General features: G+C 64.3%; 52 protein-coding genes (1 of these 52 only partly in view). 35 read left to right on the top strand and 17 right to left on the bottom strand.

All coding sequences use genetic code 11. From position 1 onward, the window contains the following. Both thiC and LZ012_RS00800 read left to right on the top strand, forming a co-directional pair. Positions 1–653 carry the 3' end of a phosphomethylpyrimidine synthase ThiC gene (thiC, locus tag LZ012_RS00805; protein WP_275706553.1) on the top strand. Its footprint begins 1,264 nt before the window's first position, so only the last 653 of its 1,917 coding nucleotides appear in the window; its start codon lies off the left edge, out of view; the stop codon is at positions 651–653. Position 654: 1 nt separating this feature from the next. Then, positions 655–1,551 (top strand): hypothetical protein, encoded by an 897-nt coding sequence (locus LZ012_RS00800; RefSeq protein ID WP_275706551.1) that lies wholly within the window; start codon positions 655–657, stop codon positions 1,549–1,551. Between the two features lie 80 nt (positions 1,552–1,631). On the opposite strand, the gene LZ012_RS00795 is transcribed toward LZ012_RS00800, so the two are convergent. Next, positions 1,632–1,997 (bottom strand): hypothetical protein, encoded by a 366-nt coding sequence (locus LZ012_RS00795; protein WP_275706549.1) that lies wholly within the window; start codon positions 1,995–1,997, stop codon positions 1,632–1,634. A gap of 305 nt (positions 1,998–2,302) precedes the next feature. Here LZ012_RS00795 and LZ012_RS00790 point away from each other — a divergent pair, with 305 nt between their 5' ends. From LZ012_RS00790 to mgtE, 9 genes are all read left to right on the top strand, one after another. Then, positions 2,303–2,803 carry a Spy/CpxP family protein refolding chaperone gene (locus LZ012_RS00790; RefSeq protein ID WP_275706547.1) on the top strand — a complete coding sequence of 167 codons (501 nt, stop codon included), beginning with the start codon at positions 2,303–2,305 and terminating at the stop codon, positions 2,801–2,803. Positions 2,804–2,904: 101 nt separating this feature from the next. Then, the gene (locus LZ012_RS00785; protein WP_275706545.1) at positions 2,905–3,165 is read left to right on the top strand and encodes a YkgJ family cysteine cluster protein; all 261 of its coding nucleotides are present in this window, start codon (positions 2,905–2,907) and stop codon (positions 3,163–3,165) included. A gap of 33 nt (positions 3,166–3,198) precedes the next feature. Beyond that, positions 3,199–4,023, top strand: a complete 825-nt coding sequence (locus LZ012_RS00780) for an undecaprenyl-diphosphate phosphatase (RefSeq protein ID WP_275706542.1) — start codon at positions 3,199–3,201, stop codon at positions 4,021–4,023. Further along, positions 4,020–4,577: a YqiA/YcfP family alpha/beta fold hydrolase gene (locus LZ012_RS00775; protein WP_275706540.1), complete on the top strand. Its 558-nt coding sequence runs from the start codon at positions 4,020–4,022 to the stop codon at positions 4,575–4,577. Before LZ012_RS00780 ends, LZ012_RS00775 begins: the two co-directional genes overlap by 4 nt. 7 nt (positions 4,578–4,584) lie before the next feature. Next, the gene (locus LZ012_RS00770) at positions 4,585–6,486 is read left to right on the top strand and encodes a ribonuclease catalytic domain-containing protein (protein WP_275706538.1); all 1,902 of its coding nucleotides are present in this window, start codon (positions 4,585–4,587) and stop codon (positions 6,484–6,486) included. Next, complete coding sequence (locus LZ012_RS00765; protein WP_275706535.1) at positions 6,483–7,376, top strand: energy transducer TonB; 894 nt, start codon at positions 6,483–6,485, stop codon at positions 7,374–7,376. The genes LZ012_RS00770 and LZ012_RS00765 overlap by 4 nt, the downstream gene beginning before the upstream one ends. A 75-nt stretch (positions 7,377–7,451) precedes the next feature. Continuing rightward, positions 7,452–8,276 (top strand): shikimate dehydrogenase, encoded by an 825-nt coding sequence (aroE, locus tag LZ012_RS00760; RefSeq protein ID WP_275706533.1) that lies wholly within the window; start codon positions 7,452–7,454, stop codon positions 8,274–8,276. Continuing rightward, the gene (gene mtgA / locus LZ012_RS00755) at positions 8,273–8,968 is read left to right on the top strand and encodes a monofunctional biosynthetic peptidoglycan transglycosylase (RefSeq protein ID WP_275706530.1); all 696 of its coding nucleotides are present in this window, start codon (positions 8,273–8,275) and stop codon (positions 8,966–8,968) included. The genes aroE and mtgA overlap by 4 nt, the downstream gene beginning before the upstream one ends. A 94-nt stretch (positions 8,969–9,062) precedes the next feature. Then, positions 9,063–10,505: a magnesium transporter gene (gene mgtE / locus LZ012_RS00750; RefSeq protein ID WP_275709585.1), complete on the top strand. Its 1,443-nt coding sequence runs from the start codon at positions 9,063–9,065 to the stop codon at positions 10,503–10,505. Between the two features lie 26 nt (positions 10,506–10,531). Here mgtE and LZ012_RS00745 read toward each other — a convergent pair whose 3' ends face one another. The 7 genes from LZ012_RS00745 to thiD form a co-directional block, all read right to left on the bottom strand. Beyond that, on the bottom strand, positions 10,532–13,195 hold the full coding sequence (locus LZ012_RS00745) for a chemotaxis protein CheW (RefSeq protein WP_275706528.1): 2,664 nt from the start codon (positions 13,193–13,195) through the stop codon (positions 10,532–10,534). 164 nt (positions 13,196–13,359) lie between these two features. Beyond that, positions 13,360–15,567 (bottom strand): SLC26A/SulP transporter family protein, encoded by a 2,208-nt coding sequence (locus LZ012_RS00740; protein ID WP_275706526.1) that lies wholly within the window; start codon positions 15,565–15,567, stop codon positions 13,360–13,362. Positions 15,568–15,615: 48 nt separating this feature from the next. Continuing rightward, positions 15,616–15,954 (bottom strand): quaternary ammonium compound efflux SMR transporter SugE, encoded by a 339-nt coding sequence (gene sugE, locus LZ012_RS00735; protein ID WP_275706524.1) that lies wholly within the window; start codon positions 15,952–15,954, stop codon positions 15,616–15,618. After that, the gene (locus LZ012_RS00730; protein WP_275706522.1) at positions 15,951–17,021 is read right to left on the bottom strand and encodes a radical SAM protein; all 1,071 of its coding nucleotides are present in this window, start codon (positions 17,019–17,021) and stop codon (positions 15,951–15,953) included. The genes sugE and LZ012_RS00730 overlap by 4 nt, the downstream gene beginning before the upstream one ends. Before the next feature lie 10 nt (positions 17,022–17,031). Next, positions 17,032–18,318 carry a glutamate-1-semialdehyde 2,1-aminomutase gene (hemL, locus tag LZ012_RS00725; protein ID WP_275706520.1) on the bottom strand — a complete coding sequence of 429 codons (1,287 nt, stop codon included), beginning with the start codon at positions 18,316–18,318 and terminating at the stop codon, positions 17,032–17,034. Continuing rightward, positions 18,315–18,950 (bottom strand): thiamine phosphate synthase, encoded by a 636-nt coding sequence (gene thiE, locus LZ012_RS00720; protein WP_275706517.1) that lies wholly within the window; start codon positions 18,948–18,950, stop codon positions 18,315–18,317. Before thiE ends, hemL begins: the two co-directional genes overlap by 4 nt. Further along, complete coding sequence (gene thiD / locus LZ012_RS00715) at positions 18,937–19,800, bottom strand: bifunctional hydroxymethylpyrimidine kinase/phosphomethylpyrimidine kinase (protein WP_275706515.1); 864 nt, start codon at positions 19,798–19,800, stop codon at positions 18,937–18,939. The genes thiE and thiD overlap by 14 nt, the downstream gene beginning before the upstream one ends. A gap of 228 nt (positions 19,801–20,028) precedes the next feature. Between thiD and LZ012_RS00710 the strand changes: the two genes are divergently transcribed. The 5 genes from LZ012_RS00710 to LZ012_RS00690 are packed head-to-tail and all read left to right on the top strand — an operon-like array spanning position 20,029 to position 29,214. After that, positions 20,029–20,403: a response regulator gene (locus LZ012_RS00710; protein WP_275706513.1), complete on the top strand. Its 375-nt coding sequence runs from the start codon at positions 20,029–20,031 to the stop codon at positions 20,401–20,403. A gap of 22 nt (positions 20,404–20,425) precedes the next feature. After that, positions 20,426–20,791, top strand: a complete 366-nt coding sequence (locus tag LZ012_RS00705; protein ID WP_275706510.1) for a response regulator transcription factor — start codon at positions 20,426–20,428, stop codon at positions 20,789–20,791. A gap of 4 nt (positions 20,792–20,795) precedes the next feature. Further along, on the top strand, positions 20,796–21,308 hold the full coding sequence (locus tag LZ012_RS00700) for a chemotaxis protein CheW (protein WP_275706508.1): 513 nt from the start codon (positions 20,796–20,798) through the stop codon (positions 21,306–21,308). Between the two features lie 39 nt (positions 21,309–21,347). Then, complete coding sequence (locus LZ012_RS00695) at positions 21,348–23,462, top strand: methyl-accepting chemotaxis protein (protein WP_275706505.1); 2,115 nt, start codon at positions 21,348–21,350, stop codon at positions 23,460–23,462. 22 nt (positions 23,463–23,484) lie between these two features. Continuing rightward, positions 23,485–29,214 carry an Hpt domain-containing protein gene (locus LZ012_RS00690; RefSeq protein ID WP_275706503.1) on the top strand — a complete coding sequence of 1,910 codons (5,730 nt, stop codon included), beginning with the start codon at positions 23,485–23,487 and terminating at the stop codon, positions 29,212–29,214. A gap of 8 nt (positions 29,215–29,222) precedes the next feature. Here the strand turns inward: LZ012_RS00690 and LZ012_RS00685 are convergent, their stop codons facing one another. After that, positions 29,223–30,635, bottom strand: coding sequence for a cryptochrome/photolyase family protein (locus LZ012_RS00685; RefSeq protein ID WP_275706500.1), 1,413 nt, complete (start codon positions 30,633–30,635; stop codon positions 29,223–29,225). Between the two features lie 38 nt (positions 30,636–30,673). Here LZ012_RS00685 and LZ012_RS00680 point away from each other — a divergent pair, with 38 nt between their 5' ends. Genes LZ012_RS00680 through LZ012_RS00660 form a run of 5 tightly spaced genes read left to right on the top strand, consistent with a single transcriptional unit; the run spans position 30,674 to position 34,365 of the window. Then, a complete protein-coding gene (locus LZ012_RS00680) occupies positions 30,674–31,234 on the top strand; it encodes a YqgE/AlgH family protein (RefSeq protein WP_275706498.1) in 561 nt (186 codons plus the stop codon). Positions 31,235–31,238: 4 nt separating this feature from the next. Next, positions 31,239–31,679: a Holliday junction resolvase RuvX gene (gene ruvX, locus LZ012_RS00675; protein WP_275706495.1), complete on the top strand. Its 441-nt coding sequence runs from the start codon at positions 31,239–31,241 to the stop codon at positions 31,677–31,679. Next, positions 31,651–32,160 (top strand): bifunctional pyr operon transcriptional regulator/uracil phosphoribosyltransferase PyrR, encoded by a 510-nt coding sequence (gene pyrR, locus LZ012_RS00670; protein WP_275706493.1) that lies wholly within the window; start codon positions 31,651–31,653, stop codon positions 32,158–32,160. Before ruvX ends, pyrR begins: the two co-directional genes overlap by 29 nt. Continuing rightward, positions 32,153–33,112: an aspartate carbamoyltransferase catalytic subunit gene (locus LZ012_RS00665; protein WP_275706491.1), complete on the top strand. Its 960-nt coding sequence runs from the start codon at positions 32,153–32,155 to the stop codon at positions 33,110–33,112. The genes pyrR and LZ012_RS00665 overlap by 8 nt, the downstream gene beginning before the upstream one ends. A 2-nt stretch (positions 33,113–33,114) precedes the next feature. Beyond that, the gene (locus LZ012_RS00660) at positions 33,115–34,365 is read left to right on the top strand and encodes a dihydroorotase (protein WP_275706489.1); all 1,251 of its coding nucleotides are present in this window, start codon (positions 33,115–33,117) and stop codon (positions 34,363–34,365) included. Between the two features lie 66 nt (positions 34,366–34,431). On the opposite strand, the gene LZ012_RS00655 is transcribed toward LZ012_RS00660, so the two are convergent. From LZ012_RS00655 to LZ012_RS00635, 5 genes are all read right to left on the bottom strand, one after another. Further along, positions 34,432–35,520 carry a hypothetical protein gene (locus LZ012_RS00655; protein ID WP_275706487.1) on the bottom strand — a complete coding sequence of 363 codons (1,089 nt, stop codon included), beginning with the start codon at positions 35,518–35,520 and terminating at the stop codon, positions 34,432–34,434. Between the two features lie 91 nt (positions 35,521–35,611). Beyond that, on the bottom strand, positions 35,612–35,911 hold the full coding sequence (locus LZ012_RS00650) for a DUF167 domain-containing protein (RefSeq protein ID WP_275706485.1): 300 nt from the start codon (positions 35,909–35,911) through the stop codon (positions 35,612–35,614). Further along, positions 35,908–36,441, bottom strand: a complete 534-nt coding sequence (locus LZ012_RS00645; RefSeq protein ID WP_275706483.1) for a YggT family protein — start codon at positions 36,439–36,441, stop codon at positions 35,908–35,910. The genes LZ012_RS00650 and LZ012_RS00645 overlap by 4 nt, the downstream gene beginning before the upstream one ends. Further along, positions 36,441–37,253: a pyrroline-5-carboxylate reductase gene (gene proC / locus LZ012_RS00640; protein ID WP_275706481.1), complete on the bottom strand. Its 813-nt coding sequence runs from the start codon at positions 37,251–37,253 to the stop codon at positions 36,441–36,443. Before proC ends, LZ012_RS00645 begins: the two co-directional genes overlap by 1 nt. Beyond that, positions 37,250–37,939 carry a YggS family pyridoxal phosphate-dependent enzyme gene (locus tag LZ012_RS00635; RefSeq protein WP_275706479.1) on the bottom strand — a complete coding sequence of 230 codons (690 nt, stop codon included), beginning with the start codon at positions 37,937–37,939 and terminating at the stop codon, positions 37,250–37,252. The genes proC and LZ012_RS00635 overlap by 4 nt, the downstream gene beginning before the upstream one ends. A gap of 55 nt (positions 37,940–37,994) precedes the next feature. Between LZ012_RS00635 and LZ012_RS00630 the strand changes: the two genes are divergently transcribed. The 6 genes from LZ012_RS00630 (at position 37,995) to LZ012_RS00605 (ending at position 43,809) form a co-directional block, all read left to right on the top strand. Beyond that, positions 37,995–39,038, top strand: coding sequence for a type IV pilus twitching motility protein PilT (locus LZ012_RS00630; protein ID WP_275706477.1), 1,044 nt, complete (start codon positions 37,995–37,997; stop codon positions 39,036–39,038). A 33-nt stretch (positions 39,039–39,071) separates the two neighbouring features. Further along, positions 39,072–40,208: a PilT/PilU family type 4a pilus ATPase gene (locus LZ012_RS00625; RefSeq protein WP_275706475.1), complete on the top strand. Its 1,137-nt coding sequence runs from the start codon at positions 39,072–39,074 to the stop codon at positions 40,206–40,208. Positions 40,209–40,228: 20 nt separating this feature from the next. Further along, positions 40,229–40,915, top strand: coding sequence for a DUF4197 domain-containing protein (locus tag LZ012_RS00620; protein WP_275706473.1), 687 nt, complete (start codon positions 40,229–40,231; stop codon positions 40,913–40,915). Positions 40,916–40,959: 44 nt separating this feature from the next. After that, positions 40,960–41,280 carry a hypothetical protein gene (locus LZ012_RS00615; RefSeq protein ID WP_275706471.1) on the top strand — a complete coding sequence of 107 codons (321 nt, stop codon included), beginning with the start codon at positions 40,960–40,962 and terminating at the stop codon, positions 41,278–41,280. Positions 41,281–41,388: 108 nt separating this feature from the next. Then, entirely contained in the window at positions 41,389–43,380 is a 1,992-nt protein-coding gene (locus LZ012_RS00610; RefSeq protein ID WP_275706469.1) for a UvrD-helicase domain-containing protein, read from the top strand. Between the two features lie 135 nt (positions 43,381–43,515). Then, a complete protein-coding gene (locus LZ012_RS00605; RefSeq protein ID WP_275706466.1) occupies positions 43,516–43,809 on the top strand; it encodes a hypothetical protein in 294 nt (97 codons plus the stop codon). 126 nt (positions 43,810–43,935) lie between these two features. On the opposite strand, the gene LZ012_RS00600 is transcribed toward LZ012_RS00605, so the two are convergent. Next, complete coding sequence (locus tag LZ012_RS00600; RefSeq protein ID WP_275706464.1) at positions 43,936–44,379, bottom strand: c-type cytochrome; 444 nt, start codon at positions 44,377–44,379, stop codon at positions 43,936–43,938. 364 nt (positions 44,380–44,743) lie between these two features. On the opposite strand from LZ012_RS00600, the gene LZ012_RS00595 reads away from it, so the two are divergent. Next, positions 44,744–45,244 carry a CinA family protein gene (locus LZ012_RS00595; RefSeq protein ID WP_275706462.1) on the top strand — a complete coding sequence of 167 codons (501 nt, stop codon included), beginning with the start codon at positions 44,744–44,746 and terminating at the stop codon, positions 45,242–45,244. Between the two features lie 32 nt (positions 45,245–45,276). Here the strand turns inward: LZ012_RS00595 and LZ012_RS00590 are convergent, their stop codons facing one another. After that, the gene (locus LZ012_RS00590) at positions 45,277–48,555 is read right to left on the bottom strand and encodes a DEAD/DEAH box helicase (RefSeq protein WP_275706460.1); all 3,279 of its coding nucleotides are present in this window, start codon (positions 48,553–48,555) and stop codon (positions 45,277–45,279) included. Between the two features lie 5 nt (positions 48,556–48,560). After that, the gene (ubiB, locus tag LZ012_RS00585; RefSeq protein ID WP_275706458.1) at positions 48,561–50,081 is read right to left on the bottom strand and encodes a ubiquinone biosynthesis regulatory protein kinase UbiB; all 1,521 of its coding nucleotides are present in this window, start codon (positions 50,079–50,081) and stop codon (positions 48,561–48,563) included. A 189-nt stretch (positions 50,082–50,270) separates the two neighbouring features. On the opposite strand from ubiB, the gene LZ012_RS00580 reads away from it, so the two are divergent. From LZ012_RS00580 to thiS, 7 genes are read left to right on the top strand one after another with little or no spacing between them, the layout of a single operon-like run. Continuing rightward, positions 50,271–51,791 (top strand): GGDEF domain-containing protein, encoded by a 1,521-nt coding sequence (locus tag LZ012_RS00580; protein WP_275706456.1) that lies wholly within the window; start codon positions 50,271–50,273, stop codon positions 51,789–51,791. Positions 51,792–51,805: 14 nt separating this feature from the next. Then, positions 51,806–52,306 carry a DNA-deoxyinosine glycosylase gene (locus tag LZ012_RS00575; protein ID WP_275706454.1) on the top strand — a complete coding sequence of 167 codons (501 nt, stop codon included), beginning with the start codon at positions 51,806–51,808 and terminating at the stop codon, positions 52,304–52,306. Between the two features lie 51 nt (positions 52,307–52,357). Further along, positions 52,358–54,121: an arginine--tRNA ligase gene (gene argS / locus LZ012_RS00570; RefSeq protein WP_275706452.1), complete on the top strand. Its 1,764-nt coding sequence runs from the start codon at positions 52,358–52,360 to the stop codon at positions 54,119–54,121. A 9-nt stretch (positions 54,122–54,130) separates the two neighbouring features. Beyond that, positions 54,131–54,751: an SPOR domain-containing protein gene (locus LZ012_RS00565; RefSeq protein ID WP_275706450.1), complete on the top strand. Its 621-nt coding sequence runs from the start codon at positions 54,131–54,133 to the stop codon at positions 54,749–54,751. 9 nt (positions 54,752–54,760) lie between these two features. Next, positions 54,761–55,405, top strand: a complete 645-nt coding sequence (locus LZ012_RS00560) for a thiol:disulfide interchange protein DsbA/DsbL (protein WP_275706448.1) — start codon at positions 54,761–54,763, stop codon at positions 55,403–55,405. Between the two features lie 4 nt (positions 55,406–55,409). Next, on the top strand, positions 55,410–56,174 hold the full coding sequence (locus LZ012_RS00555; RefSeq protein WP_275706445.1) for an SDR family oxidoreductase: 765 nt from the start codon (positions 55,410–55,412) through the stop codon (positions 56,172–56,174). 4 nt (positions 56,175–56,178) lie between these two features. Beyond that, positions 56,179–56,382: a sulfur carrier protein ThiS gene (gene thiS, locus LZ012_RS00550; RefSeq protein ID WP_275706441.1), complete on the top strand. Its 204-nt coding sequence runs from the start codon at positions 56,179–56,181 to the stop codon at positions 56,380–56,382. The last annotated feature ends 97 nt before the right edge of the window (positions 56,383–56,479 follow it).

Genomic DNA, 56,479 nt, shown 5'->3' with positions numbered 1-56,479 from the left:
AGCTGACCGCAATCGCCTGGAAGCACGACGTGCAGACCATCATCGAAGGCCCGGGCCACGTGCCGATGCACCTGATCAAGGAGAACATGGACCTGCAGCTCGAATACTGCAAGGAAGCCCCGTTCTACACCCTCGGCCCGCTGACCACCGATATCGCGCCGGGCTACGATCACATCACCAGCGGCATCGGCGCCGCCATGATCGGCTGGTACGGCACCGCCATGCTTTGCTACGTGACGCCTAAGGAACACCTCGGCTTGCCCGACAAGGACGACGTCAAGGAGGGCATCATTACCTACAAGCTCGCCGCCCACGCCGCCGACCTGGCCAAGGGCCATCCCGGCGCGCAGATCCGCGACAACGCACTGTCCAAGGCGCGCTACGAGTTCCGCTGGGAAGACCAGTTCAACTTGGGCCTCGACCCGGACAAGGCGCGCGAATTCCACGACGAAACCCTGCCCAAGGAATCAGCCAAGGTCGCCCACTTCTGCTCGATGTGCGGTCCGCACTTCTGCTCGATGAAGATCACCCAGGACGTGCGTGACTTCGCGGCGGCGCAGGGGATCGGCGAAGCCGAGGCGCTGGACAAGGGCATGGAAGCCAAGGCGGTCGAATTCGTCAGGACCGGCGCCGAGCTGTACCAAAAGGTCTGACATGAAACGCTGCTTGGCCGGCCTGATACGTTGCGTTGTCGGGCTGGCCATGGCGTGCGTGCTTGTCGGGACGGCAGGCGCGGAGTTCAACAAGTTCAACCCGGTTTATATAAGCCGCCTGCCGCGTATCCAGATCGAAGTAGCGCCGGGCAACTGGGGGCAGATGGAGGTCAAGGACCTGCAGCGCCTGTTAGAAGCGGTAGCCCGGCAGCAGTTGTCGGATATTCCGCCGCTGAGCCGGGATACGTTGTCGATATACGTCATCCCGCGCAACGACTTCCCCGAGGTCATGCTTGAGCGCAACCGCGATGGCGCCTATGTGGTCCGCCTGACTGCGCGCGATGAGCGTCTGTACCAGTATGCCTACCAGTTTGCGCATGAGCTGTGCCACATTCAGTCGCATTACGACCAGAAAGAACTGCGCGACGGCAAGCTGCCCGTCCAGAATCAGTGGTTCGAAGAAAGCCTGTGCGAGGCGGTGTCGATCTTCACACTGCGACAACTGGCCGCAAGCTGGGACGAGCGTCCGCCCAGCCGCAAATGGAGCGGCTACGGGGCGAAGTTCGGCGCCTATGCCGACCAGCTGCTGGCCCAGGCGCATCGGCAATTGCCACCAGAACAAGGCTTCCTCGCCTGGTACAAGACCAATGCCGAATTGCTGCGGGTCAATCCTTATGATCGCGAAAAAAACGAGGTGATCGCCGGGCAACTGCTGACGATCTTCGGTGACGATCCCATCCGCTGGCAGTCCGTCGTCTATCTCAATCCGCATCTGGAAAGTGCGCTACAGCCCTTCCCGAAATACCTGCATGACTGGTACCAAGCCTGCCCGGAACAGAACCGGGTGCCGGTCAAAGGCGTGTTTCAACTCTTCGGGCTGGTGCCGAAACAGGAATGATTCCTCCTGCCAGCAAAAAGGCCAACACCGCTGCCGGCGCTGGCCTTTATTCAGAATGCTGATGGACAGGCGCTACGCCGCTATTCCTGCCGCTCGCGAATCTGCATATTGACCGCATCAACGTATTCGTTGAAGGCCGCCGATCCGGTGTCCGGGCTGCGGAAGCCGGCCAGATAACCATCAAAGCCGGCGACGGGTCCGTTCGGGCCGGCAACGCCGTATTCTTCGGTGGCATTTTTCGCGGAAATGGTCTGGTTGGTTTCGGCGACGTAGTAGTTGAACCATTGCGAACCTGTATCGCTGCCAGTCATCAGGCCAAGATACTCGTTGAAACTGTGGTCGCTGATCGGCGCGGCGGTGACTGAAGCGATTGCACAACAGACGGCGACGCCCAGCAAAGTCTTCGTCTTGAACATGGTTACCTCCATTTGAACAAGATTGATCAATGAGGCCGTGACGAAAGGACGGGGTAAAAAGGGCTACCTACGGCTACCTCCCGTCTGAAGGTCAGACGTGGCGCGATACAGATTGGTTCCGTTTTTTCAATGCCAGATGCACGGCAAGGCGCTGCTTGGGCGCCAATTTCGTAAGGCCCGGCTTGGGCGACCGGCGGCTGGATTGGCGTCATCCGGCCGCCGACTTTACTTCCATTTACCGCCCGCTAACCCCCCTTAACCGCATGCCGGCCGAGTATTCGTCCTGTCGCCCGGCTGCTTTCGGCCGGCCAACGTCAAACGAAAAGGACGAAGAGATGAAGATTACTTTCAGCAGCATCAGGCGTTTTTTGCTCGCGGCCGGCATGGCCACCGCTGTTCCGCTGAGCGCCGCAGCCTGGCAGGGGCATGTCGGCGGCCCTGGCGCCTGCGGCGGCGGGATGCCGGGTGGGCCGGGCAAGCAGGTGATGTGGGGCGACATGCTGCCGCCTTATCTGCACGGTTTGAATCTGAGCGAGGCGCAGCGCGACAAGGTGTTCGCCATCATGCACGCCCAGGCGCCGGCGATACGCGACAAGGCCAAGGCGGTGCACAAGGCCGAGGACGATCTACGCATACTGGCGGCGGCGCCGGACTACAGCGCAGCCAAGGCTCGGGCGTTGGCCGATAGCGCAGCGAAGGCGATGGCGGAAATGACGCTGGCCCGAACGCAGGTCGATCGTCAGGTATTCGAGCTGCTGACGCCGGAGCAGCGCAAGCAAGTGGCCGAACGCAAGCCGGGGGTCGTGCCGCCGCACGGTGCGGCGCCGGGCGCCTGATTGTTCCGGGTTACGGCAGCGCCGCGAAAAACGGGGTTGGCCGACAATCCCGTTTGCGACGGTGTTTTGGCATCGCCCGCCGCATCGGGGACAATGGCGGCATGTCTGTGCCTTCTTCATCCTTCGCCTGCCGCCCCGCGTGCGGCGCCTGCTGTATTGCGCCGTCGATCTCGTCGCTGAACAAGCCGGCCGGTGAGCCCTGCCGTCATCTCGACGAGGCGTTGCGCTGTCGGATTTTCGGCCGGCCGGAACGTCCGAAGTGCTGCGCCGGCCTGCAGGCGTCGGCGGAAATGTGCGGCGAAACGCGGGAGCACGCCATGCGCTGGTTGGCCCATCTCGAAGTTTTGACTCATCCGGGATAGTAGAATGCGGCCTCCCCAACTTGGCTGCGCTCCATGGACCCGATTCTTCTCCTCAAGGCCCTGATCCTCGGTATCGTCGAAGGGCTGACCGAATTCCTGCCGATTTCCTCGACCGGCCACCTGATCCTGGCAGGCGATCTGCTGAATTTCAACGACGATCGCGGCAAGTTGTTCGAAATTGTCATCCAGTCCGGCGCCATTCTGGCTGTGGTCTGGGAATACCGGGCGCGCATCGCCGGTGTCTTCCGCGGTCTGGGCCGCGACCGCCTGGCCAACCGACTGGTGCTCAATCTGGCCATCGCCTTCATGCCGCTGGCCGTGCTTGGCCTGTTGTTCAAAAAAGCCATCGAGGCGCATCTGTTCAAGCCGGTGCCTGTGGCCCTGGCCTTCATTGTCGGTGCTTTCGTGATCATCTGGGCCGAACGGCGTACCCATACGGTCCGTGTTGCGACCGTCGACGACATGACCCCGCTCGACGCGCTCAAGCTCGGCTTCGCTCAGGCGGCGGCGTTGATTCCGGGGACTTCGCGTTCCGGTGCGACGATCATCGGCGGCTTGCTGTTCGGCCTGTCGCGCAAGGCGGCGACCGAATTTTCCTTCTTCCTGGCGATCCCGACCCTGTTTGCCGCCACCGCCTACAACCTGTACAAGGAGCGCGCGTTGCTCAACGCCGACGATCTCGGCATGTGGGCGGTCGGCTTCGTGTCGGCTTTCGTCTCGGCCTTCTTGTGCGTGCGCTGGCTGCTGCGTTACATCTCCAGCCATGACTTCACCGCCTTCGCCTGGTACCGCATCGCCTTCGGCCTCGTCGTGCTGGCTACCGCCCACTTCGGCTGGGTGCAATGGACGGCGGCTTGATCATTTACCTGCACGGCTTCTGCTCGTCGCCGGCCTCGTGGAAGTCGCGGCTCCTGGCCGAGGAGATGGCACGACGCGGGCTGGCCGATCATTTCGTCTGCCCGCAACTATCGCCGGTGCCGGATGAAGCCGTGGCCAGCGTCAGCCGCCTGATCGAGCAAGCCGGCGGGCCGGTTACACTGGTCGGTTCGTCGCTGGGCGGTCATTACGCCAGCCATCTGGCCGAAAAGCACGGTCTGAACGCCGTGCTGATCAACCCGGCGGCGGTCTACCGCCTCGATCTGGCCGATTTCGCCGGCGAGCACGCCAACTTCCATTCTGGTGAGCGATTCGTTTTCACCGCCGCGCACGCTGTGCAGTTGAAGGCCCAGGTCGCCCGACCGACGCCGGAACGTTACTGGCTGCTGCTTGAGGAGGGCGACGAAGTCCTCGATTACCGGCAGGCCGCCGATTTCTACGCCGGGTGTCGGCAAACCGTGCTGCCGGGCGGCGATCATAGCTTCACGCAATTTCCCGAATTTATCCCGCAAATCATTGAATTCGCTGGGCTATAATCCGCCGATGAATGTATTGTTTGAAGAAGATGGCGGCTTCAAGGCCGGCAGCATCATGGCCGACAACGACACTTCGTTGCAGGTCGAAATGCCCACCGGCAAGCGGAGCAAGATCAAGGCGGCAACGGTATTGCTGCGTTTTGACAAACCTTCTGCCGCGACGCTGCTCGATCAGGCGACGCCGCTGGCCGAAGAAATCGAACCGGATTTCCTGTGGGAGTGCGTGAACGATGGCGAATTTTCGTTTCTGGATTTTGCCCGTGACTACTACGGACACGACCCCGCCCCGAGCGAAGCGACGGCGGTGCTGCTTGCCCTGCACGCCGCGCCCGTCTATTTCCACCGCAAAGGCAAGGGCCGCTTCCGCAAGGCGCCTGCCGACATTCTCGCAGCTGCTCTGGCCAATCTTGAAAAAAAGCGTCAGCAAGCGCTCGCCATCGAAGGCTGGATCGCGGAGCTGAAGGAATTCCGTCTGCCGCCAGCCATCGGCGCGCTGACCGATTCCCTGCTCTACGCCCCGGACCGCAACAAACCGGAAACCAAGGCCTTCGAAGCGGCCTGCGGCGAAACCGGGCTGACCGCCGCGCAGCTGCTGTTCCGTTGCGGCGCCATCAAGTCGCCTTATTTCCTGCACTACCGGCGCTTCCTTCACGAGCAGTTCCCGAAAGGCACGGCTTTCCCGAGCCTTGAGGCGCCCGGATTGCCGCGCGACCTGCCGCGTGCCGACGTCCGCGCCTTCTCGATCGACGACGCCCACACCACCGAAATCGACGATGCGCTGTCCGTCGTCAAGCTGCCCGGCATCGGGTCACGCATCGGCATCCACATCGCCGCGCCCGGGCTGGCCATCGAACACGGCTCGCCGCTCGACGGTGTCGCCCGCGCCCGGCTGTCGACGGTCTACATGCCCGGCAACAAGATCACCATGCTGCCCGACGCCGTGGTGCAGAACTACACGCTGGCCGGCGGCGTTGACTGCCCGGCCGTGTCGCTCTACCTGACGGTCAACGAGTCGCTGGAAATCCTCAGCCACGAGTCACGGCTGGAGATGGTGCATATCGCCGCCAACCTGCGCCATCACGAAATCGAACCCTGGTTCAACGCAGAAACCATCAACGGCCCGCTGCCCGACCAGCCGTTCAAGGACGAGCTGGTTCATCTCTGGCACTTCGCCAATGCCTGCGAAGGCCGCCGCGGCAAGCCGTCGGCCGTGCAGGGCATCAACGACTACAACTTCGCCATTGCCGGCGACCTGGCCGATCCGGACGCGTGCACGGTCGACATCAGCGAACGCAAGCGCGGCAGCCCGCTCGACAAGCTGGTCGCCGAACTGATGATCGTCGCCAATTCGACCTGGGGCGGCCTGCTCGCCGAGAAGAATGTGGCCTGTCTGTACCGCGCCCAGACTCAGGGCAAGGTGCGTATGACCACCTCGCCGCTGCCGCACGAGGGCCTCGGTGTGCCGCAATACGCCTGGATGACCTCGCCGCTGCGCCGTTACTGCGACCTGGTCAATCAATGGCAGCTGATCGCCTGCCTGAAGGGCGAGACGCCGGCCTTTGCGCAGAAATCGGCCGAATTGTTCGCCGCGATGCGCGATTTCGAGCTGACCTATTCCGCCTATGCCGATTTTCAGCGCCAGATGGAGAGTTACTGGTGCCTGCGCTGGCTGCAGCAGCACGACGTCAGTGAAATCGACGCCACCGTGCGCCGTGAGCAACTGGTCAAGCTCGACCATCTGCCGGTGATGCTGCGCGTCCCGTCGCTGCCGGCCGACCTGGTGCCGGGGCAGCGCGTGCATCTGGCCATCGAAAGCATCGACTTGCTGGCCCCTGAGCTGACGTGCCGCTTCCTCAGCCTGCTCGGCGACAGCAATGTGGCGGAAGCGCTGGAGGACGAAGAGGCGTGAAGCCGGCGGTCAGTCCACGGCGGGCGCGTGCGGCCGAGCAGGATCGCCGCTTGTGGATGGCGCTCGCCATTTCGCTGGCCGTCCATGCCCTGCTCCTCGCCTTGCATTTCCAGTTTCCCGAAGCCTCGAAAGCGATGCAGGAAAAGGCCATGGACATCATCCTGGTCAATGCCAAATCGCATCGCAAGCCACACGACGCGCAGGCGCTGGCCCAGGCCAACCTGGACGGTGGTGGCAATACCGACGATAACCGGCGGGCCAAGACGCCGCTGCCGCCGACGCAGCGGCAGACCGAAGGCAACGATATCCAGCAGATGCAGCGCCGCGTGCAGGAGCTCGAAACGGCCCAGCAGAAGCTGCTCACCCAGGCCAAGAGCCTGCGCAATGTCGCGGCCGCCAAGACGGTCAGCGAACAGCCGTCGCCGGTGCCCAGCCTCAGCGGCCTCGATCTGGCCGAATCGGCGCGCGCCATGGCCCGGCTGGAGGGCGAGATCGCCAAGACAGCCGACGAGTACAACAAGAAGCCGCGCAAGAAATTCGTCGGCGCCCGCGCCGAGGAATATGCGCTGGCCGCCTATCTCGATGCCTGGAAGCAGAAAATCGAGCGCATCGGCACCCTGAATTACCCGCCGGAGGCGCGCGGCAAGCTGTACGGTGCGGTGGTCATCTTCGTCGAACTGCGCGCCGAGGACGGCAGCCTGTACAGCGCGGAAATCTCCAAGTCGTCCGGCCACAAGGTGCTCGACCAGGCCGCCTTGCGCATCCTGCGCATGTCGGCGCCGTTCGGCGCCATCCCGGCGCAGGGGCTGGGCGGCGCCACCGTCCTGTCCTTTGCCCGGACCTGGTATTTTACGCAGGGCGATTCGCTGAATACGGCCGTCAGCAAATAGGCGCCCGCCGCGCGGCGCCAAGTGCCGTGTTAACCTTGGCGCACTCGTGTTCCCCCCTTGATGCAACTTGAGCCTATGTCCGACCTCTACGCCGTTTTCGGCAATCCGATTGCCCATTCCAAGTCCCCGGCCATCCACACAGCCTTTGCCGCGGCTACCGGCCAGGACCTGATTTACGAGGCGCGTCTGGCGCCGGTCGACGGTTTCGCTGCGGCGATCGCCGCCTTTGTCGCGGCCGGCGGCAAGGGGGCGAACGTGACGGTACCGTTCAAGGAAGACGCGTTCCGGCTGGCGACGCGCCTGTCGGAACGCGCGGCGCGGGCCGGCGCGGTCAATACCTTGGCCTTCGCCGGCAGCGACATCGTCGGCGACAACACCGACGGTGCTGGTCTGGTCCGCGACATCACCGTTAATCTTGGCTGTGCGCTGGCCGGCAAGCGCATCCTGCTGCTCGGCGCCGGCGGCGCTTCGCGCGGCGTGATCGCGCCGCTGCTGGCGGAAGGCCCGGCCGCACTGGCCATCGCCAACCGGACGGCGGAGAAGGCCGCAGCGCTGGCCGCCGCCTTTGCCGATGTCGCCCCGGTCGAGGGTGGCGACTTCGGCCGCTACGCCGGGCGCAGCTTCGACGTGGTGATCAACGCCACGTCGGCCAGCCTGGCGGGCGACAGCCTGCCCCTGCCGTCCGGGCTGTTCGCGGCGGGCAGCCTGGCCTACGACATGATGTACGGCAAGGGCGAAACGCCCTTCCTGTGCTTGGCGCGCGAACAGGGGGCGGCGCACCGAGCGGACGGCCTGGGCATGCTGGTCGAGCAGGCGGCCGAGGCTTTCCTGGTCTGGCGCGGGGTGCGGCCGGCCACCGGGGCGCTGCTCGCTGAGTTGCGTGCCGGGCTGGCCGGATGAAGACGCTCGGCCGCTGGCTAAAGTGGTCGCTGCTCGGCCTGGTCGGCCTCTTCCTGCTGTGGCAGCTGTGGCTGCTCGGCTGGGTCCTGTTGTGGGGCTGGGTCAATCCGGGTGAGACCAAGTTCATGGAAATCCGCCTGGCCGAATTGCGGCAGAAAAATCCGCAGGCGCAGCTGAAGCAGCAATGGGTGCCCTACGAGCGCATTTCGCCGCATCTGAAGCGGGCGATCATCGCGGCCGAAGATGCCAAGTTCGTCGATCATGAGGGCTTCGACTGGGAAGGCATGCAGAAAGCGATGGAGAGGAACCAGAAGCGGGGGCGCTTCGTCGCCGGCGGGTCGACCATCAGCCAGCAACTGGCCAAGAACCTGTTTCTGACGCCGACCAAGTCCTATTTCCGCAAAGCCGAGGAAGCGGTGATCACGCTGATGCTGGAAAACCTGTGGAGCAAGCGGCGCATCTTCGAGGTCTATCTGAACGTGATCGAGTGGGGCAACGGCGTGTTCGGCGCGGAGGCGGCGGCGCGCCACTACTACAACGTCAGCGCCGCCCAGTTGGGTCCAGAACAGGCCGCCCGGCTGGCCGGCATGGTGCCAAATCCGCGCTTTTACGACCGCAATCGTGGCGCGCCCGGCCTCGGGCGCAAGACGGCGATCATCCTCGGCCGCATGCCGAGTGCCGATGTGCCGTGAAATATTGCCCGGATAGGGGTTTTTCGCAGTGATTTTGTAGGAAGCCGGTCATTGGCCCGGTGCTAAAATGGCGCACCGTTTGCCGCAGCGCACCATGAGCGAAGAAGCCCAGCTGACCGACACCGAAGACCTGCAGGAGCGCCTCGCCGAGGTGCAGACCCTGCTCGCCCGGCACAAGCTGGTGGAGGAACTGGTGCACCGGCAGGAAGGGCCGCGCCACGACCTGGTCGAGGACATCGTGCACAAGCAGCATCTGCACGAACTGCAGGCCCGCCTCGAGCCGATGCACCCGGCCGACATCGCCTACATTCTGGAGGCGCTGCCCACCGACGAGCGCCTGATCGTCTGGGATCTGGTCAATCCGGAGCTCGAAGGCGAAGTCCTGCTCGAAGTTTCCGATGCGGTCCGCGAAAGCCTCATCGAGTCGATGGAGCGCACCGAGCTGGTCGCCGCCGCCGAAACGCTCGATGCCGACGAACTGGCCGACCTGGCGCCCGACCTGCCGCAAGGCGTTATCGATGATGTTTTCCGCGGCCTGTCGGTCGAGGAACGCGAGCAGCTGCGCGCCGCGATGTCCTATCCCGAGGATTCGGTCGGCTCGATCATGGACTTCGACATGGTCACCGTGCGCGAGGACATCACGCTGGAAGTGGTGCTGCGTTACCTGCGCCGCTTCGACGAACTGCCCGACCATACCGACCAGCTGTTCGTGGTCGACCGCGACGAGCACCTGAAGGGCGTCCTGCCGCTCAACATCCTGCTCGTCAATGAAATCGACGTCGAGGTCGGCACGCTGATGCAGACCGATTTCGTCGAACTGGAACCCGACGACCTGGCCGAGGAAGCGGCCAAGGCCTTCGAGCGCTACGACCTCGTGTCGGCCCCGGTGGTCGATCCGGAAGGAAAGCTGGTCGGCCGGGTGACGGTTAACGAGGTGGTCGACTATATCCGCGAGGAAGCCGAGCACGAGCAACTGGCCAACGCCGGTCTGCGCGAGGAGGAAGACATCTTCGCCTCGGTCTGGGACTCGGTGAAGAACCGCTGGTCGTGGCTGGCCATCAACCTGATCACCGCCTTTGTCGCGTCGCGGGTGATCGGCGCCTTCGAGGATTCGATCGAGAAGCTGGTGGCGCTCGCCGCGCTGATGCCCATCGTCGCCGGCATCGGCGGCAACTCCGGCAACCAGACGATCACCATGATCGTGCGCGCCATCGCCATGGGCCAGGTCCAGCCCGACGCCATGCGCCGCCTGCTGCGCAAGGAACTCGGCGTGGCGACCATCAACGGCCTGTTGTGGGGCGGCCTGCTCGGCATCGCCGCCTGGTGGCTCTACGGCAGCGTCAAACTCGGTGTCGTGATGACCGCGGCGATGACCTTGAACCTGCTGCTCGCCGCGTCGGCCGGGGTCGGCATTCCGCTCCTGCGCCAGAAATTCGGTGCCGACCCGGCGGTCGGCGGTTCGGTGATGATTACCGCGCTGACCGATTCCGGCGGCTTCTTCATCTTCCTCGGGCTGGCGACGCTGTTCCTGATGTGAACCGCGCCGCGCCCGCGGCCTTCCGTCTAGTCTCCATTCAGCATCGCCGGCAGCCAGGCCGCCTGGGGTAGCGACACCGCTCGCCCCAGTCGCTGCAGGATGCGCTCGACCGAGAGCACGATCAGTATCCGGCGCTCCGCCTCGTCGCCCTGTGGCTTGACCAGGCTTTCGATCAGCGAATTGCCTTCGCTCATCATGTCGGGCAGGGCCTCGATCCGATTGAGCGGGATTTCGCGCACCGCGCCGAGCTGATCGACCAGCAGGCCGAAGCGCAGCCGGTGTTCCGGCGAATCGAGGACGACGATCTGCCGGCGCGTCTGTCCCGTGCCGGCCCGCCGCTCCTCGCCGCCGCGCTGGCTGGCGAGCAGGGGGGCCAGCTCGATCACGGTGATCGCCTGATCGTCGTACATCAGGCAACCGCAGACGGTGTCGGGCAAGCCGGGCATCGGGGTCAGGCGTTCGGTATCGACGGCCTCGACCACCTGGCAGCTGCGTATGCCGTACCAGCTGCGCCTGATGTGGAAGCAGGCCAGATCGATGCTCCGGTTGCCGGTGGTCGACGGCTGCCGGGCGTAGGTGTCGACCGTCGCGTCGCGCAAGGACGGGCGTCGCTCGCCGTCGGTAATCCGCTCCGAGAGCGGCGAAAAGACGAGGGCGACGACATCGTTGCGATGTGCGTCGTGTTCCGTGTTGTATTCGCGATAACCGGCGCTCATCGTCGACCCGACGGCATAGTAGCGGCCGTTGTAGATGATGGTGTTGGTGCAGCTTTCGCCCTGCGGCTGGTTGAAGAACTCGAAGCCGATCATCAGCGCTTCGCCGGGCATCAGTTGCGGGTCGGTACTGGCGATGACCCGGCCGTTGCGCTCGGCGAAAACCGCAAAGGCGCCGGGAACCGGCGTTCCGTCGGCCTGGCGCGGCAGGGCGTCGGCCAGCATGGCGCGGAATTGCGGTTCCGCGTCGAAGACGATGGCGATGCCGCCGAGCGGTTCATGCTCGTCCGGGTCGCGGACGGCGGCGCTGAAAACATAGGTCGGCCGGCCCGCGTAGAGCTTGCTCGGCACGAAGCGGGAGACGGTATAGCTGCGCGTTTCGATGAGGCCGAGCGTGGCGCGCACCCAGGGCTCGTCGAGGGGCTTGCCAAGGCAGTCGTTGTACGCCGGATTGGAGACGGCCAGCACCTGCCCGCTCGGGTCGAACAGGATGAGGTTGCTGTAAACGGTGTACAGCCCGTTGATCCGGCGCAGGATCTCGGTCAGGCGTTGGCGCTGCGCCTTGTCCTGCGGGGCGGGGTGGCGCAATTCTTTGGCGAAGGCCTGGGTCAGCGCCCACCACCGGCAGTCGTTGGCGCGCTCATACAGATTGCGGTCCATCAGGTCGATGGCCAGCGCCGCCTGCGTCCCGCAATCGAACAGCACCGACGAGACGACGGTCTTGTAGAGATTGGTGATCGATTCGCTGAACACGTTGCGCGTCCGCACCCCGGTGCTGCCGATCTCGCGCAACAGCACCCTGGCGAAAGCGGCGCTCTGCGCGGCATTGGCTTCCCGGCCCAGCCAGACGTGGCCGTTCCACACCGCGCGGTTGAGTTCGCTCTGGATCTGAGCGGCATTGAGCGGGATGGCCTGCAGTTCCGGGCTGAACAGGGAAGCCGTTTCCAGTATGCAGTTCAGGAAATCCTCCGGGACATGGTCAAGCTCGTGGGCGACGGACGTTTCGAAGGCGTGCTCGAGTGGTGCCAGGGCCTGGCCGAGCCAGCCCGGCCCGGCATAGCCCTGGTAAGGCTGGGCCGGCCGGGTGCTGGCCAGATATTCGCGCCCGGCGAAGCGGGCGACGTGGCAGCCGCCGTCCGGCACCGCCTCGAGGCATACGCCGAGCGGAATCTGGTGCGGATCGCTGCTGGCGATGACGCGGTGTGCGCTGTCGAGCAGAGTGATGACGGTCCAGTCGTCGGTGCCGACGAGGCTGTCGAAAATGCGTCGGCATTCGTCCTGGAAACGGAAGCACAGGCACAGCACGCCGACCGGGCGCGTGCCGTCGGCGGACATCACGCGGTAGGCGTAGATCAGCGGGCTGCTGTCGCCGGGCAGCAGGTCGCTCGGCCGAAAGGCCTCGACATAGGCGGCATCCGTATTCAGCGCCTCGCCGAGCAGCGGATCGCTGGAAACACTGACCGCGTTGTCGGTGTCGAGCTGGGCCAGCACCTCGCCGGCCGGCGAGAGCAGGATGATGTCGTGATAGACAGAATATTTTGCGACGTATTCCGCGAAGCGCTTCTCCAGGGCAAGGCGCCGTTCCGGACCGACCGGTTGCCCGGGCTGGTCGGCGATACTTTCGGCGAAGGCGCGAATCTGTGCATCGGTAGCCAGGAAGCCGATATCGGCGGTCCGCTCGTAGAGGTTGCGGGTCAGTACATCGATGGCGACGCGGGCATTGGAGCCCAGGCTGAGCTGGGCTTTGCGGTGGTGTTCGTGAGCCAGTTGCTCAAGCAGCGTCTTGGCCAGGCTCCCGAAATCCGCGCGCATGCCGGTAATGTCCGTGCCGGCGCACAGGAGCTGGCCGAGCAGGGTCAGGTTGTCGTAGGCAGACTGGATCTCGGTCAGGCGCTTGCGGTCTTGTTGCAGGCCATGCATGAAGCCGGACAGATAGTCGAGGCCGGTGGCCGGGCGGGTTCCTTTGCGCTTTCTCATGCTTTCCTCTTCTGCCGTGCAAGTTGTGCGGCTCCGGAATGGAGCGACAAAGGCCATTCAGCAAAAAAAGTGCCTGCATTTTTTCGGGGAAAACGCCCTGTTGGTGGCTGAGAAGAGAAGGTGCTGCCCAGTGGCGGTGAGTGATGCACCGGGATGGTGCGTGCTCAGTACTCTTGCAGCATCGCATTTTCCGTGTCGGCATGGCGCAGGCGCAGGGCCAGCGAGCGGGACAGCGCCTTGAGCAGGGTCAGCGCCAGCTTCTTGTGTTCGTCGGTCAGTTGGTCGAACTGTTCCTGCGATAGGACGAAAAATTCGGCGTCGCTGGCGGCGATGGCATCGTTGCCGCGCGGCAGGCCATCGAGGAAGGCCAGTCCGCCAAAAAAGTCGCCACGGCCGAAAGTGGCGACATGCCGGGTGCGGCCGCCGCCGAGCGGGGCGAATATCTTTACGGTGCCGCTGCGGATTAGATAGATCGCATCGCCAGCTTCGCCGCACGAATACACCACCTCGCCGGCCGCGTAATGGCGCTTGACCAAACGCGTTTCCAGGTCGGCCAGCGTCTCGTCCTTGCGGTGCTTGAACAATTCCATGTCGGCGATTTCGAGCGGCGTTTCGGGTTCCGCGGCGGCCTGTTCGCTGGCGCCGAGCAGGCGGTCCTCGACCCACTCGATCGCGCTATCGAGTTCGCCGAACAGCCGCACGGCCTCCGGGATGTCCATGACTCCGGTCTGCTCGAGGAATTCGCGCAGATTGCGGTTGTTCGGCAGGTTTTCCCGGACATTGGACAGGATGAGCAGGGCCTGGCGCTCGGCCAGCACGTCGCGCACCTGGCAGAGCAGATGGGCTGCAGTGACATCGACCGACTGCACGCGTTTGAGGTCGAGAATGACGAAGCTGCGGCTGCGCAGTTCCGGTTCGAGTTCGGCGTAGAGCTGCTGCGTCGTGCCGAAGAAGAGGCTGCCCTGCAATTCGAAAATGACCGCCTGGTCGCCTTTCTGCCCGAGAATCCGGGTTTCGGCTTCAGGTCGGTGCCAGTTGGACGACATCTGGTTGACGTAGAACTTGTGGCGGACGACCGAGCCGCCGATCTGTTCGCGCAAGAAGAGGATGATGGCCAGCGCGACGCCGGCGGCCGAGGCGGCGATCAGGCCGATGCTGAGGGCGACCACGACGACGGTGACGACGACGCCGAAATCGAACACGGTGGCCGAGGACTGGATGAAGCGCAGCGGGCCGCGATCGATCATGCGGATGCCGACGACGATCAGGATGCCGGCGAGGGCGGCGACCGGAATCCAGGCGATGAAGCTACTTAGCATTAGGGCGAAAACCAGGGCGGAAAGCCCTTCGATCAGGCCGGAAGCGCGGGTGGTGGCGCCGCTCGACAGGTTGACCAATGTTGCGCCCATAGTGCCGGCTCCAGGGATGCCACCGATCGACGACGAGGCAATGTTGGCGACACCCTGGGCGATCAGCTCGCGGTTCGGGTTGTGCTGCGAGCGGGTCATCTGGTCGAGGACAACGCAGGTTTTCAGGGTGTCGATCGACAGCAGGACAGCCAGGGTCAGCGCATTGCCGAGCAGGGCGGCGACCTGGGCCAGGCGCAGGTCGCCGATCTCGTACCAGCGGGCGGTGATGGCCTGGAAATAGCCTTGGCCGCTGGCCCCGAGCGGGCCGATGATCAAGTCGTTGTCGGCCATGCGGAGCAGGCTTTCGTCCTGCAGGGCGAGGCCGAAATAGCACAGCAGGCCGGCGGCGATGCCGAGGATGGTGGCCGGCAGCCGGCTGGTCAGCCGAGGAGCTAACCACATGACCAGCATGGTCGTGGCGCCGACGGCGACGGCCCGCCAGTCCCACAATTCGGGCGAGGCGACGGCTTCGTGGAGCCGGGTGTCGGCTGGCGTGCCAAGCAGTTTCAGCACCTGGCTGCCGACGATGATCAGGCCGACGCCGGTCATGTAGCCGCTGACCACCGGGTAAGGGATGTATTTGATCAGCCGGCCGATGCCGACAAAGCCGAACAGGATCTGGAACAGGCCGGCCAGCACGCCGAGCAGCAGCAGGAGCAGGATGATGTTGCCGCCCGGCACCCCCTGATGCAGCAACTCGATGGCGAATGCCGAAAGCAGGGCGGCGGCTGGCGCGCAGGGGGCGCTGATCAGGCGATCGGTGCCGCCGAAGGTCGAGGCGATCAGGCCGATGGCAGCGGCGCCGATGATGCCGGCCAGGGCGCCGAGCGCCGCGTGGCCGGGGGCGATGGCCGAATAGATGGTGACGCCGAAAGCGATGGCGGCGGGCAGGGCGACCAGCATGGCGGCCAGCCCGCCCCAAAAATCCCCCGCCTGGTACAGCTTCTTGAAGGTTTCCCGCATCTTCCCCTCCTTGTTTGAGGGGATATTACTGCGCTTTGCCGACGGGCGTCAGGGCGTGTCCGGCGTGACCATTTTCAGGCCGACGATGCCGGCGACGATCAGGCCGATGCAGACGAAGCGCAGCGCCTCGCGCGACTCGTCGAACAGGTAGATGCCGAGGATCGCTGTGCCGACCGCGCCGATGCCGGTCCATACCGCGTAGGCGGTGCCCAGCGGCAGGGTCTTCAGCGACCAGCCGAGCAGGACCACGCTGGCCGCCATGCCGATGACCGTCCAGATGCTCGGCCACAGGCGGCTGAAGCCGTCGGTGTATTTCATGCCGACGGCCCAGCCGACCTCACAGAGGCCGGCAATGAACAGCACGAACCAGGCGAGTCCGTTACTCATTTGTCGTTAAACCGTCGGAAGAACTGCAACCGCGTCTGCACTGGGATGTTCTTCTTGCGGAACACTTTGGGCTGGTGATAAATACTACGGTAATAGTCGCAGCCTTCGCAGGCGGGACGGAACTTGCCAGCTTCCTGTTCAGTGATGATTTGTTGATAGAGCGGGTTGTGGCCAGAGAGGATGTTTTTTAGCGGTGCCTGATCGATGTGGCCGATCTGCAGCGTGGCATCAACATCACGGCAGGAGCACCCGTTGACTACGCCGGTTGCCATTACCTGGAAGCCGTCAAACAGCTTGACGCACGGACCCAGCTTGGGTGTCTTGCTGCCATCAAGTATTTTGATGTTTAGCCCAGCGACATCGTCCTGAGTAATGTAGCCGCCCCAGTTGTTGTATATGCCGTGCGAGGCGTGGATCGATACACCGGCTGCCCGAAATTCCCGCAATAGGTGCATCAGGTCGTCCACCGGTTCAGCTGGTACATCGAAGGTTGAACGAAAACCGAGGGAAACGGCGAACGGCCACTGCGGCTTGAGGGCGAGCAGGGCGCGCAAGTTGGCGAGCAAGCGCTGGAAGACCTTGCTTGACGATTTGGCGATATCGATGAAAGTTACTTCATCGTGACCGTAGATGCTGACAGTGATGCGCGATAACTTCTTCAGGCGAGTCAACTGCTCGATTTGTGCTGGATTGAGAACCGTCAGGTTGGTGAAGAAATGGTAGGCCTTAACCTTCGGGTGTGCATCGAGATAGGCAAATTTCTCGAAGACATGTTTGTCCATGAAGACGTCGCCGGTCGTCGGTGTCAGGTGGAACTCGTTGAAGCCGAGTTCCAGTGCCTGTTCGACCGTTTTGGCGAACATCTCGTTGGCCATGCTGACACGCGGCGTTTCCTTCTTCTCGTAAGCGCAGAAGCGGCACTTCAGGTTGCAGGCGCTGCTTGTCTCGATATTGAAGGCACCGAGATCAAGCGGGATGTACTCGTGGCCCAGCCGCCTGTTGAAGGCGGATTCCAGCTTCAAGTAGATGCGCTTGAGAGATTTTTCGAGCAGACGAAGACGCTTCATCGGTGAATTCCTAATGGCCAACGTTCGAGAACCAGGCGTCGGCAGCGGCGACGGTGCCGGCGATGTCGGCTTCGCTGTGGGCGGCCGACACGAAACCGGCTTCGAAGGCCGACGGCGCAAAGTAATGGCCGGCATCGATCATGGCGTGGAAGAAGCGGTTGAAGGCTTCCTTGTCGCAGGACAGCACGGCGTCGTAGGTGCCGGGGCAGGCTTCGGCGAAATAGAGGCCGAACATGCCGCCGATATTCTGGGCGGCGAAGGCGATGCCGTGTTTTTTCGCCGCGCCGACCAGGCCGTCGCACAGCGCCTTGGTCTTTGCGGTCAGACTTTCGTAGAAGCCCGGAGCCTGGATCAGCTTCAGCGTGGCGAGGCCGGCGGCGGTGGCGATCGGGTTGCCGGACAGTGTGCCGGCCTGATAGACCGGGCCGAGCGGGGCGATCTTTTCCATGATCTTGCGGCGGCCGCCGAAGGCACCCATCGGCATGCCGCCGCCGACCACCTTGCCGAAGGTGGACAGGTCCGGCGTGATACCGAACAGGCCTTGCGCGCTCTTCAGGCCGACGCGGAAGCCGGTCATCACTTCGTCGAAAATCAGCACGGCGCCGTATTGCGTGGTCAGCTCGCGCATGGCTTTCAGGAATTCGGCGGTCGGGGCGATCAGGTTCATGTTGCCGACCACCGGCTCGACGATGACGGCGGCGATCTTGTCGCCGTGCGTCTTGAACGCTTCGGCCAAGCCCTGCGGGTCGTTGTAGGTCAGCACCATGGTCGTTTCGGCGGTGCCGGCCGGCACGCCGCCGGACGACGGATTGCCGAAGGTGAGCAGGCCGGAGCCGGCCTTGACCAGCAGGTGGTCGGCGTGGCCGTGGTAGCAGCCCTCGAACTTCACCAGGATGTCGCGGCCGGTGTAGCCACGGGCCAGGCGGATGGCGCTCATCGTCGCCTCGGTGCCCGAGGACACCAGGCGCACCATGTCCATCGACGGCACGAGGTCACACAGGAGGTCGGCGATCTCGACTTCCTTTTCGGTCGGTGCACCGAAGGACAGGCCGTCGACGACGGCAGCCTGTACGGCGGCGATGACGTCCGGGTGAGCGTGGCCGAGGATCATCGGACCCCACGAGCCGACGTAGTCGGTGTACCACCGGCCGTCGGCGTCCTGCACCTTGGCGCCGACGCCTTTCTGGAAGAACAGCGGCGTGCCGCCAACCGAGCGGAAGGCGCGGACCGGCGAATTTACGCCGCCGGGAATGTGCTTCTGGGCGCGTTCGAACAGTTGCTGGTTGCGGGAAGTCATGCGGCGTGCTCCTCGAAAAGGCGTTGGTATTGGGTAGCGCGGGCAGCGATGTCCGGCGCGTTGAAAAGATCGGTAATGACGGCGAGCAGGTCTGCGCCGGCGGCAATCAGCGGCGGTGCGTTGTCGAGCGTGATGCCGCCGATGGCGCAACTGGTGGCGCCGAGTTCAGTGCGTACCCGGGTAAACAGGTCGGCACCGGCGCGCCGGGCGTTCGGTTTGGTCGGCGACGGATAGACGGCACCGAAGGCGACATAGTCGGCACCGGCGGCATGCGCCGCTTCGGCCAGCGCGAAATCGGCGTAGCAGGAAGCGCCGAGTATCTTGTCGGGGCCGAGGATAGAGCGGGCGGCGAGCAGATTGCCGTCGTCCTCGCCGAGATGCACGCCGTCGGCGTCAACAAGGGCGGCCAGTGCCAGATCGTCGTTGATCAGCAATACGGCGGCGTAACGCCGCGTCAGTTCGCGCAGCGCCTTGGCGCGGGCAACCTGCTCCGGTTTGGCGCTGATCTTGTCGCGGTATTGCACGATGCGGCAGCCGCCGGCCAGAGCGGCCTCGACGTCGGCGAGCAGGCGCGCGCGGTCGGCGCAATCCGGCGTGATGGCGTACAGACCACGCAGTCTATTTTTGCTCATCGTCCTTCTTGTCCGCGTCGTCTTCGTCGTCGCCACGAGCCCAGAAAAAGCGATCCGGGATGAACTGCCCCATGCCGGCGCGAAAACCATTCTTCAGGGTTTGCCAGGTGTAGTCCTGGGCATCTCGCACGGCGTCCTCGACACTGGCGCCGCCAGCGATGCAGCCGGTGATGGCCGAAGCCAGCGTGCAGCCCGAGCCATGGTAACTGCCGGGCAGGCGTTCCCAGTGGTCGTGGCGGATCACACCGTCGGCGCCGTAAAGCGTGTTGACCACCTGCGGCGTATTTTCGTGCGTGCCGGTGATCAACACATATTGGGCGCCCATCTCGATCAGGCGCTGGGCGCAGACGTCGGCTGACGGCTCGCTTTCGTCCTCGTCGCTTTCCGCCAGTCGCCGGGCTTCCGGCGTGTTCGGCGTGATCAGCGTCGTTTGCGGCAGCAGCATTTCGCGGATGGCAGAAATGATTTCCTCGCCCGACAGCTCGTCGCCGCGTCCGGAAGCGAGCACCGGGTCGAGGATGAGCGGAATGTCCGGGTAGTCGGCAACGATCTCGGCGACTGCCAGCACGTTTTCGACGCTGCCCAGGACGCCAACCTTGAAGGCGGCCACCGGCATGTCCTCGAGGATGGCGCGCGCCTGCTGCTCGACCAGTTCGGCGGCCAGCGGCTGCACGCTCTGCACGCCGACGGTGTCCTGCACGGTCACGGCGGTCAGCGCCGTCAGCGGGTGGCAGCCGAGGCTGGCCAGGGTCAGCAGGTCGGCCTGGATGCCGGCACCCGATGACGGGTCGCTGGCCGCAAAGACGAGAACCAGCGGCGGGCAGGGGGGATGAACGGGAGTGGTGGTCATCGATGTTCGCGCCTTGGCGGGCGCGAAGGGAATTGGGTAAGATGGCCCCGATTTTATCCGAATCCGGTGCTTGCCGAAGCCGTCCGCGGATTGCTGTGACAGTGTTGTCGCGTTTGATTAGCGTCAATACTTCCGTAGTATGATGCAACGATACTTACAGCGCCTTATCGAAAGGCCGAGGGGACTGGTAAATTGACTGATTTGTCGAGACTGCGTGGCGTCAAGGTCATGGTAATTGACGACAGCAACACGATACGGCGCAGCGCCGAGATATTTCTCGTCCAGGCCGGCTGCCAGGTCGTGCTGGCCGAAGACGGGTTCGATGCCCTGGCCAAGATCGCCGACCACCAGCCCAGCGTAATCTTCTGCGACATCATGATGCCGCGCCTCGATGGCTACCAGACCTGTTCGCTGATCAAGAAAAATGCCCGCTTCAAGGCCACCCCGGTGATCATGCTGTCGTCCAAGGACGGCCTGTTCGACCGCGCCCGCGGCCGCATGGTCGGCTCCGACCAGTACCTCACCAAACCATTCACCAAAGACAGTCTGTTGCAGACGGTGGCCACCTTCGCGCTGCCGCCCGAAGCAGCAGCTAATTCGTAGATACGTAGCTCAGGAAGAAGAAATGCCCGTCAAGAATATTCTCGTTGTCGATGACTCGCCTACCGAGCGCTTTTTTACGGTCGATCTGCTGACCAAGGCCGGTTATCAGGTCACTACCGCAGAAAACGGCGAAGAAGGGATCGCCAAGGCCAAGGCCACCAAGCCGGACCTGATCCTGATGGATGTCGTGATGCCCGGCCTGAACGGCTACCAGGCGACCCGCACCCTGACCCGCGACGACGACACCAAGGGCATTCCCATCATCGTCTGCACCTCCAAGGGGCAGGAGACCGACAAGATCTGGGGCTTGCGGCAGGGGGCGATCGATTACCTCGTCAAGCCGCTGAATCCGGAAGAGCTGTTGCAACGCATCGCTGCGTTGCCATAGCCCGATGGCCCGGAAGACCAGTCTTCGCGATTTCCAGGAATACCTGGCGACGCGCTTGAGTCAGGCGGCCAAGGGCAAGGGCGCCGCATCCTGGCTTGGGATCGAGGCAGGCGGCGAGGCCTGGCTGGTCGATCTGTCCGATGGCGGCGAGATCGTCCAGGCGTCGCAACTGACCCCCGTTCCATTGACCCGCCCGTGGTTCGTCGGCATTTCGAACATCCGCGGCAACCTGCACGCGGTCAGCGATTTCTCGGTGTTCCGTGGCGGCCAGCCTATCGTCCAGAATGCCAACGCCCGTTTGCTGCTGGTTGGCGCGCGCTACGGCATCAACGCGGCGCTGCTGGTGTCGCGTATGCTGGGTCTTAAAAATCCTGAAGACTTTACGCCCGAGCCGTCCGATGCAGCGATGCCGGCCTGGGGGCAACAGCGTTTTGCCGATACGCATGGAAAAATCTGGCGCAAATTGTCGGTCCGTGAATTGCTGGCCGATCATGATTTCATGAGTATCGGGGTCTGACAGAGGGTCTTAGCCCCACCCCCCTAGTGGAGGAGTTCCATGGCTTTTGGCTTCAAGTTTCCCAAGATGGGCGCCGCCGGCAATGCCGGTGCGCCGATGACCGTTTCGGCCGAGATGATGCCGGCGAAAATGCCGCTGCCGGCTTTCCTCGCCGGGCAGCCCGTCGTCCAGCAGATGAAGACGTTGGGCGGCATCTTCGTGCTGCTGCTGTTGCTGATCGCCATCCTCGTCTTCCGCGACAACCGCGAATCGGCCCACAACACGGCCTACGTCGCAGCCTCCGGCGAAATGCGCATGCTCTCGCAACGACTGGCCAAGGCATCGTCGCTCGCCCTGCAGGGTAACGCCGTGGCCTTCGCCCAGTTGAAGGATTCCCGCGAAACCTTCGGCAAGCTGCTCGACACCCTGGCCAACGGCGGCGAAGTCGGTGGCGTCGGCGTGCCGGCCTCGCCCGACGGCGTACGCCCGCAGCTCGACGAGTTGACCAAGCTGTGGGAACCGACCGACAAGAACGCCGAAACGGTGATCGGCCAGGAAAAGAACCTGATCGCGCTGGGCAAGAACGTCGCCACCATCGACAACAACAACGCTGCCATGCTCGAACTGACCGAGCAGATCGCCACCCTGAAGCTGCAGTCCGGCGCCAGCTCACGCGATATCGCCAACGCCAACCAGCTGGTGATGTTGACGCAGCGGATCGCCAAGAACGCTTCGGCCCTGCTCGTCGGCGACGAAATCAACCCGGAAGTCGCCTTCCTGCTCGGCAAGGATACCAATGCCTTCCGCGACATCCTGGCCGGCCTGGGCAAGGGCGGCGGCGATTCCGACATGCGCGGCAAGCTGGAAGAACTGGACGCCGCCTTCAAGGAATACCAGGGCGCCATTGCCAGCATTCTCGGCAACATGCAGCCGCTGGTCCTCTCCAAGCAGGCCGGTTCGCGCATTTTCCGCGGCAGCGAAGACCTGCTGAAGGCTACCGACAACCTGGTGCAGGGCTATCAGGAAGGCGCTGCGGGGCGCGGCCTGTATATCGTCTTCCTGGTTCTCCTGACTGTGGCCGCCGTGGCAACGCTGGCCCTGCTCGCCAAGATCTACCTCGACGATACCGAGCGCCGTGCGGCCGCCGCCGAACAGCAGCGCCAGGCTTCGGACCAGACCAACCGCGACAACCAGGACGCCATTCTGCGCCTGATGAACGAACTCGGCGATCTAGCCGACGGCGACCTGACCGTGACCGCCACGGTGAGCGAAAACATTACCGGCGCCATCGCCGACTCGATCAACTACACGATTGAAGAACTGCGCGTGCTGGTCGGCCGGATCAACGATGCGGCGAACCGCGTGACTGCCGCCACCGAAATCGCCCGCCTGAACTCGGCGCAACTGCTCGACGCTGCCGAACGGCAGTCGGTCGAGATTAAGGAAGCCGGCGAGTCGGCGCTGGAAATGGCCCGTTCGATGACGGAGGTGTCGAGCAATGCCACGCAGTCCGCCCAGGTTGCCCGCCAGTCGCTGATGGCCGCCGAAAAGGGTACGCAGGCCGTGGAAGACTCGATCAAGGGCATGAACGAAATCCGCAACCAGATCCAGGAAACCTCGAAGCGGATCAAGCGTCTCGGCGAAAGCTCGCAGGAGATCGGTGAAATCGTGGAACTGATTTCGGACATTACCGAACAGACCAACGTTCTGGCCTTGAACGCGGCCATCCAGGCGGCTTCTGCCGGCGACGCGGGCCGCGGCTTCACGGTGGTTGCCGAGGAAGTGCAGCGACTGGCCGAACGTTCGGCCGAAGCGACCAAGCAGATTGCGGCGATTGTGAAGACCATTCAGACTGACACCCAGGATGCGGTGTCAGCCATGGAACAATCGACGCGCGGGGTGGTCGAGGGGGCGAAGCTGTCCGACGCCGCCGGTCAGGCGCTGTCCGAAATCGGCCAAGTGTCGCGCGATCTGGCTGACCTGATTCAGGACATTTCCAGCTCGACGCAGAGCCAAGCCGACTCCGCCAGCCAGGTGGCGCGTCTGATGCAGGACATCCTGAACGTCACCGAACAAACCACGGCCGGTACGCAGCGTACGGCCGAGGCCGTCGATGAACTGACCGCACTGGCTTCCGAACTCAAGGGTTCCGTCGCCGGCTTCAAGGTTGATTGACGCACATCGATCACGAGAGACTATGAACGCGGCAACTGAATTCGATTTGGGTCCCCTCACCTGGGTCAAGGGTGAAATTGATCTGGCGCTGGAACGTGCGGAAGAGGCCTTCGGCCAGTACGTTGCCGAAACCGATGTCACCCGGCTCAAGTTCTGCCGCACGCACGTGCACCAGGTGCACGGCGCCCTGTCCATCATTGGCCTGGATGGCTTGACGCAGGTCACCGAGTCGCTGGAAAGCCTGCTTGATGCCCTCGAGAATGGCAGCCGGACGGTGGACGAGCCGGTGGTGGCCGCGGTTCGTCAGGCGATGGCCGGTATCCGTACCTATCTCGACGAGTTGATGGCCGGCGAGCCGAACCAGCCGCTGCGCTTGTTGCCGGTCTATCTGGGCCTGGCGCAGGCGCGCGGCATTCCGACGGCGCGGGCCAGCGATCTGTTCTTCCCCGATCTCTCGCTGCGTCCGCCCAAGCGGCTGGCCGCGACGCCCAAACTGACGCCGGATGATTTGCGCCAGGTGTTGAAGACCGAGCGCAGCCGCTATCAGAAGGGCCTGCTCAGCTGGCTGACTAAGCCGGACCAGGCCGAAGCCGGGCGCCAGTTGATGATGGACGCCCTGACCAATATCGAGGCCACTCAGGAAACCCAGGCGGCGCGTTCCTTCTGGTGGACGGCGCTGGCCTTCATCGAAGCCCTGAAGGATCCGGCCGTCAATACCGACGGTTCGGTGCGTCAGGTCAGTGCCCGTATCGATCAGCAAATCCGCCGTCTGCTCGAAGGCTCGAACAGTCTGGCCGAGCGCCTGATGCGCGAGGCCCTCTATCACGTGGCCCAGGCGACGGGGGATGCTGGCGGCGTGGTATCCGCGGTGCAATCCACCTTCGGCCTGCCGTCCCAGTTGCCGGCGCCGGATGCGGCCGCCGGCCTCCAGCCGCAGGATGCAGTATTGCGCCGCCTGCGCGAAATCCTGACTGCCGTCGAAGAGCAGTGGAACCGGGTCTGTTCTTCCGGCAGCACGGCCGGCCTGCCGGCCTTCGGCGAGCAGGCCCGCGCCGTCGCGGCGCTGACCGAAGAGATCGGCCAGACCGATCTCAAGCGCCTCGGGCAGGGCCTGGGCGCGGTGGCCAACTGGCTCACCGAGGATGTTTCCCGATTCGGCGATACGGTGGCCATGGAAGTGGCGACTGCCATCCTGCTGCTGCAGAACGCGCAGGAGAGCTTCAAGCGTCTGGGGACCGATTTTGCCCAGCAGGTGGACCTGATGGTGGCCCGCCTGTATGCCTGTATTGCCGGCAAGCCGGCGGCCGATGCGGCGATGCCCGTGCTCGACGAAATGACGCGGCGGGCCCAGGAAAAACTGCTGATCAGCCAGGTCGCCCGCGAAATCCAGAACAATCTGGCCCAGGTCGAGCAGGCGCTCGACGCCTTCTTCCGTGACCCGTCCGGCGAACACGATCTGGCGCTCCTCGACGGTCCGCTCAAGCAGACGGCCGGTGCCCTGGCCATGCTCGGTCACCTCAGCGCCGCAGCCAGCGTGACGGCCTGTGTCGCGCAGATACATGCCCTGGCCGCGCCCGGTTCGGCGCACGCGGCGGAGGATTTCGAGAATGTCGCCGGTCAGCTGTCGACGCTGGGTTTCTTCGTCGATGCCCTGCCCAGCGGCGAAACCGATTTCGATGCCTTCGTGGCGCGCCTGCAGGGCGAGACCGCAGCGCCGGAAGAGGATGACGAAGAACTGGCGGCGCCCGAGCCGACGGTCAGCGTTGAATCCGAACTGGCCCGCCAGGCGCGCGATACCCAGGCCCTGGTCGAAGCGCTGAAGGAGGCGCCGCAGGACGAGCGCCTGCAGGAAGAACTCAAGCAAAACCTCAAGGCCATCCAGCAGGATGCCGATTTGGTCGCCAATCACGAACTCGGCGAAAGCGCCAAGGCTGCCCTGGAAGCGCTGAAGACCGGCGATCTGGGCAGTGGGCAGGTCGATGCCGCGCTGGCGGCGCTCAAGCCGCAGGAGCCGGAACTGCTGCAACCGTCGGCCGAAACCCAGCAGCTGGCCGAGTCGAGCCATGAGGAGATCGACGCCGAACTGCTGTCCATCTTCCTCGAGGAAGCCGAGGAAGTGCTGGCCACCATGGGCGAGCAGAAGGCGGCGCTGGTTGCCGACCCGCACAACGTCGAGGCGTTGACGACGATACGCCGCAATACCCACACCCTGAAGGGCAGCGGCCGAATGGTCGGCTTGAATGATCTGGGCGAAGCGGCCTGGGAGCTCGAACAGACGCTCAATCTGTGGTTGCGTCAGGATCAATGGGCGACCCCGGATCTGATGCAGATGATCGAGGAAGAGCACGCCCTGTTCTCAGCCTGGGTGCTTCATCTGGCCAGCGGCCAAGGGCGGGCGCCCGATGCCTCGGCCGTGGTGGCCCTGGCCGGCCGCCTGCGCGGGGCCGAACCGCTGGCCGCACCGGCCGCCGTTGCCGCGGAGCCGGCACTCGCCGTTGCAGCCATTGCCGAGTCTGCCATCGAGCCTGTTGTCGAGGCGTTTGAGGCTGTCGAGCCGGCAACCGAGAAGGCCATTTCGGTAGCCGAGCCGCTGTTCGATCTATCCGATCTGTCCATAGAAGCGCCGGCAGTGGCCGAAGTGGCTGGCGACGACTTGTTGCTGGAGCCCGCGCTGCCGGACGAGCCGGCGGCAACGCCGTCGCCGATCGATGGATTTGAAATTTCCTTCCCCGACTTTGCGCCGGCACAGGACGAGGCCGTTGTGGGCGAAGCCGTGCCGGAGGCAAGCACCGAGCAGGCCCCGGTGTGCGAAGAACTGGAACTCACCGAATTGCCGGGATTGGCCGAGGAGCCGCGCCAAGAGGTCGTTGAAGAAGCGGTCGTTGAGGAGGTGCCAGCAGAAGTCCTTGCAGAACCGGCTACAGAAGTCGCCGAGGAAGTCGTCGCGGCGGACTTGCCGCCGACCGTGACGGCCTCGCCGACGCTATACGACATTTTCCGCGAAGAGGCGCGCGGCCACCTGCAGACGCTAGTCGATAGCTATGGCCTCCTGGAGGTCGATCCGGCCGGCCCCACCACTTTCGACATGACCCGCGCCGCGCACACGCTGGGCGGCATCGCGGCGACGGTCGGCCTGATGCCCATCCATCATCTGGCCATCGCGCTCGAGCATGCCCTGCTGCGTCGGGACGGCTCGGCCCACCCGGCCAGCATCGAGGGCCTGGAGACGGTGCGCCAGACCATCATCACACTCGAGGACATGTTCGACGGGCTTGCTCGTCAGGAGGAACCGGGCGAGCAGGCGCAATTGATCGACGCGCTGGGCGATGTTTTCCACCCCGCGCCGGTGCTCGAGGAAATCGCCGAGCCGGCGAGCGCCGAGATCATCCAGCTGCCGGGTACCGTCAGCGCCGTGGCGGAGACCGAGGCAACGCCCGAACCGGCTGCCCAGCCGACTCCGGCGCCCGCGCTGCCGCATCTGACGGACGAGCTTGACGAACAACTGCTGCCTATCTTCCTGGAAGAAGCGGTTGACCTGACGCGCGACCTGACGACGCAACTGCGCGCCTGGCGTGCCGATCCGGCGAGCCAGGCGGCGGCGCACGGTATCGCCCGCCTGTTGCACACCTTCAAAGGCAGCGCCCGCATGGCCGGGGCGATGAACCTCGGCGAAGCGACGCACATGTTGGAAGCCCGGGTCGAGGAGGCCATACGCGCCGGTTCGGCGTCGCCAGCCTTTATCGAGGAAATCGAGTCTGGCTGCGACATGCTGGCCCAGGCGGTCGAGCGTCTGCGCGAAGGGCCGCATGAAGCGGTGCCCGTCGGTACGCCAGTTCCGGCCGAAGCCGGCGAAGTGCCGGTCGCCGCAGCGGTCGCCGTACAGCCGACGGCGGTAGCCGAAGGCGAAGCAGAAAGCGATGCCGCGGGCCAGCGCGCCACCTTGCGGGTGCGTGCCGACCTGGTCGATCGGCTGGTCAACGAGGCCGGCGAATTGTCCATTGCCCGGACGCGGATCGAAGGCGAAATGCGCAGCCTGAAAGGCTCGCTGCTCGAACTGACGGAAAACGTCATTCGCCTGCGCCGCCAGTTGCGGGAAATCGAAATCCAGGCCGAAACGCAGATCCAGGCACGGGTCGCCCATACCCCGGACGGTGAGGTCGATTTCGACCCGCTCGAACTGGACCGCTTCACCCGCTTCCAGGAACTGACCCGCTTCATGGCCGAGTCGGTCAACGACGTGGCGACGGTCCAGCAGAACCTGCTCAAGAACCTCGACGACGCCAATGCGGCCATTCTCGCCCAGTCGCGCCTGAACCGCAGCCTGCAGCAGGAGCTGATGGGCGTGCGCATGCTGCCCTTCGCCAGCCAGACCGAACGGCTCTACCGCATCGTGCGCCAGACGGCGAAGGAACTGGGCAAGCGTGCCAACCTCGACATCGTTGGGGGCCAGGTCGATATCGATCGTTCGGTGCTCGACAAGATGCTGGCGCCGCTCGAACACATGCTGCGCAACGCCGTCGCCCACGGTATCGAGACGCGCGAGCAACGTCAGGCAGCCGGCAAGCCGGAGGTCGGTGAAATCACCATCAAGCTGGCCCAGGAAGGCAACGAAATCATTCTCGCCATGTCCGATGACGGCAAGGGGCTGGACAGCGCGCGTATCCGCGCCCGCGCCGAGGCCATGGGCCTGCTCCAGCCGGGACAGCCGATCGATGAGGCCGGCTTGTACGACTTCATCTTCCAGCCCGGTTTCTCGACGGCGGCCGAACTGACCCAACTGGCCGGCCGCGGCGTCGGTATGGACGTGGTCAAGACCGAAGTGTCCGAGCTCGGCGGCCGTATCGAAATTCTGTCCGAAGCCGGCAAGGGGACGACTTTCCGCCTCTATCTGCCGCTGACCCTGGCGGTGACCCAGACGTTACTTGTGCGGGCCGGCAGCCACCTGTATGCGGTGCCGTCGACCATGATCGAGCAGGTCATGGAAATGAAGGAAAAGGGGCTGACCGCCATTCGCGAGCAGAGTGAGGTCAACTGGCAGGGCAATCGCTATCCCTTCCATTTTCTGCCGCATCTGCTCGGCGATGCCGAGGCGGTGCCCGAAGCCCATCGTCAATACTGGGTGCTGCTGCTGCGTTCAGGTTCCCAACGCGTAGCGGTTCTGGTCGATGAGCTGAAAGGCAACCAGGAAGTCGTGGTCAAGAATATCGGCGCGCAGCTGGCGCGGGTGGTCGGTATCGCCGGCGCCACCGTGCTCGGCGATGGCCGCGTTGTGCTGATCCTGAATCCGGTCGCCCTGGCCAGCCGCTCGCCGGTGGTCAGCGTGCAGTCCACCGTTCCAGTGGCGGTGGAGCCGGCGGTTTCCGAAACGGAAAGCCTGCCCACCGTGATGGTGGTCGACGATTCGCTGACCGTGCGCAAGATTACCAGCCGCCTGCTGATGCGCGAAGGCTATCAGGTGATCCTGGCCAAGGATGGCGTCGATGCGCTGGAGCAACTGATCGACGTGATGCCGGACGTGGTCCTGTCCGACATCGAAATGCCGCGCATGGACGGCTTTGATCTGGTGCGCAACATCCGCGCCGACGAACGCCTGCGTGGCTTGCCGATGATCATGATCACGTCGCGGACGGCCGACAAGCACCGCAACTACGCGCTGGAAATCGGGGCCAACCACTATCTCGGCAAGCCTTACGACGAAGCCGAGCTGCTTGATCTGGTCGCCGGCTATACCCAGTCGCACCGGACTCACTGAGCGGCTGGTCAGGCCACTTTCTTGACTACCGAATAACGGGCCAGGGTTTCGTCCCTGGCCTTTTTGTGGTCCACGATCGGTGCCGGGTAGTCTCGGCCGATCACCAACCCGATCGCTTCGTGTTCGAGGCGCCCCATGGTCCACGGGGCGTGGATGTACTTGTTGGGGACCGCTGCCAGTTCCGGCACGTAGCGGCGGATGAACTTGCCTTCCGGGTCGAATTTTTCCGACTGGGTGACCGGATTGAAAATGCGGAAGTAGGGCTGGGCATCACAGCCGCTCGATGCCGCCCACTGCCAGCCGCCATTGTTGGCCGACAGGTCGAAATCGTTGAGTTGCTCAGCGAAATGGCGTTCGCCCAAGCGCCAGTCGATGCCGAGATCCTTGGTCAGGAAGGAGGCGACGACCATGCGTAGGCGGTTGTGCATCCAGCCGCAATGGTTCAATTGGCGCATGGCGGCATCGACCAGCGGGTAGCCGGTGCGCCCCGCCTGCCAGGCGGCAAATCCGGCCGGCCAGTCTACCCAGCGGATGGCGTCGTACTCCGCCTTGAAGGCATGGCCGACGACCTGTGGGAAATGGTCGAGAATCATGAAATAGAAGTCGCGCCAGATCAGTTCGTTGAGCCAGGTACCGGCTTCCTCGGCCAGCGCCGTGCGCACCAGTTCTCGGATTGATACAGTGCCGAAGCGGAGATGGACCGACAGGTACGACACGCCCTTGATCGCAGGGAAGTCGCGCAGCTGACCATAGCGTGCGATGCGCCCGGCACGGAAGTCATCCCACAAGGCCCGGGCGCCGGACATGCCGGGGCGGATGCCTATTTGGTTGAGATCGGCGGGGACGAAGCCGATCTGTTCCAGCGTCGGTACCCCAGCATTTTCTCCCCCGGCCAGTTGCCCGGCGCAGCGCCATTCGGCATGGTCGGTCGGGGTGAGCCGTTTCAGCCAGGCGTTCTTGTACGGCGTGAATACCGTGTAGGGCTTGCCGGACTGGGTCAGGACCTCGTCGCCATCAAAAATCGCCTGATCCTTGCTGGTGTGGAAACTGATACCGCGCTGTTCCAGGGCTTCAGTGACCGCCGCGTCGCGCGCCTTGGCGGCCGGTTCGTAATCGCGATTGGCGAAAACAGCGGCCACGCCCAGCCGGGCGGCGAGGGCCGTGATTTCGTCCACCGCCCGGCCGTGGCGAACGATCAGTCCACCGCCCCGGGCGCGTAGCGCCGCATCGAGCTCGGCCAGCGAGTCGCGGATGAAATGGACGCGCCGATCTCGGCGCGAAGGCAACGTATCGAGAATGTCGGTGTCGAAAACGAATGCGCAATAAACTTGCCGGGCATTGCTCAGGGCCGCGCTGAGGGCGGCGTGGTCGTGATCACGCAGGTCGCGGCGGAACCAGACCAAGGCTTTTTCGTGGTTCATGGTTGGTTTGTACCCCACCGGCGATTAAAATTCTACTTATGGACAACGTCAACCTGACCGACCACTTCCTGATAGCCATGCCGACGCTGGAAGATCCCTATTTTTCCAATGCGCTGGTCTATGTCTGCGAACATAACGAGAACGGCGCGCTCGGCATCATCGTCAATCGCCCGATCGACATGAACGTGGCCGGGCTGTTCGAAAAGATCGACATCAAGCTGGAAGCCGACAGCCTGGCCAACCTACCGGTCTATTTCGGCGGTCCGGTGCAACTCGATCGCGGGTTCGTGCTGCATCGGCCGATCGGCCACTGGCAATCGACACTAGCGGTCAATGGCGATGTCGGGCTCACCAGTTCGCGCGACGTGCTCAGTTCGGTCGGCAAGGACGGCATGCCGTCGGAAATCCTCATTTCGCTCGGTTACGCTGGCTGGGATGCCGGCCAGCTCGAGGATGAACTCGCGCAGAATTCCTGGCTCACGGTGCCGGCCAAGGCCAGCATCCTGTTCGATCTGCCGCCGGAGGAACGCCTGCCGGCCGCGATGCAGAAACTGGGCATCAGCTTTACCCAACTTTCCGACGTAGCCGGACACGCCTGAACTCGTGGGGACGGTCTTAGCCTTCGACTTCGGCGAAAAACGCATCGGCGTGGCGACCGGCGAAACCCTGCTCGGCAGCGCCCATCCGTTGACCGTCATCCATGCCGAATCGAACGACGATCGCTTTGCCGCCATCGGCAAGTTGATTGCCGAATGGCAGCCGGAGCGCTTGGTGGTTGGCCTGCCCACCCATGCCGACGGCACGCCGCACGAAATGACCCGGCTGGCCAACAAATTTGGCGAACGTCTGGTAAGGCGCTTCAATTTGCCGGTTTCCTACGCCGATGAGCGTTTGACTTCGCTCGATGCCGAAGCGCGCCTGCGCGAAACCGGCCGCAACAGCAAGACCGCCAAACCGCTACTCGATGCGGTGGCCGCCCAACTCATTCTCCAAACCTGGTTCGAAAGTGCGCAGCATGCCATCCCTACCCAACCCTCTGCCTGATGCCGAGACCCAGTGTCGCCAGCTGGCCGACCTGATCCGTCCGCAACTGTCCAAGAATCCAGCGCTGGTGGGCATTTACAGCGGCGGCGCCTGGATCGCCGAGCGCCTGAAGGAATTGCTCGGTCTGGCCGACGATGTCGGACTGATCGACGTTTCCTTCTACCGCGACGATTTTTCGGCCAAGGGCCTGCATCCGCAATGCCGGCCGACGGTGATTCCTTTCGATGTCGAAGGGCGCCACATCATCCTGGTTGATGACGTGCTGTACACCGGCCGCACGACGCGCGCTGCCATCAACGAGCTGTTCGACTACGGTCGCCCGGCGGCCGTCGAACTGGCCGTGCTCGCCGACCGTGGCGGTCGCGAGTTGCCGGTGGCCGCCACCTACGGCATCTGGGATGTCCCGCTCGGCGCGGGGCAGAGCCTGGTTCTCGAACGCAAGGATGACGGTCAACTCGCCTGGAGGCTGGAGCATGCATAACCCGCAGTTGAACAAGAACGGCGAACTCGCCCACCTGCTGTCCATCGAAGGCCTGCCCCAGGGCATCCTGACCCAGATCCTCGATACCGCCGCTTCCTTCATGGAGGTTTCGGCCCGTGACGTGAAGAAGGTGCCGCTGCTGCGCGGCAAGAGCGTCTTCAACCTGTTTTTCGAAAATTCGACGCGTACCCGCACCACCTTCGAAATCGCCGCCAAGCGCCTGTCGGCCGACGTCATCAACCTCGACATCAACAAGTCATCGACGGCCAAAGGCGAAACCCTGCTCGACACCATCGACAATCTGGTGGCCATGCATGCCAACCTGTTTGTCGTGCGCCACGCCTCGAGCGGCGCGCCCTTTCTGATCGCCGAGCACCTACAACGCATCGGCCGCGACGACGTGCATGTGGTCAATGCCGGCGACGGCCGCCACGCGCACCCGACGCAGGGCCTGCTCGACATGTACACCATCCGCCACTACAAGAAGGACTTCACGCAACTGCGCGTCGCCATCGTCGGCGACATCCTGCATTCGCGCGTCGCCCGTTCCGACATCCACGCGCTGACCACGCTGGGCGTGCCGGAAGTCCGCGCCATCGGTCCGGAAACCCTGTTGCCCAAGCATCTCGACAAGCTCGGCGTGCATGTCTTCCACGACATGAACGAAGGCCTCAAGGATTGTGACGTGGTCATCATGCTGCGCCTGCAGAACGAACGGATGAGCGGCGCGCTGTTGCCGTCGGCCGGCGAGTACTTCCGCCACTATGGCCTCACGCCGCAGAAGCTGGCGCTGGCCAAGCCGGACGCCATCGTGATGCACCCGGGGCCGATGAATCGGGGCGTCGAGATCCATTCCGCCGTGGCTGACGGCGAGCAGGCCGTGATCCTGCCCCAGGTCACTTTCGGCATCGCGGTTCGCATGGCCGTCATGAGCATCGTTGCAGGGAACTGAACATGAACATCGTTATTGAGAACGGCCGCGTCATCGATCCGAAGAACGGCGTCGACCGCCGCACTGCGCTGTACATCGCCGGTGGCAAGGTGGCCGGTATCGGCGAACCTCCCGTCGGTTTTGTCGCCGAACAGAGCATCGACGCAACTGGCTGCGTGGTGTGCCCCGGCTTGATCGACCTCGGCGCCCGCCTGAATTCCATCGAAGCCGAACTGGCCGCCGCCGTCGCTGGCGGCGTGACCAGCGTCGTCGTGCCGCCGGATGCCGATCCGCCGCTCGACGAGCCGGAACTGGCCGACCGCCTGGTGCATCGCGCCAAGGAAATCGGCAAGGCGCGCGTCCTGCCGCTCGGTGCCCTGACCCTGGGCCTCAACGGCGAACGCCTGGCCGAGCTGGCCGGCCTTAAGAAAGCCGGCTGCGTGGCCTTTTCGCAGGCCAACAAGACGGTGGTCGATACCGAAGCGCTGCTGCGCGCCATGGAATACGCTGCCACCTTCGGTTTTGCCGTCTGGTTGCAGCCGCAGGACCACTGGCTGGCGCGCAACGGCATCGCGCACGAAGGCGAAGTGGCCAGCCGTCTCGGCCTGGCCGGCATTCCCGTCGCCGCCGAAACCATCGCCATCGGCACCATCATCCAGCTGGTGCGCGACACCGGATGCCGCGTGCACCTGACCCGCATCTCGTCGGCGGCCGGCATGGCCCTGGTGCACCGGGCGCAGCACGACGGCCTGCCGATCAGCTGCGACGTCGGCGTGCACCATCTGCTGCTCACCGAAAACGACATCGGCTTCTTTAACCCGCATGCCCGCTTCAACCCGCCGCTGCGCGCGCAGAGCGACCGCCGGGCCTTGTCGGAAGCCGTCGTCGCCGGCTGGGCGGCGATCTGCTCGGACCACACGCCGGTCGGCGCCGACGACAAGCTGCTGCCCTTCGGCGAAGCCAAGCCGGGTGCCACCGGTCTCGAAGTCCTGCTGCCGCTGACCCTGAAATGGGCTGAAGCTGCCGGGGTCGATCTGCCGACGGCGCTGGCCCGCATCACGTCGGCCCCGGCTGAGGTGCTCGGCCTGGCATCGGGGCAACTGGCGGTCGGGGCGGTAGCCGATGTCTGTATCTTCGATCCGGAAGCCACCTGGCAACTGACCCCGGAAGCCCTGAAGAGCCGGGGCAAGAATTCGCCATGGACCGGCTACATGATGACCGGCAAGGTCAGGACGACGCTTGTGGCCGGCCGCACGGTCTATCAGCAGGGCTGAGTTCTCGCCCGAGAGCAAGAAACGGCGGGATTTCCCGCCGTTTTTCATTGGGCTTTGGCGGCACGTTCAGTTGTCATCGGGCATCGCCTGGCGGTCCGGTACGGGCGGTTCCGGCAGCGGGATGGCCTGCGGCGGGGCGTCGAGCGTCATCGCGTGCGTGACGGTCTGCGGCAGGCTGCCTTCGATCTGCTCGAAGATGTGGTAAATGCCGGCGCTGACCGCGCTGTCGGGGTCGTCCATTAGAATTTTCCACATGTCGTCCTGGGCGGCGTTCAGGGTTTCGCGCAGGGCGATTTCGATGTCCTGGCGCTTGGCCTCGTGCCAGAGGACGCCCAGGGCCACGGCGCCGACCGAGATGACCGAGCCGACGACACCGCCGATCAGTGTCGACGTGGCGCCTGCACCGCCGCTGATCGCCAGCTGGTTGAGCAGCTTTTCGCTGATGCGGCGGGCGACCGGCGATATCCGCGTTTTGCTCAGGCCGACGCCATCGTTGTTGCCGGCCTCGCGGATGCGTTTGAGCAGGGCGAGGTAAGCCGGCAGGGAATCGATCGGGTCGGTGGCTACGATGTCGTTGAGGGAGGCGCCCGGTGCCGGTGGCGGACTCAGGGCAATGGCCCGGATGCCGTTGAGGCGTTCGGCAAATTGCGCTTCCGGGATGCCATGGCGTGACGGGATGGGGCGCAGGCCCTGGCGCAGATGCTGGATGAACAGTTTGGTCGATTGCCCGACCAGCGAAACGGGATCGACTTCCCGAGCCACCGGAGCGAGAACCCGCTCGTAATACTGTTCCTGCAGGTAGGCGGCCAACCGGTCCTCCGCCTGGCTATCCCCTTCGCCCGCATTCAGCTTGTACCAGGCAACTTTGACGGTCAACCATTGCTGGGTCGTGTAGCTGGAAAACCACGGGATGAAGTCGGTTTCGGCGCGATCCGCCGCCAGTTGCCGCCAGTGTTCCATTTGCCGGCGGGCGAAGCTGGTTGCCTGGGCTCTGGCGGCGACCGCCTCGCCGAGGATTTCATGATCGACCTGTTGCCAGACCTGCTCCGGGATCTGCACCGGCGCCGGAGCCCGGAGCGGGGCCGGCGGCTGCGTCGCGCAGCCTGCCAGAGCAAGCATCAAGGCAAGGCACAGCAGGCGCAGAAAGGGGATCATGGGCGCGACCTTTCGGGGAGGTTTTCAGCCACCGGGCTAACCTCTTCCCTTTCCAGCATAGCGCATGAACTGCGCCAGCCCCAGCCGCCAATCAGACGTTGGTGGCGGCTAGGGCGGCGATGACCGTGGGCGCGGCGCCGACGACTTCCAGCACCTTGCGCCGCGAAGCCTGGCCGCTTTTCAGTACGACGGCCGATCTGGTCAGGCCCAGTGTTTCGGCCATGAACTTGACCAGAGCGTCGTTGGCCTTGCCGTCCACCGGCGGGGCGGCGAGGCGGATTTTCAGGGCATCGCCGTGCAGCCCGGCGAATTCGGTCTTTTTCGCGCCGGGCTGGATGTGCAGGGTCAAGGTGATGCGGCCGTCGCCGGCTACCCGATACCAGTCGCTCACAGGAACATCAGGGCGACCTGCAGCAGCAGGATGGCGACCAGCGGCGACAGGTCGATGCCGGAGATGGTCGGCAGGATGCGGCGGATCGGGTCGAGGATGGGGCGCGTCAGCTGGTAGGCCGGTGCCGCCAACGGCGAATAGGGGTTGATCCACGATAGCACGGCCTGCAGGATCAGCGCGCCGATCAGGATGTACACGGCGAGGCGCAGCACGGCGCGGACAGCGAACCACAGGACCATCAGGGCGACCGTGCCGCCATCGGCGTTGAGGGCCGGGCCGGCCAGGCCGATGAGCACGCCAGAGAGGGCCAGTTGTACGGCGAGGGCGGCGAGCAGGCTGGCCCAGTCATAGCCGCCGATGCCGGGAATGACGCTGCGCAGCGGCTTGACCGCCCAGTTGGTCAGCTTGACGACGAAATCGCCGATCTGCCCGGCGAACGACACGCGCATGGCCTGCATCATGAAACGGAGCAGGAACAGCGTGCAGAAGAAGCTGGCGACGGCATCGAGCAGGAAAGCGATGGCCTGCATCAGCCGGCTCCGAGGATTTTGCCGAGTTCCTGGCCGCGCGCTTCGGCCGCCTTGCAGCCGGCGACGATCCCTTCCTTGACGCCCTTCTCGGCCATCACCTTGAGCGCGGCTTCGGTGGTGCCGCCCTTGGATGTGACGCGCTCGCGCAGGGTGGAGGCCGGCTCGCTCGACAGGGCAGCCAGCGCGGCGGCACCGTGGACGGTCTCGATAGCCAGCTGGCGTCCCTGTTCCGGCGTGAAGCCGAGTTCGGCAGCGGCCTGCTGCAGGGCTTCGATGAACAGGAAGACATAGGCCGGGCCGCTGCCGGAAATGGCGGTGACGCCGTCGATCTTCGCTTCGTCGTCGATCCACACCGTGGTGCCGACGGCCTTCAGTACGCGGTCGGCGGCAGCGCGCTGTTCGGCGCTGACTTCAGGCCGGGCGCACAGGCCGGTGATGCCGGCGCCGATCAGGGCCGGGGTGTTGGGCATGCAGCGGACGATGGTGCGATGGCCGCCCAACCAGCGCGACAGCGCCGCCATGTCGAGGCCGGCGGCAATGCTGATGACCAGTGCATTGCCAAGCTTTCCCGCGAGCGGGGCGACGGCTTCCTTCATCTGCTGCGGCTTGACGGCGAGGACCAGGATGTCGGGCGAAGCCGGCGCGGTTTCGGCGCCGGCGTGGCAGGTCACGCCATAGCTGGCGGCCAGCTTGGCGCGTGCTTCGGCGCCGAGGTCGATGACGTCGATGTCGGTGGCCGCAAAGCCTTGCTTGACCATGCCGCCGATCAGGGCATTGGCCATGTTGCCGCCGCCGAGGAAAACGATTTTCATGCGTAGTTTCTTTCACCAAAAATGGCCGTGCCGATGCGGACGATGGTCGCCCCTTCGGCCACGGCAGCTTCGAGATCGTGGGACATGCCCATGGACAGGGTATCGAGCGGTAGGCCGGCGGCCCGGATCTGCTCGCTCAGTTGGCGCAATTGCCGGAAAGGCTGGCGCTGGGCGAGTGGGTCGTCGACCGGCTCGGGGATGGCCATCAGGCCGCGCAACTGCAGGCCGGGCAGGGCGGCGACGGCACGGCACAGGGCGAGCGCTTCGTCCGGCGTACAGCCGCTTTTACTCGCCTCGCCGGAAACATTGACCTGGACGCAGACCTGCAGCGGGCGCAGGTAGGTCGGCCGTTGCGCCGACAGGCGTTCGGCGATCTTCAGCCGTTCGATGGAATGCACCCAGTCGAAATGCTCGGCGACCGGCTTGGTCTTGTTGCTCTGCAGCGGGCCGATGAAATGCCATTCCAGATGGCGCCCGGAGATGGCGGCAATCTTGTCGACGCCTTCCTGCACGTAGTTTTCGCCGAAGGCGCGTTGCCCGGCCTCGGCGGCATCGACCACGCAGGACAGCGGCCAGGTCTTGCTGACGGCGAGCAGGCGCACGGATTCCGGTGAACGGCCGACAGCCGCTGCTGCGTGGGAAATCCGGGCCTGCACGGCTTGCAGGTTGTCGGCGATTGCGCTCATAATCCTTTTGGAATTAACAACAATTCAAGTATATCGCGCGCCGAGGACGATCCGCATGGACATCACCGAACTGCTGGCCTTCAGTGTCAAGAACAAGGCCTCCGATCTTCACCTGTCGTCCGGCCTGCCGCCGATGATCCGCGTCCATGGCGACGTCCGCCGCATCAACCTGCCGGCGATGGAGCACAAGGATGTGCACGGCATGGTGTACGACATCATGAACGACGGCCAGCGCAAGGTGTATGAAGAGACGCTGGAATGCGACTTCTCCTTCGAAATCCCCAATCTGGCGCGTTTCCGGGTCAATGCCTTCAACCAGCAGCGCGGCGCCGGCGCCGTCTTCCGGACCATTCCGTCCAAGGTGCTGACCCTGGAGGAGCTGAACGCCCCGAAGATATTCAAGGAAATTTCCGAGTATCCACGCGGCATCGTGCTGGTCACCGGGCCGACCGGTTCCGGCAAGTCGACGACGCTGGCCGGCATGGTCAACCACATCAACGAGAACGAGTACGGCCACATCCTGACCGTCGAGGACCCGATCGAATTCGTCCATGAAGCCAAGAAGTGCCTGATCAACCAGCGCGAAGTCGGGCCGCATACGCTGTCGTTCGCCAACGCCCTGCGTTCGGCCCTGCGCGAAGACCCGGACGTCATCCTGGTCGGCGAAATGCGCGACCTGGAGACCATCCGCCTGGCGCTGACCGCGGCCGAAACCGGCCACCTGGTGTTCGGCACCCTGCACACCTCGTCGGCCGCCAAGACTATCGACCGCGTGGTCGACGTCTTTCCGGCGGCGGAAAAGGAAATGGTCCGCTCGATGCTGTCGGAATCGCTGCGTGCGGTCATCTCGCAGACCCTGTTGAAGACCAAGGACGGTAGCGGCCGGGTCGCGGCGCACGAAATCATGATCGGCACGCCGGCCATCCGCAACCTGATTCGCGAGAACAAGATTGCCCAGATGTATTCGGCGATTCAGACCGGCCAGAATTTCGGCATGCAGACGCTCGATCAGAACCTGATCGACCTGGTGCGGCGCAACGTGGTGTCGAGTGCCGAAGCGCGTTTCCGCGCGGCCAACAAGGATGCCTTCCCGGCTTGATCCGGGGACTGACAGAACAGACGAGGGGAAAGTATGGAACGCGATCAGGCAATGAAATTCATGCACGATCTTCTGCGCCTGATGGCGCAGAAGAAAGGCTCCGACCTTTTCATCACCGCCGGCTTTCCTCCGGCGATCAAGATCGACGGCAAAATCACGCCGGTGTCGAACCAGGTGCTGACCTCGCAACATACGGCCGAACTGGCGCGTTCGATCATGAACGACCGCCAGGCCGCCGAATTCGAAGCGACCAAGGAATGCAACTTCGCCATTTCGCCGCAGGGCATCGGCCGTTTCCGGGTCAATACGCTGGTCCAGCAGGGGCGCGTCGGGGTCGTCTGCCGGACGATCAACATGACCATCCCGACCCTCGATGAACTGCAATTGCCGCCGGTGCTCAAGGATCTGGCGATGACCAAGCGCGGCCTGATCATCTTCGTCGGTGGCACCGGCACCGGCAAAACCACCTCGCTGGCGGCGCTGGTCGATTATCGCAACGAAAACTCGTACGGCCACATCATCACCATCGAGGACCCGATCGAATACGTGCACGACCACAAGAACTGCATCGTCACGCAGCGCGAGGTCGGCGTCGATACCGACGACTGGGGGCCGGCGCTGAAGAACACGCTGCGTCAGGCGCCGGACGTCATCCTGATGGGCGAAATCCGCGACCGCGACACCATGGACTACGCCATCGCCTTCGCCGAAACCGGCCACCTGGCGCTGGCTACGCTGCACGCCAACAGTTCCAACCAGGCCATCGACCGCATCATCAACTTCTTCCCGGAAGAGCGCCGCTCGCAACTGTTGATGGACCTGTCGCTGAACCTGCGCGCCATGGTCTCGCAGCGCCTGATTCCCAAGAAGGACGGTAAGGGGCGGATGGCGGCGATCGAGGTGATGCTCAATTCGCCGCTGATCTCCGACCTGATCTTCAAGGGAGAGGTGCACGAGATCAAGGAAATCATGAAGAAGTCGCGCGAACTCGGCATGCAGACCTTCGACCAGGCGCTGTTCGACCTCTACGAGGCCGGCAAGATCACCTACGAGGATGCTCTGCGCAATGCCGACTCGCTGAACGACCTGCGCCTGCAGATCAAGCTGCACGGCAAGGAGTCGAAGGACCGCGACTTGACCACCGGTATCGGTCATCTCGATATCGTTTGATCCGCTGCAAGGAGAACGCCATGCCTCGCCTGCTGAGAACTGTTTTCGTCTTTTTCATGAGCATGGCGGCAGCGCTAGCGCACGCCGGGGCACTCGATGCCATCTCGTCGGGCGACGCCTCGGCTGGGGTCAAGGAAGCCCTGAGCAAGGGCGCCGACTATGCAGTTTCGTCGCTCGGCAGGAATGGCGGCTTCCTCGGCAACGACAAGGTGAAGATTCCTTTGCCCGGCTATCTGCAGAAGGCCGATTCGGCGCTGCGCATGTTCGGCCTGGGCAAGCAGGCGGACCAGTTGGTCGAAACCATGAACCACGCCGCCGAGAACGCGGTGGCGGTGGCCAAGCCGGTGCTGACCGATTCGATCAAGAAAATGAGCGTGCAGGACGCCAAGGGCATCCTGACGGGCGGTGACGACAGCGTGACCCAGTACTTCAAGCGCACGTCGACCGACCAGCTGACGGCCAAGTTCATGCCTATCGTGAAGACTGAAACCCAGAAGCTGCAACTGGCCGACCAGTACAACAAGCTGGCCGGCAAGGCGGCGAGCGCCGGGCTGGTGGACAAGAAAGACGCCGACATCGACAGCTATGTCACCCAGAAGGCGATGGACGGCTTGTTCCTGATGATCGCCGAGGAAGAGAAGAAGCTGCGGGCCAATCCGGTGGGCGCCGGCAGCGATTTGCTGAAGAAGGTTTTCGGGGCGCTCTAAAGCTTTGGCCCCGGGATGACGTAATCGGGGGTAGGAGCCCCCGAATGACACTGCAACGCCTCGCCTCGACCACCCAGCGCCCGACCCCGGAGTCGATCGACCCCGCGCGTCGTGGCGAGCGTGAGCGCATACGCCGCGTCGAGTCGATGGAGGGCACCGAAGGCGATCGCGAGCGCAGCCTGCGCCAGGAACTGGCCGAAATCGACCCGGGTGCCATTGCCGAATTTGCCGGCCACGCGCAGATGCTGCATGAGGCTAGCGAGGTCGCGGCGCAACTGGTCGCGCACGGTGCGGCCATCGACGACCTGATCAAGCCGGGCAACTATTCCCGACAGCTCTTGCCGGGAGTCGACGACTCGGTCTGAGTCTGCATCTGACTGGCTGGGTCGATTTTCCGAGTCCGGCGCCTGGGTTAGAATCAAGGTCCGCCTTTCCTCGTACCCGGCCATCGCCGGGCGCGCATTTTCCGAACGATGTCCGGCCTCAATCCCCAGCAACGCGAAGCGATCCACTACCTTGACGGCCCCTTGCTGGTGCTCGCTGGGGCCGGTTCGGGCAAAACGCGGGTGATCACGCAGAAAATCGCCTATCTGGTCCAGGATTGCGGCTTCCAGCCGCGCAACATTGCCGCCATCACCTTCACCAACAAGGCGGCCAAGGAAATGCAGGAGCGCGTCGGCAAGCTGCTCGGCAGCACCGTCGCCAACGAGTTACAGATTTCCACCTTCCACTCGCTCGGCGTGCGCATACTGCGCGAGGAGGCCAAGGTTCTCGGTTACAAGCCGCGCTTTTCCATTTTCGATTCGGCCGATTGCGCGGGGATTCTGGGCGAGGCGGCGGGGACGGTGGACAAGGCGACCGTGCGCATCCTGCAGTCGCTGATCTCCAACTGGAAGAATGCGCTGGTCAGCCCGGAAGCGGCCCGCCACCTGGCCCGCGACGAGCACCAGAAGCTGGCGGCGCACGCCTACCTGAGCTACGAGGCGACGCTGAAGGCCTACCAGGCGGTCGATTTCGACGACCTGATCGGCCTGCCGGTCAAATTGTTCAGCGAGCATCCGGAGGTTGCTGACAAGTGGCAGAACCGCCTGCGCTACCTGCTGGTCGATGAGTACCAGGATACCAACGCCTGTCAGTACCAGCTGCTCAAGCTGCTGACCGGGGTGCGCGCCCAATTCACGGCGGTCGGCGACGACGACCAGGCGATCTACGGCTGGCGCGGCGCCGATATCGACAACCTGCGCAAGCTGCCGGCCGAATTCCCCAGCCTCAAGGTCATCAAGCTCGAACAGAACTACCGGTCGACGGTGCGCATCCTGAAGGCGGCCAACAACGTCATCGCCAACAACGAGAAGCTGTTCGACAAGAAACTGTGGTCGGAGCACGGCCACGGCGAGCAGATCAGCGTCACCACCTACCGCGACAACGACGCGGAGGCAGAGGGCGTGGTCATGAAGCTGCAGGCGCACCGCTTCGAGCACCGCAGCCAGTTCAAGGACTACGCCATCCTCTACCGCTCCAACCACCAGGCGCGGATTTTCGAGGAATACCTGCGCGACCACCGTATTCCCTATTTGCTGTCCGGCGGCAAGTCCTTCTTCGACAAGGCCGAGATCAAGGACATCATCGCCTACCTGCGCCTGCTGGCCAACGAGGACGACGATCCGGCCTTCATCCGCGCCGCCACCACGCCCAAGCGGGGGATCGGCGCGGCGACCCTGCAGGTACTCGGGACCTATGCCGGCGAGCGGCATATCTCCCTGTTTGCGGCGGCCTTCGAGGAGGGCTTCGCGCACCGCGTTGCTCCGCGTCAGCTCGAGCCGCTGCTCGAATTCGGCCACTTCATCAACCGCATGCAGGAACGCGCCGGGCGCGAATCGGCCAATCTGGTGCTGCCCGATCTGCTCAAGGCCATCGACTACGAAACCTTCCTCTACGACCACGAAGAGGAGCGCACCGCACAAACGCGGTGGACCAACGTCTGCGAATTCGCCAACTGGATCAACAAGAAGGGCGAACTCGACGGCAAGACGCTGATCGAACTGACCCAGAGCATTGCCCTGATCAACATGCTCGACAAGCAGAACGAGGAGGAGGTCGATGCCGTGCAGTTGTCGACCCTGCATGCCTCGAAGGGCCTGGAATATCCGCACGTCTTTCTGGTCGGCGTCGAGGAGGGCATCCTGCCGCATCGCGAATCGACCGAGCCGAGCAAGATCGAGGAAGAGCGCCGCCTGATGTACGTCGGCATCACTCGCGCCCAGCGCACTCTGCACATTTCGTACTGCGAACGGCGCAAGCAGGCGCGCGAATTCATCCCCTGCGAACCGTCGCGCTTCATCGACGAAATGGGGCGCGACGACGTGCGCTTCGCCGGCGGCAAGGATGCCAAGCCGGTGGACAAGGTGACCGGCAATGCTCGGCTCGATGCCATGAAGGCCATGCTAGCCGGAAACAAGCGCTAACCGCCCGGTAACAACGCGTTACAACGGGTTACTTTCCTGCTGACATCCGGGCCGCGACGGCCTGCGTTATTCGGTACAAGGCCACGCAATCTTGCAAAGCCGGATCAACAACCGAATACCCTCAGGAGAATCAACATGCTCAAGCAACTCGTCGCCATCGCCATCGCCGCTGCCTTCGGTATCGCCCACGCCGCGGACGTCAAGCCGGCCGCCGCCGAAGCCAAGGCCACCGCACCGACCGCTACCGTCGTCAAGAGCGAGGCCCCGAAAGCGGCCGAAGCCGTGAAGGCACCGGACACCAAGCTGGCCGCTGCCACTACGGAAACCAAGAATGACGCGCAGCCGGTGGCCAAGCACCACGTCAAGAAGGCGAAGAAGGTCAGCAAGAAAGCAGCCAAGCCGGCTGCTACCGAACCGGCCATGAAGTAAGTTTCTGCCGTAAGCCGGATGCGGCCCTCCAAAAGCCGCACCGGACAGGGCGTCCAGCCGGGCGCCCTTTTTTGCGTGCACGAAAAAGGGAGACCGCAGCCTCCCTCGTCGTGATGCGGAAAGACCTTACTTGGCCTTGCTCATCACGTATTCGACGACGTTCTTGATTTCGACGTCGGACAGCGTGGCGCCACCCTTCGGCGGCATGGCGTTCTTGCCATTGGTCACGCTCTTGATCAGCGCATCCTTGCCCTGGGCCAGACGCGGTGCCCAAGCAGCCTTGTCGTCGATCTTCGGGGCGCCGGCAGCACCGGTGTTGTGGCAGGCGCCACAGACAGCATTGAAGATGGTGGCGCCGTCGCGCGGGCCGCTGGCGGCCGGAGCTTCGGCCTTGGCCAGTTCGAACTTGGCGACCGGCTGGATGCGGACGTCGGATTCATCAGTGCCCTTGGATGCGTCGGCAGCCGAGGTGAAAGTCCTGTTGGTGAGCGGGTAGATGATAGCGATCAGAACTACGGCCACGCCGATCGTTTTCCACATCATGCCCTTGGAAGAATATTGTTCAGCCATGCCGAAGACCCCAGTGCGATAGATATAAAACCTCGATTATAACGGCCCGACGAAGCTGAGCAAAAAAAACCCCGCCAGCGGCGGGGTGTAAATTTCTCGAAAGGGGGGTTTCGAGAGGAGGGGTTCAATGCACAATTGCATTCTAGGGCTCCGCCTCCCCCTCGTCTGTCGTCCTTTCGTAGCCTTCTGTAACAGATTGTTGCCAGGGCATTTGCCGCTGCACGACGACCCCGATTTATTTTCCCGTCATTGCGGCTCGGGAGTCCATGTGCCGGTCTGTGGGCAGTGATCTATCCGTATGGCAAGTGCTTCCCATGCTCCGGTAATGCCGTTCGCCGGCAGCGGCATGCTACGATGAAGCACTATGTACGAACTGGAAAAACTTGCCGAGCGGGTGGGGCTTGCGCTGCTCGAACGCGGCGAATGGCTGGCGGCGGCCGAGTCGTGTACCGGCGGCTGGGTTGCCCAGTCGCTGACCGCGATTGCCGGCAGTTCGGCCTGGTTCGATCGCGGTTTCGTCACCTATTCCAATGCCGCCAAGATAGACATGCTGGCTGTTCCGGAAACCACGCTGGAGCGTCATGGTGCCGTGTCGGAGGCGACTGCCCGGGCCATGGCGCAAGGCGCGCTGGCGTACAGCCGGGCTCATTGGTCGCTGGCCATTACCGGCATCGCCGGACCGAGCGGCGGCACCCCCGACAAGCCGGTCGGCACAGTCTGCTTCGCCTGGGCATCACGGGACGGCGGCTGCGAAGCGCAGACCTGCAATTTCGCGGGCGACCGGGCGGCCGTGCGCGAGCAGTCGGTGGCGCATGCCCTGAACGGATTGCTGGCGCGGATAGGCGCCGCGACTACCCTGGCTTGAGCGGACGGCGGGGCTGCCGGGTTGGCTGACGCTCAGTCGGGCAGCGGTTCGAACAGCGCGGCCAGGTCGTCGGTGCCGAACTTGATATCGACCTGGTGGTCTTCCGACAGGATGCCGGCGGCCAGTTCGGCCTTGCGCTCCTGCAGGGCGAGGATCTTTTCCTCGATACTGCCGCTGACGATCAGCTTGTAGACGAAGACCGGCTTGTCCTGGCCCAGGCGGTGGGCGCGGTCGGTCGCCTGGTTCTCGACGGCCGGGTTCCACCATGGGTCGTAGTGGATGACGGTGTCGGCGGCAGTCAGGTTGAGGCCGACGCCGCCGGCCTTCAGGCTGATCAGGAAAATCGGCACTTCACCTTCCTGGAAGCGGCGGATAGGCGATTCGCGGTCGTTGGTGTCGCCGGTCAGCGTGACGTAGGCAATGTTGGCCTTGTCCAGCTCATGCTCGATCAGCGCCAGCATGCTGGTGAATTGCGAGAAGACCAGCACCCGGCGACCTTCTTCGACCAGTTCGGGCAGCATAGCCATCAACAGGTCGAGCTTGGCCCGCTCCGGCACCTTGCGGGCCGAGGTAGCCTTGACCAGGCGCGGGTCGCAGCACACCTGGCGCAGCTTCAGGAGGGCGTCGAGAATGACGATCTGGCTGCGTGCGAAGCCCATGCGGGCAATTTCGTCCCGCACCTTGGCGTCCATCGCGGCGCGCACCGTTTCGTAGAGGTCGCGCTGGGCGCCTTCGAGTTCGACGCTGCGCACGATGATGGTCTTCGGCGGCAGTTCCTGCGCCACGTCTTCCTTCTTGCGACGCAGGATGAAGGGGCGAATGCGGCGGGCGAGCAGGCTGCGGCGGGGTATGTCGCCCTGTTTTTCGATCGGCGTCCGCCAGTGGCGGTTGAACTGCTTGCCGGTGCCGAGGAAGCCGGGGAGCAGGAAGTCGAACTGGCTCCACAGTTCGCCGAGGTGGTTTTCCAGCGGCGTGCCGGTCAGACACAGGCGATGCCGCGCGTCGATCTTGCGCACAGCTTCGGCGCTCTGGCTCTGCGCGTTCTTGACCGTCTGCGCCTCGTCGAGGATGAGCAGATGGTAGCTGTGCTGCATCAGTTCGTCGGCGTCGCGCCAGAGCAGCGGATAGGTGGTCAGGATTACATCGTGCTCGGCGATCTCGGGGAAGCGGCTCTTGCGCTCCGGGCCGTGCAGCGACAGCACCTTGAGGTCGGGGGCGAAGCGCGCCGCCTCGTTCTTCCAGTTGAAGATCAGCGAGGTGGGCAGGATGATCAGCGCCGGCTTGTCGAGGCGGCCGCCCTCCTTTTCCAGCAGCAGGTGGGCCAGGGTCTGTGCCGTCTTGCCCAGGCCCATGTCGTCGGCCAGGATGCCGGACAGTTCGTTGGCGCGGAGGAATTGCAGCCAGGACAGGCCTTCACGCTGGTAGGGGCGAAGGTCGAGGCGGAAACCGACCGGCGGCTCGACGTCGGCAATGCCCTGGGCGGCGAGCAGGCGCTCGGCCAGCGCCATGATGTCGTTCTGGCCGCGGAATTGCCAGCGGCTGAGGTCGGACAGTTCGGCCAGCCGCGGCGCATCGAAGCGCGACAGGCGCAACACTTCGCCGCCGGAAAAACCATCAAACAGGTCGATCAGCGTTGCGGCCAGCGGCTTGATGCGTCCGGCAGGGACGCGCAGGCGCTTGCCGCGCGAGGTGTAGAGATCGATTCCTTCGTCGTCGGGGACGCGCTCCAGCTCGGCGAACTCCAGCCAGCGCGGGTCGCTGCGGAAAAGGTTGGCGAGCAGCGGGGCGAGCGGCAGGCGTTCGCCTTCGACGATGATGCCCATGTCGAGGTTGAACCAGCCGTTGTCGGATTCGTAGAGCTCGGCATCCCAGCTGTCGACCTCGATGACGTGGTGGCGGAAGTCTTCCGGGAACTCGACCTGCCAGCCGGCTTCCTTCAGGCGCAGGGCGCCTTCCTGCATGAAGGGCACCCAGTGGTGCTCGTCGGCCAGGCCGTAGATGCCTTCCGGCGGGCTGCCGAAGGTATGCAGGGTGTGACCGGGAATCTTCTGCAAGCCGCTGCCGGCAAGGGCGGCCAGGGCCTTGGCTTCGGCCTCCGGGCGGCGCTGCAGGCGGATGGTTTCGCCTTCCGGCAGGGTGATGAACTCGCTCTTTTCCTCGGGGCGGATTTCCGCGTCGCCGTAACGGAACACCACCTTGGCCACGTCGAATTCGCCGCCGCCAAAATTCTGCGGGTAGCCGCGCCAAGCGCGATGGCCGTGGGTGTGCAGGGTTTCCAGCTGGAGGATGGGGATCAGCGGCGCATCGACCTGGCGCAGGCGGGCGCCAGCATCGTTGCCGGGTAGCGGCAGGTCGGGGGCGAGTTCGGACAGCGCCTCGGCGACCTGGGCGGCCTCTTCGGCCGACAGCGGGGGCAGGGAGAACAGGCGGCTGACCACGTCCGGGTTGCCGGCCACTTCCAGCGGGCCGACTTCGCCCTCGGCCAGGTCCACGTACCACGGGGGATCGACGGCGATGATCATTTCGGCCGATGGCTGTGGTTTCAGGTAGGGGCGCTGGAAGCCCATGCCGTCGATATTCCAGCCGATGCTGGCCGGGCGGGTGGCGCCGGCATTGAGCGGCAGGCCGAGGTCGTCTTCCGGGTACAGGCGGTGGCTGGCCGCCATGCGCTGCAGGATTTCGGCGCCCCGCTCGGGGCCGAGGCCGAAGGCGCGCAGGCCGGTCTCGTGGCCGCGATCGGCCCAGATCAGGCGCAGGATGCCGATATCCTCTTCGCTGACAAATTGCGGCGGAGTGACCAGAGCGCGGTCTACCTTCCACCATTCCTCGGCACTCTCCGGGTATTTGCCCTTGCGGATCTCGATGCCGAACTGGCGCTTGTCGGCGGTCCATTTCAGGATGTAGAACAGCTGCTGGCGGGCAGTGCTCGGCCGCGCCTTCTTCTTGGCGACGGCGATCGACGTGCGGCGCAGGTCCTCGATCCACGATAGGGCGCTGCCGCTGGGCTGCGCCGCCGGGGTGCGCGCTTCGATGGCCTTGAGCAGCACGGCAGCGACGTGCTTGCAGTGGCGGCCAACCGGGCAGGTACACCGGCTGACTACGCCCATCTCGCCGCTCTGGTCCTGGCTCAGGTAGGCCTGGACCGTATAGGGCTGCGGTGCCGAGCCGGGAACGAGCGCGCTGAGCATGTTGCCGTTGATGGTCAGGTCGCGTACCAGGTCGACGTAGGGCTTGGCCTTGTTGATGTCGCGCGTGGCGAACCACTCGGCGACATGCTCCTCGGTAAAGGTGGCCAGGGTGATGACTGCCATCGGGTTTAGGTGAACAGCGCGCCGACGAGCAGGGCGAGCAGCAGGGCGATGATGGCGAGCCAGCGATTCTGCTGCCGCTGGGCGGCAATCAGTTGCTCGATCTGGGGTTGCAGGTCGGCCTTGGCCGGCTGGGCCAGGGCCTGATGGACGAGGCGCGGCAGTTGCGGGATGGTGCGCGCCAGGTAGGGCGCTTCCTGCTTGAAGGTCTTGAGCAGCCCGCGCCAGCCGATCTGTTCGCTCATCCAGCGCTCGAGGAAGGGCTTGGCGGTCTTCCATAGGTCGAGTTCCGGGTCGAGCTGGCGGCCGAGGCCTTCGATGTTGAGCAGGGTCTTCTGCAGCATGACCAGCTGAGGCTGGATTTCGACGTTGAAGCGGCGCGAGGTCTGGAACAGGCGGAGCAGGATCTTGCCAAAGGAAATGTCCTTCAGCGGGCGGTCGAAGATCGGTTCGCAGACGGCGCGGATGGCGGCCTCAAATTCGTCGACGCGGGTGTCCTTGGGCGCCCAGCCCGATTCGATGTGCGCTTCGGCGACCCGCTTGTAGTCGCGGCGGAAGAAGGCGAGGAAATTCTGCGCCAGGTAATTCTTGTCGGAATCGGTCAGCGTGCCGACGATGCCGAAGTCGAGGGCGATGTAGCGGCCGTCCGGGGCGACGAAGATGTTGCCGGGGTGCATGTCGGCATGGAAGAAGCCGTCGCGGAAGACCTGGGTGAAGAAGATTTCGACACCGGCTGCCGACAGCTTCTTGAGGTCGATACCTTCGCTGCGCAGGCGGTCGATCTGCGAGATCGGCACGCCCTTCATGCGCTCCATGACCATGACGGTCGAGGTGCAGAAATCCCAGTGCACTTCCGGCACGATGAGCAGTTTCGAGTCGGTGAAATTGCGGCGCAATTGCGAGGCGTTGGCCGCTTCGCGCATCAGGTCCAGCTCGTCCTTCAGGTACTTGGCGAATTCGGCGACCACCTCGCGCGGCTTCAGTCGCTTGCCGTCCGACCACAGCTTTTCGAGCAGCATGGCCAGGTTGTCCATCAACGCCAGGTCGTGCTCGATGACCGACAGCATGTTGGGACGCAGGATCTTGACGGCGACTTCATGGCCGCCGTCCTCTTCGCGCAGGCGGGCGAAGTGCACCTGGGCGATCGACGCCGAGGCGACCGGCACCGGGTCGAATTCGGCAAACACGTCGTGCGCCGGACGGCCGTAGGCCTTTTCGATTTCGGCCAGGGCCAAGTCGGAGTCGAACGGCGGCACGCGATCCTGCAGGCGGGCCAACTCGTCGGCGATGTCGGTGGGCATCAGGTCGCGGCGGGTGGACAGCACCTGGCCGAATTTGACGAAAATGGGGCCGAGCGCTTCGAGAGCCAGGCGCAGGCGGACGGCGCGCGGCGTGCTTAGGTCGCGCCAGAACTGCAGGGCGTTGGCGATGCGCACCAGACGGCCGCTCGGCTCGTGTTCGAGCACCATTTCGTCGAGGCCGAAACGGCTGGCGACGGAGGCGATCTTGAGCAGGCGGAAAAGGCGCATGGGGCGGTAAACGACCGGCGAAGTCAAACGAGCATCGTAACACGCCTACGCGGCTTGCGGCCCGGTGATTTGAGCCGGACGGCGTTCGCCCGGCGCCGACAATTTGCCAGCCGTCGATAGCAATGGGATAAACTAACGCACCTTGTTTTACCGGCCTTACGCTGCCCGGAAAACCCTAGCCAAGCTGCCATGAGCGAACTGAAAAATCCAACCGACATCGCACGGGAAACGCTCAGGCGTCTCACGGTTCGTCACCTGCCGCCGACGCCGGCGAATTACCAGGCCTGCTACAACGAAATCGCCAATCTGCCGAATATTCCGCAGTTCCCCGATGCTTCACTACGCCAGCTGGCATCGTCCCTGGTCGCTCACAACAAACGTCAGGAGAGCCAACTCGACCTGCTCGGCGCGGCGATCGGGCAGCGCAGCTGGCAAGGGGTGACCGACGCGCTGATCGGTTTTGCTCAAGGCGGTGCGTCCGAAGCGCCGGCACCGGCCAGCACCGCTGTGCCGACCGTGCTGCCGCCGGCGTCGGCGCTTGCCCTGGCCCGCTTCATCGAGGCCTTGCTGCCCTCTTTCGGTAGCGACAATCCGCGTGCCCTCGCCATGGCGGCCGACCTAGTCACCATGCTCAAGCAGCCGCAGGTCGAAATCGTGGCCATCCAGGCTGCATTGGGCACCCTGACCCACCACGTCCGTTCGGTGCTCGAGGAGCAGCTCGAGGTTCGCGATTCCCTGCTCGCCCTGCTTCATCTGCTGATCGAGAACGTCGGCGAGTTGAGCGAGGACGACCGCTGGCTGAAAGGACAGATTGACGGCCTGCTGGCCAGCATCACGCCGCCCCTGACTTTGCGCCATCTCGACGAGATGGAACGGCGTATGCGCGACGTCATCGAGAAGCAGGCGCGGGCCAAGGTGCGCTCCGTCGCGGCGCAGCAGGAGCTGCGCCACATGCTCGCCGAATTCGTCGAGAGCCTGGCGCTCATCAACCAGTCGAGCAGCGAGTTCGAGGCAAAAATCGAGGAAAGCGCGCGCAACATCGAAAAGGTGACTTCGGCCGACGAATTGAAGGTCTTGCTCGATGGGGTGCTGTCGGCGACGCACGCGATGGTCGAGGAATCGGCGTCGTCGCGAACGCAGTTGAAGTCGCTGCAGACCAAGGTCGAGGCTACCGAGGCCGAGTTGCTGCAGTTACACCAGGAGCTCGACAGCGCCAGCGCGCTGGCCCGCCATGATCCGCTTACCGACGCACTGAACCGCAAGGGACTGGACGAGGCCCTGTTGCGCGAAATCTCCAGCATGCGCCGCAAGGAAACCCCGCTGTCGGTCAGCCTGCTCGACATCGATAATTTCAAGAAACTCAACGACAGCCTGGGGCACGATGTCGGCGACGGGGCGCTAATTCATCTGGCCGACGTCGCGCGCCGCCACATCCGGCCGAGCGATACGCTGGCCCGCTACGGCGGCGAGGAGTTCGTGATCCTGATGCCGGATACTGTCCTCGGCGACGGCATCGAAGTCATCACCCGGCTGCAGCGCGAACTGACCAAGGCGATTTTCATGGCCGGCAGCGACCGGGTGCTGATTACCTTCAGTGCCGGCGTCGCCCAGGTCGAGCCGGAAGAGTCCGGCGGCGACGCCCTCAGGCGGGCCGATCAGGCCATGTACCTCGCCAAGCGGGCCGGCAAGAACCGGGTGATGGGCGGCTAACACCGGACGCGCCGATGTCGCAGGTTAGCAGCTTTCCGCCGGTCGCCGCACCCGACGCGCGGGTGCTCATTCTGGGCAGCATGCCGGGCGAGGCTTCGCTGCGCGCCGGTCAGTACTATGCCCATCAGCGCAATGCCTTCTGGCGCATCATGGGCGACCTGCTCGGTGCCGGGCCGGCGCTGCCCTACGCCGACCGTCTGGCCCGCCTGCAGGCTGCCGGCATCGCGCTGTGGGACGTGATCGCCGATTGCCGGCGCAGCGGCAGCCTGGATGCCGCCATCGTCAAGGACTCGGTGCGCGCCAACGACTTTGGCGGATTCTTTGCTGCCCATCCCGGTGTCGAGCGGGTGTATTTCAACGGTGGGGTCGCCGAAGCGAATTTCCGCCGCCATGTCCTGCCCGGGCTGCCGGGAACGACGCTCCACATGCAGCGTCTGCCGTCGACCAGTCCGGCGCATGCGGCGCGGCCATACGCCGAAAAACTCGCCGCCTGGTCGGTAATCGTCGCCAAATAAACAGGCGGTGGCAGCGTATAATCGCCGTTTTGCATTTTCTGCCGCGAATCAATGGCCCACGACGTCAAATCCCAGCTGACCAGCCTGTTGCAACAGGCTCTGGCCAGCGTTGCTCCGACCGCAACCGATACCCCCATCCAGCTCGAACGTCCGCGTGACCCGACCCATGGCGATTGGTCCACTAACCTGGCCATGCAACTGGCCAAGGCGCTGAAGAAGAATCCGCGCGACATCGCCAACCAGCTGCTGGCCGAACTGCCGGCGTCGGTCCTGGTCACCAAGGCGGCAGTGGCGGGGGCGGGATTCATCAATTTCACTCTCGATTCGCGCGCCAAGATCAACGTCGTGCGCGCCGTGCTGACCGAGGGCGCCCATTTCGGCCGCTCGACGCTGGGTGGCAGCCAGAAGGTGCAGGTCGAGTTCGTGTCGGCCAACCCGACCGGCCCGCTGCACGTCGGCCACGGCCGCGGCGCCGCTTACGGCGCCTCGCTGTCCAGCCTGCTGAGCTTTGCTGGCTGGGATGTGACCCGCGAGTACTACGTTAATGACGCCGGCCGCCAGATGGATATCCTCGGCCTGTCCACGTGGCTGCGCTACCTCGAGCAGCATGGCGTGGTCCTGCCTTTCCCGCCCAATGCCTACCAGGGCGGCTATGTGCGCGACATGGCCCAGCAGATGACGGTCGCTCACGGCGACAAGTACGTGCGCGCCGCCGAAGAGGTGGTTGCCGGCACGCCGGGCCTGCCCGAGGCCGGCCGCGCCGACGACGAGGCCAAGCAGCAGCGCGAACTGCATCTCGATGCGCTGATCGCCCGCGCCAAGGATCTGCTCGGTGCCGACTGGGCCTACGTGCACCAGCATGCGCTGTCCGAACAGCTGGCCGACTGCCGCGACGACCTGCAGGAATTCGGCGTCGAATTCGAAGTCTGGTATTCCGAGAAGTCGCTCTACGACACCGGGCTGGTCGCCCGCTGCGTCAAGCTGCTCGAAGAAAAAGGCCACATCTACGTGCAGAACGGCGCCAAGTGGTTCAAATCGACCGCCTTCGGCGACGAGAAGGACCGCGTCGTACAGCGCGAAAACGGCCTGTACACCTATTTCGCCTCCGACATCGCCTACCACCTGAACAAGTTCGAGCGCGGCTTCGACAAGGTCATCAACATCTGGGGCGCCGACCACCACGGCTACATTCCGCGCGTTACCGGCGCCATCAAGGCCCTCGATCTCGACAGCGACAAGCTGCAGGTCGCCCTGGTCCAGTTCGCCGTGCTCTATCGCAACGGCCAGAAGGCTTCGATGTCCACCCGCTCCGGCGAATTCGTCACCCTGCGCGAACTGCGCAAGGAAGTCGGCAACGATGCCTGCCGCTTCTTCTACGCCCTGCGCAAGTCCGACCAGCACCTCGATTTCGACCTCGACCTGGCCAAGAGCCAGACCAACGAGAATCCGGTCTATTACATCCAGTACGCCCATGCCCGCGTCTGCTCGGTGCTCAGCCAGTGGGCCGGCGACCTGTCCGCGCTGGCCGAGGCCGACCTCGCCCTGCTCAGCAACCCGCGCGAATTGGCCATCGCCAACCAGCTGGCCCAGTTCCGCGAAGTGATCGAAACGGCGGCCCGCGACCTGGCGCCGCACATGATCGCCTTCTACCTGAAGGATCTGGCTGGCGAATTCCACGGCTGGTACAACGCCGAGCGCATGCTGGTCGACGACGAGAAGCTGCGCGACGCCCGTATCGCCTTGGCCGCCTCTGTGCGCCAGACCATCCGCAATGGCATGGCCATCCTCGGCGTCAGCTGCCCGGAATCGATGTAAGGAAACGCCATGAGTCGCGACATGAAACCCCGCAAGAGCCAGCCGGCCCGGAAGAAATCCGGCGGCGGCACGCTGGTCGGCATGTTCATCGGCCTCGTCCTCGGGGTCGGCATCGCCGCCGGGGTGGTCTGGTACCTCAACAAGTCGCCGCTGCCTTTCGTCGAGAAGGCGCAGCCGCCAGCCAAGCCGGAAGCCAATGGCAAGAACGGCCAGGCCACGCAACCGCTGGCCCTGCCCGGCAAGCCGGGCGACCCGGTGCCGGAGAAGCGCTTCCAGTTCTACGACATCCTGCCGGGCAAGGCCGATGCCGTGCCGGACAAGGCGCCGTCGCCCGACGCCAAGCCGGCGGAGAGCAAGAAGGAAGAGAAAAAGGACGACAAGAAGGAAGAGGTCAAGGAATCGAAGACCCCGCTCTTCCTGCAGGCTGGTTCGTTCAGCACGGCGCAGGACGCTGACAACCAAAAGGCCAAACTGGCGTTTATGGGTATAGAGGCCGTCGTCCAGCAGGTGATGATCCAGGACAAGACCTTCTACCGCGTTCGTGTCGGCCCCTACACGAAAATCGATGAACTGAACAAAGTGCGTGCCGAGCTTGCCAAGTCGGGCATCGAAGCACAACTCGCCAAATAGGAGTAGCGCATGAAGTTTTCCCGTCGCAGTTTTGCCGCCGCCGTCATTGCCCTGGGTGCCGCCGCCGCCCTGCCGGCATTCGCCCAGAATGCCCCGTACACCCCCATCGTGCCGGCCCAGCCGACCGAAGACGCCGGCAAGATCGAGGTGATCGAGTTCTTCAGCTACGGCTGCCCGCATTGCGCCGAGTTCAACCCCTTGCTGACCGCTTGGGTGGCCAAGCAGCAGGGCGACGTCGTCATCCGCAAGGTGCCGATCACCTTCGGCCGCGCCGCCTGGGCGACGATCGCCAAGCTCTATTACACGCTGGAAGTGACCGGGGACCTGCATCGTCTGGAAAGCGAAGTCTTCAAGGCCATCCATGTCGAACGCCAGAACCTGTTCGAAGAAAAGGCGCTCACCGAGTGGGCGGTCAAGAAGGGCGTCGATGCCAAGAAATTCGCCGAGACCTTCAATTCCTTCGGCGTCATGAGCAAGGTCAAGCGTGGCGACCAGATGGCGCAGGCCTACAAGATCCAGGGTGTGCCGGCTCTCGCGGTCGAAGGCAAGTACCTGGTCGGCGGCCGGGACTTCAACGAAACCCTGAGCATCACCGACAGCCTGATCGCCAAGGTGCGCAGCGAGAAGTCGGGCAAGGGCACCGCCAAGAAGTAAATCCTTGAAGGTCTTCATCACGGGCGCCTCGTCGGGTATCGGCGAGGCGCTTGCCGTTTACTACGCCGCGCAAGGCGCCACCTTGGGCCTGGTCGCCCGGCGCGCCGATTTCCTGCGCGACCTGAATGCGCGCCTGGGTGGCGGCCATGCCTGCTACCCGCTCGACGTCACCGACGCGCCAGCCCTGCATGATGCGGCCGGCGATTTCATGCAGCGTTTCGGTGCTCCGCACATCGTCATCGCCAATGCCGGCGTGTCGGCCGGAACGCTGACCGAGTGCGAGGAAGACCTGGCGGTCTTCCGGCGGGTCATGGATATCAACGTCTACGGCATGGCGGCGACTTTCGCGCCCTTCATTCCGGCCATGAAGGCGGCCGGCGGCGAGCGGCGCCTGGCCGGCATCGCCTCGGTGGCCGGCATCCGCGGCCTGCCCGGGGCCGAGGCCTATTCGGCTTCCAAGGCGGCGGCCATCGCCTACCTGGAAAGCCTGCGCCTGGAAATGCGGCCCTACGGCATCAAGGTGGTGACCATCGCGCCGGGCTATATCGAGACGCCGATGACGGCGATCAATCCGTACCGGATGCCTTTCCTGCTGCCGGTCGCCAAGGCGGCCGAGCGCTTCGCCGCGGCCATCGCGCGCGGGGTGACCTACACCGTGATCCCGTGGCCGATGGGCGTCGTCGCCAAACTGTTGCGGCTGTTGCCCAACTGGCTGTACGACCGCCTGTTCACCGATGCGCCGAGGAAGCCGCGCGGCTTGCTAAAATAACGGGATGCTTACCCTCAAGATCAATGGCGAAGCCCGCCAGTTTCCTGCCCCGCTGACCGTTGCCGGCCTGATCGAAGCGCTAGGCTACACCGGCAAGCGCATCGCCGTCGAACGCAATGGCGAAATCGTGCCGAAGAGCCAGCACGGCCATGCTGCCCTGGCCTCGGGCGATCAACTTGAGATCGTCGTCGCCGTCGGCGGCGGCTAAGAGGTGCCAACAAAATGCCCCTGGCGTCGTTGAGCCTCCTCGCCGTACTGGTTGTACTGTCTTCGTCCCCCAAGGGGACTTCCGTTGGGGCGTTGCC

It is taken from the genome of Dechloromonas hankyongensis, assembly GCF_022012295.1.
GTDB lineage: Bacteria > Pseudomonadota > Gammaproteobacteria > Burkholderiales > Rhodocyclaceae > Azonexus > Azonexus hankyongensis.
This window is presented reverse-complemented; position numbering and strand designations above follow the sequence as displayed.

Excerpts from the sequence above, each read along its gene's own strand:
- hemL (WP_275706520.1), bottom strand. The coding sequence starts at position 18,318 with ATGACTTCCCGCAACCAGCAACTGTTCGAACGCGCCCAGAAGCACATT.
- thiD (WP_275706515.1), bottom strand. The coding sequence starts at position 19,800 with ATGACCACCACTCCCGTTCATCCCCCCTGCCCGCCGCTGGTTCTCGTC.
- ubiB (WP_275706458.1), bottom strand. The coding sequence starts at position 50,081 with ATGCGCCTTTTCCGCCTGCTCAAGATCGCCTCCGTCGCCAGCCGTTTC.
- argS (WP_275706452.1), top strand. The coding sequence starts at position 52,358 with ATGGCCCACGACGTCAAATCCCAGCTGACCAGCCTGTTGCAACAGGCT.
- LZ012_RS00630 (WP_275706477.1), top strand. The coding sequence starts at position 37,995 with ATGGACATCACCGAACTGCTGGCCTTCAGTGTCAAGAACAAGGCCTCC.
- LZ012_RS00655 (WP_275706487.1), bottom strand. The coding sequence starts at position 35,520 with ATGATCCCCTTTCTGCGCCTGCTGTGCCTTGCCTTGATGCTTGCTCTG.
- LZ012_RS00710 (WP_275706513.1), top strand. The coding sequence starts at position 20,029 with ATGGTAATTGACGACAGCAACACGATACGGCGCAGCGCCGAGATATTT.
- LZ012_RS00705 (WP_275706510.1), top strand. The coding sequence starts at position 20,426 with ATGCCCGTCAAGAATATTCTCGTTGTCGATGACTCGCCTACCGAGCGC.
- pyrR (WP_275706493.1), top strand. The coding sequence starts at position 31,651 with ATGCCATCCCTACCCAACCCTCTGCCTGATGCCGAGACCCAGTGTCGC.
- LZ012_RS00665 (WP_275706491.1), top strand. The coding sequence starts at position 32,153 with ATGCATAACCCGCAGTTGAACAAGAACGGCGAACTCGCCCACCTGCTG.
- LZ012_RS00560 (WP_275706448.1), top strand. The coding sequence starts at position 54,761 with ATGAAGTTTTCCCGTCGCAGTTTTGCCGCCGCCGTCATTGCCCTGGGT.
- LZ012_RS00620 (WP_275706473.1), top strand. The coding sequence starts at position 40,229 with ATGCCTCGCCTGCTGAGAACTGTTTTCGTCTTTTTCATGAGCATGGCG.
- LZ012_RS00575 (WP_275706454.1), top strand. The coding sequence starts at position 51,806 with ATGTCGCAGGTTAGCAGCTTTCCGCCGGTCGCCGCACCCGACGCGCGG.
- thiE (WP_275706517.1), bottom strand. The coding sequence starts at position 18,950 with ATGAGCAAAAATAGACTGCGTGGTCTGTACGCCATCACGCCGGATTGC.
- LZ012_RS00680 (WP_275706498.1), top strand. The coding sequence starts at position 30,674 with ATGGACAACGTCAACCTGACCGACCACTTCCTGATAGCCATGCCGACG.
- sugE (WP_275706524.1), bottom strand. The coding sequence starts at position 15,954 with ATGAGTAACGGACTCGCCTGGTTCGTGCTGTTCATTGCCGGCCTCTGT.
- proC (WP_275706481.1), bottom strand. The coding sequence starts at position 37,253 with ATGAAAATCGTTTTCCTCGGCGGCGGCAACATGGCCAATGCCCTGATC.
- LZ012_RS00745 (WP_275706528.1), bottom strand. The coding sequence starts at position 13,195 with ATGAGAAAGCGCAAAGGAACCCGCCCGGCCACCGGCCTCGACTATCTG.
- LZ012_RS00785 (WP_275706545.1), top strand. The coding sequence starts at position 2,905 with ATGTCTGTGCCTTCTTCATCCTTCGCCTGCCGCCCCGCGTGCGGCGCC.
- LZ012_RS00635 (WP_275706479.1), bottom strand. The coding sequence starts at position 37,939 with ATGAGCGCAATCGCCGACAACCTGCAAGCCGTGCAGGCCCGGATTTCC.
- LZ012_RS00610 (WP_275706469.1), top strand. The coding sequence starts at position 41,389 with ATGTCCGGCCTCAATCCCCAGCAACGCGAAGCGATCCACTACCTTGAC.
- LZ012_RS00740 (WP_275706526.1), bottom strand. The coding sequence starts at position 15,567 with ATGCGGGAAACCTTCAAGAAGCTGTACCAGGCGGGGGATTTTTGGGGC.
- aroE (WP_275706533.1), top strand. The coding sequence starts at position 7,452 with ATGTCCGACCTCTACGCCGTTTTCGGCAATCCGATTGCCCATTCCAAG.
- LZ012_RS00590 (WP_275706460.1), bottom strand. The coding sequence starts at position 48,555 with ATGGCAGTCATCACCCTGGCCACCTTTACCGAGGAGCATGTCGCCGAG.
- LZ012_RS00685 (WP_275706500.1), bottom strand. The coding sequence starts at position 30,635 with ATGAACCACGAAAAAGCCTTGGTCTGGTTCCGCCGCGACCTGCGTGAT.
- LZ012_RS00565 (WP_275706450.1), top strand. The coding sequence starts at position 54,131 with ATGAGTCGCGACATGAAACCCCGCAAGAGCCAGCCGGCCCGGAAGAAA.
- LZ012_RS00605 (WP_275706466.1), top strand. The coding sequence starts at position 43,516 with ATGCTCAAGCAACTCGTCGCCATCGCCATCGCCGCTGCCTTCGGTATC.
- LZ012_RS00780 (WP_275706542.1), top strand. The coding sequence starts at position 3,199 with ATGGACCCGATTCTTCTCCTCAAGGCCCTGATCCTCGGTATCGTCGAA.
- LZ012_RS00770 (WP_275706538.1), top strand. The coding sequence starts at position 4,585 with ATGAATGTATTGTTTGAAGAAGATGGCGGCTTCAAGGCCGGCAGCATC.
- LZ012_RS00625 (WP_275706475.1), top strand. The coding sequence starts at position 39,072 with ATGGAACGCGATCAGGCAATGAAATTCATGCACGATCTTCTGCGCCTG.
- LZ012_RS00700 (WP_275706508.1), top strand. The coding sequence starts at position 20,796 with ATGGCCCGGAAGACCAGTCTTCGCGATTTCCAGGAATACCTGGCGACG.
- LZ012_RS00595 (WP_275706462.1), top strand. The coding sequence starts at position 44,744 with ATGTACGAACTGGAAAAACTTGCCGAGCGGGTGGGGCTTGCGCTGCTC.
- LZ012_RS00660 (WP_275706489.1), top strand. The coding sequence starts at position 33,115 with ATGAACATCGTTATTGAGAACGGCCGCGTCATCGATCCGAAGAACGGC.
- thiS (WP_275706441.1), top strand. The coding sequence starts at position 56,179 with ATGCTTACCCTCAAGATCAATGGCGAAGCCCGCCAGTTTCCTGCCCCG.
- LZ012_RS00690 (WP_275706503.1), top strand. The coding sequence starts at position 23,485 with ATGAACGCGGCAACTGAATTCGATTTGGGTCCCCTCACCTGGGTCAAG.
- LZ012_RS00695 (WP_275706505.1), top strand. The coding sequence starts at position 21,348 with ATGGCTTTTGGCTTCAAGTTTCCCAAGATGGGCGCCGCCGGCAATGCC.
- mgtE (WP_275709585.1), top strand. The coding sequence starts at position 9,063 with ATGAGCGAAGAAGCCCAGCTGACCGACACCGAAGACCTGCAGGAGCGC.
- LZ012_RS00615 (WP_275706471.1), top strand. The coding sequence starts at position 40,960 with ATGACACTGCAACGCCTCGCCTCGACCACCCAGCGCCCGACCCCGGAG.
- LZ012_RS00800 (WP_275706551.1), top strand. The coding sequence starts at position 655 with ATGAAACGCTGCTTGGCCGGCCTGATACGTTGCGTTGTCGGGCTGGCC.
- LZ012_RS00645 (WP_275706483.1), bottom strand. The coding sequence starts at position 36,441 with ATGCAGGCCATCGCTTTCCTGCTCGATGCCGTCGCCAGCTTCTTCTGC.
- mtgA (WP_275706530.1), top strand. The coding sequence starts at position 8,273 with ATGAAGACGCTCGGCCGCTGGCTAAAGTGGTCGCTGCTCGGCCTGGTC.
- LZ012_RS00580 (WP_275706456.1), top strand. The coding sequence starts at position 50,271 with ATGAGCGAACTGAAAAATCCAACCGACATCGCACGGGAAACGCTCAGG.
- LZ012_RS00730 (WP_275706522.1), bottom strand. The coding sequence starts at position 17,021 with ATGAAGCGTCTTCGTCTGCTCGAAAAATCTCTCAAGCGCATCTACTTG.
- LZ012_RS00790 (WP_275706547.1), top strand. The coding sequence starts at position 2,303 with ATGAAGATTACTTTCAGCAGCATCAGGCGTTTTTTGCTCGCGGCCGGC.
- LZ012_RS00600 (WP_275706464.1), bottom strand. The coding sequence starts at position 44,379 with ATGGCTGAACAATATTCTTCCAAGGGCATGATGTGGAAAACGATCGGC.